The sequence below is a fragment of the Micromonospora sp. ATCC 39149 genome, from assembly GCF_000158815.1.
GTDB lineage: Bacteria > Actinomycetota > Actinomycetes > Mycobacteriales > Micromonosporaceae > Micromonospora.
Window position 1 is genome coordinate 3,643,393 of the sequence record NZ_GG657738.1, and the last position, 47,549, is coordinate 3,690,941.

Consider the following 47,549-nt stretch of genomic DNA (forward strand, 5'->3'; position numbering starts at 1 on the left):
GCTCGATCGTGTCACCCTCTTTGACCAGCCAGGCGTTTGATCTCGCCCTCGGTCAGCCCCTCGCCCAGGTCGGGCAGGTTGAACTCCTTGATCCGCGACACGCCGCTCACCACCTGAAAGCCCGGTCGACGGCGTCGAGCACCCGGTCGAGGTCCGGCAGGTACTCCTCCTCCACCCGGGACGCCGGGTAGGGGGTGTCGAAGCCGGTCACCCGCAGTACCGGGGACTCCAGGGAGTAGAAGCACTCCTCGGTGATCCGGGCGGCGATCTCCGCGCCGAGGCCCAGGTTGCCCGGGGCCTCGTGCACCACCACGCATCGGCCGGTGCGCCGCACCGACTCGTAGGCGGCGGTCAGGTCCAGGGGGGAGAGCGTGCGCAGGTCGACGACCTCCAGCTCCCGGCCGTCCTCGGCCGCGGCGGTCGCCGCGTCCAGGCAGGTCCGCACCATCGGCCCGTACGCCAGTAAGGTGGCGTCGGTGCCGGCCCGGGCCACCCGGGCCGAGTGCAGCGGGTACGCCTCGGCCAACGGGCCGTCCAGCTCCACCAGGCCCTTCTCCCAGTAGCGCCGCTTCGGCTCCAGGAAGACGATCGGGTCGTCCGAGGCGATCGCCTGCTGGATCATCCAGTACGCGTCCTGCGGATTGGCGCAGGTCACGACCTTCAGGCCGGCGGTGTGCGCGAAGTACGCCTCCGGCGACTCCGAGTGGTGCTCGACCGCGCCGATGCCACCCCCGTACGGGATGCGGATGACCATCGGGATGCGCACCTTGCCCTGCGAGCGGTAGTGCATCTTCGCCACCTGCGACACGATCTGGTCGTACGCGGGGTAGACGAAGCCGTCGAACTGGATCTCGCAGACCGGGCGGAAGCCGCGGATGGCCAGGCCGACCGCAGTGCCGATGATGCCGGACTCGGCCAGCGGCGTGTCGATCACCCGCTGGTCGCCGAAGTCCTTCTGGAGCCCGTCGGTGATCCGGAAGACGCCGCCGAGCTTGCCGACGTCCTCGCCCATGATGACGACCTTCTGGTCGTGCTCCAGGGCCCGACGCAGGCCGGTGTTGAGGGCCTTGCCGAGGGTGAGCGTCTCCGTGGCCATCAGTGGGCGCTCCCTTCGAACGTCTCCAGGTAGCGGCTGAACTGCGCCCGCTGCTCGTCGAGCTCCGGGGACCCGTGGGGGTAGACGTGGTCGAACATCGTCACCGGCTCGGGGTTGGGCATGGCGAGCACGCGCTCGCGCAGGTGCACCGACTCGGCGCGGGCCTGCTCGTCGACCTCGGCGAAGAACGACTCGTCGGCGATCTTCTGCTTCTCCAGGAACGCCTTCATCCGGGTGATCGGATCCTTGGCCTGCCAGGCCTCGACCTCGCTGGCGATCCGGTACCGGGTCGGGTCGTCGGAGGTGGTGTGCGCCCCCATCCGGTACGTGTACGCCTCGATCAGGCTCGGGCCCTGGCCGTGTCGCGCGTTGTCCAGCGCGTGCCGGGTCACCGCGTACGAGGCGAGCACGTCGTTGCCGTCCACCCGGACGCCGGGGAAGCCGAAGCCGCGCGCCCGCTGGTAGAGCGGGACTCGGGTCTGCCGTTCCAGGGGCTCGGAGATGGCGTACTGGTTGTTCTGGCAGAAGAACACCAGCGGGGCGTTGAAGACGCTGGCCCAGACGAACGCCTCGTTCACGTCGCCCTGGCTGGTCGCGCCGTCGCCGAAGTAGGCGATCACCGCCTCGCCGTCGTCGCCACCGGTCTTGCCGTCCATGTGGACGCCCATCGCGTACCCGGTGGCGTGTAGGGTCTGCGCCCCGATCACGATCGTGTACATGTTGAACCTGAACTCGTTCGGGTCCCAGCCGCCCTGGTCGACGCCCCGGAACAGGCCGAGCGGCATGATCGGGTCGATGCCCCGGCAGTAGAGGACACCGTGCTCCCGATACGTCGGGAAGGCCATGTCCTGGCTGCGCAGCGCGCGCCCGGAGCCGACCTGTGCCGCCTCCTGGCCGAGCAGGCTGGCCCACAGCCCCAGCTCGCCCTGCCGCTGCAACGCGGTGGCCTCGGCGTCGAGCCTGCGGACCAGCACGAGGTCGCGGTACAGCCCGCGGTACTCCTCGTCGGTGAAGTCGACGCGGTACTCCGTGCCGTCCGGGCCGAACGCGCTCTCGACGCGCTCGCCGTCGGGGGTGAGTAGCTGTACGAGTTCCGGGTTGCCGCCAGCCGGCGCGGCCGATCGCTTGGCACGGGGTGCGGCTCGCCGGCCGCGGGTGGTGACCCCGGGGTCGCCCTTTGCCATCCGTCTCTCCCTGTCGTGGTCTGCGCCGGCACCGGGGGTGACCCGCTCCGCGCAGTGCGTGCACCCACCCGGCTGGTGCCGGGCTGGTTCCTGGCGGCCGCGCCTAGCCCCGGTGAGGGTTGCCGCGCGGCGTGAGCCGGATTCCGTGCGAACCCGGTTCGGGAGCGCCGGCGCCGTACCGCGCCTGCCGCGGGGTGCGCGGAGGTCGTGGCTGCGTTGCCGTCGTGCCACAAATCATGGCAGAGGAGGTGAGCGGGCCCACAGTACGCCCGCCCGGTTTCCGGGTGCTGTCGGTTTTGCGGCTGGCGGGGCCGTTTGTCGGCAGGCGGATCGCGACTTGGCAGGGCGGGTCGGACAATTTGTGTGTCGACACGCGGTGGCTCCTGGTGAACTGGCCGTCACTGGGTCAAGCTGATGATGCCGGGCGGGTGTTTCATGACCTTATGCCCGTTTCTTACTGGTTGATCGCCGCCCGCCCCGTACCGGTGATCGACGACGAGGAGTATGTGCGTGTCTCAGCCAGATGAGGATCCCACCGTGCCGCTGCTCGGCCGGCACCGTGCCAACGGGGGCGGCTACCGCCGTGTCGTCGGGGCGCACCGCGCCCCCGGCTCCGGCGGCCCGGGGCGGGGCTACCTCTTCACGGTCGCCCTGCTCGCCGGCACCGCCTCGATGCCGATCCTCGCCGCCATCAGCACCGGGTCGGCCACGGTGGGCAGCACCGCGCTGCCCGATAGCAGCACCCCATTTCTACCCTCACGCCCTCCGTCGGGCCCGGTGTCGTGCCGGTGCCGGCGGTCGGGCAGCCCGCGTCACCCCGTCCACCCTGCCGGCCACGGATCGTGGTGCCCAAGCCGGGCGGCCGGGGTCAGAGCTCCGTAGCCGCACCGCGCCGGTCGCGCCGGCCGCCTCCGACCGGTCGGACCCCGACGCGGTGCACCGCCACCGCCCCCGGTGCCGACCCTGCCCCTGCCGCCCGCCGTGACCCGACCCCCACCCCGACGCCAAACCCCTCCCCGGTCCCGGCACCGACCGACGGGCCGACCGGGGAGCCGACGCCGTCGGCCGAGCCGACGACGACCCTCTCCGCCTCGGCGCAGGTGCCGTCCCCGTCGTCCGGCACCGAACCGACCGTGACGGCGGAGCCGCCCGCCGACCCCCGCCCGTCGGCAAGTCCCCGTCCGACGCCCAGTCCCCGTCCGACGGCTAGTGCGGAGCCTTCCGCGGAACCCGGGCCGACGGCGAGCCCCGGCCCGACCGTGAACGCGCCGACCGTGGACACGAGGTCGGCCGCAGATCCTGAGCCGGCCGACGAGCCCAGCCCGGCGCCGCAGACCCCGGCCGTTCCGCCCCGGCCTACCGTCCTCGCCTCAGCTTCCCCGGCCGAGCCCGCCCGATGAGGGCTGTCGCCGCCGGCCCGCACGCCCATCAAGGTCATGCTCGATCACGGAAGCGGTGGCCCCACGGCGCGACGGATGCCACTGCTTCCCGGATCGAGCGTGACCATGGTCCAGGGCCTCGGCGGAGAATGCGGAGATGGGAGCGACAGGACTGAGCGGACCTGATCGGCCCGCAGGCGGAGGGGCACCTTCCCGCGTCACGGTCGCCCCGCCGGGCCCGAGCCTGCGCGCCGCCCGCCTGATCACCGAGCTGACCGCGCCCGCAGTCCTGGTGACCACGCTGACGGTGCTGATCGGCTGGCACGGCGGCAGGAGCGGCGGGCACGGGCTGGCCTGGGGGCTGCTCGCCACCGTCTTCGCCAGCGGGATCCCGTTCGCGTACATCGTCGGCGGGGTGCGCCGCGGTCGACTCACCGACCACCACGTCGGCGTACGCGAGCAGCGCCGCCTGCCGCTGCTGTTCGGGCTGACCTCGACGGCGGGCGGGTGGGCGCTGCTCGCCGCGCTCGGCGCGCCCCGCCCGTTGCTGGCGCTGGTGGCGGCGGGCGTGGTGGGTCTCGTGGTGGCGGTGACGGTGAGCCACTGGTGGAAGATGTCGATCCACACGGCGGTCGCCGCCGGCGCGGTGGTGGTGCTGGTGCTCACCTTCGGCCCGCTGCTGCTGACCGCCGCTCCGCTGCCGGTGTTGGCCGGCTGGTCCCGGGTACGGCTGCGAGCCCACACCGTGCCCCAGGTGCTGGTCGGCGGCACCGTAGGCGGGCTGGTGGCCGGAGTCGTCTACGGCGCGCTCGGCTGAGCGCCCACCGCCCCGGCCCGGCCACCGCCCCGGCCCGCTCACCGCCCGGCCTGCGCTCGACGGCAGCCGTGGGTCAGGCCCCGTCGTCGGCGAGCCGGTGCCGGTTCGCCTCGATCCAGGCGTTCAGGGCGGCCGGGTCGTCCGGGTCCACCCCGTCGGCCATCAGCTGGGCCACCGCCGCCGTGGCGGCGCTGCGCCGTTCGCCGGTGGAGTAGAGCCGGGCGAACTCGGGGATCATCTCCTCGATCGCGGTGTCGGTCCGGGCTGCCGCCGCCTGCGGCAGCCCTTTGCGCCGGGCCGCGTACGCGGCCCAGCCGCGCAGCACCCGGGGCAGCATCGCCGCGTCGTCCATGTCGAGCACGGCCCGCCGGTGCACCCAGTCCAGCAGAAACAGCTCGGCCACGGTGGGGCTCCAGCGCAGCGGGTCGGCGTCGGGGAAGCTCGCCGCGTGGTCGAGCAGCAGGCTGAGGCAGAAGTGCAGCGAGGCAAGCCCCGCGCCGTCGGACGGGTCCAGGTCGTAGCGGGTGGCCTCGGGCGAGGCGAGGAACGCCCGAACCAGCTCCGTGCGCTGGTCGCCGGAGAGCGGCTCGGCGTCCCGGGTGGCCCCGGCGGGCGACGGGGGCAGCAGCGCCAGCCGGGCACCGGCCAGCGCCCGGTCGGTGGCGAGGGAACCCTCGGCGGGCAGCTCGCCCAGGTCGTCGGTGACGGCCAGGTGCCGGCCGACCTCGCCGCGCATCCGGGCCGGGTCCTCCTCGCGGAACCAGGTCAGCTCGTCGCCGTCGACCATCTCCCGGACCTGGTCGACGATGCGCCCGGCGGGGCCGCCGACGAAGACGTCCTTGGTGATGCCGATGTTGTGGTCGACCAGGGCCACCAGCGCGTGCTCGGGACCGCCGGCGGCGTCGTCGTAGGCGAACGTCGCCAGGTAGGAGGTCTGGTCGCCGTACACGTCGCCGTAGCACCAGGTGCCGGTGAGGTGCACCCGGCCGAGGTGCGCGGACCAGGCCGGGACCAGGGTGCCGGCGTTGACCCTCGCCGCGCCCTCGGCGTCGGGCACCAGGGCGGCGAAGACGGAGCGGATGGTCCTCGCCGCGGCCGTGCGGCGGCGGGAGGTGGCGACGAGGAAGCCCGTGACGAACTCCCGGACGGCCGCCTGCCGGTCGGTTTCCGCGACCGAGTAGACGCTGCCGAGCAGCGCCGCGCCGAGCATCTCGGCATCGAGGGCGGTGTCGAGCCTGGTCACGTCGCGTGCGGCGTGCAGCACCGCGTCGTAGGGGGTCTGAGGCGTGGCCATGCGTCGACCCTACGCCCGCCGGCGGCCCCCGAACAGCGAAGAAGACCCCGGTAGTCAGCGGCGGGCGGCCTCGCGCAACGCCTGCTGTGCCTGCCCGTGGCGGGCCAGCACCGTCCGCACCGGCTCCAACACGTACTCCCGCCCGACGGCGCCGACGGCGAGGGTGAGGCGCTGCTCGGCCCGGCCGCGCGCCCGGCGGGCCGCCCACCGCACGACGGGCCTGGTCAGCGCCGCCACCAGCAGCCCGGCGAGGAGGCCGCCGAGCAGCAGCAACGTGGGCAGCGGGGCCTCGCCTACCCGGGGATCGTCGAGGGCCGGCAGCCCGAGGACGCGCAGCGCGTAGCCGAGCGCGAGCCAACCGAGGCCGGCGACGGCCGCGACGGTGACCAGCCACTGCACCCCGCCGACGATCCGCCACCAGGCGGGCCGGCGGCCCATCCCGAGGTCGGTCTGGGCCACCGCGCGGTCCAGGGCGTCGCAGGTCGTCCAGCCGGGACCGGGCGGCGGTGGTCACCGCGGCGGCCCAGGGGTCGGGCAGGCCGGCGCCGGCGTGGTCGGCCACCGCGCGCACGGCCAGCCCCAGCGCCGAGCGCTGCGCGGCGGTCGGATCGGGTACGGAGGTCGCGGCGACCAGGCTCTCCGCCGGGTCACCGGCGTCGCCGCCCGTGGGCGGGCCGGGCAGGTGTAGCCGGCGCAGCGGGTCGTGGCGCAAATGTCGCCAGCTGCTCACCAGCGGCCAACCAGTGCTTGCGGCGGCCCGGTGCCGGTACGCCCCCTCGACCGCCGCCGCCACCGCCGGCACCCCGGCCACCCCGGCCAGCGCCCGGCCCAGCCCGGAGGCGGTCGGCCCGTCCGTCGGGTCGGCCGTGGGCTCGGCGGCGACCAGCTCGGCCAGCCCGGCGACGACCGTGTCCACGTCGCCGGCGAGGCGACGCAGGGCGGCCTGCCGCTCGGCGACCGTACGCTCCAGGGTGGCCCGCAGGTCGGTGATCCCGGACGGGTCGACGGCGGTGGTGGCCAGCAGCGGCACCCCGCCCAGCCCGTCGGCGTCGAGCAGCCGGCGCAGGTCGTCCAGGACGCGGGGCAGCTCGGCCGGGGGCAGCCGGTCGGCCTGGTTGAGCACGACCAGCGTCACGTCCCGGTGCCGGTGGAACTCGCGCAGGTAGCTGGTGTGGATCACCCGGTCGGCGTACTTCTGCGGGTCGACGACCCAGACCACCAGGTCGACCAGGCCGAGCAGGCGGTCCACCTCCAGCCGGTGCGACCGCTGCACCGAGTCGAAGTCGGGCAGGTCGAGCAGAACCAGCCCGTGCAGGGCCGACTCGTCGTCGCCGTCGAGCGCGCTCTCCCGGACGAACCGGTGCCGGGGCAGCACGCCGGTCCAGTCGAGCAGTCGGTTCGCGCCGTCGAGCGGGCCCCAGACGCAGGCGTGCGCCACCCCGGTGGTGGGGCGGCGCACCCCGACCGGGGAGAGGTCGAGCCGGGCGAGCGCGTTGAACAGGCTGGACTTGCCGCTGCCGGTGGCACCGGCGAGGGCGACGACCGTGTGGTCGCGGGAGAGGGCGAGCCGGGTGCCGGCCCGCTCGACGAGGGTGTGCGCGGGCACGAGCTGGGTGTCCGGGAGCTGGCCGTCGGCCGCGTCGAGGAACCAGCGGACGGCCGTCAGGCGGGCGATCAGCACGTCCGGGTCGACTCGCTGGTCGCCCCGCAGTGCCTCGCGCACCCGGCCGACGATGTTGGGGCTCACCGGGCCCCGCCTTCCGGGATGAGCGCCGAGGGCAGGGTCGCGGCGCCGGCGGCAGCCAGGCCACTGCGGTGCCGCGCCTCCTCCACCCGGTCGGCCGCCGCCCGCAGAGCGTCCCCGGCGTCCGCCGCCGGACGCGTCGTCGCCGTTCGGGACAGGAACCGGGTGGCCTCCGCGTCGAGCAGCTCGCGGATCCGCCCCAGCAGGTCGCTCCGGGCCTTCGCGGCCAGCGTACGCACCGCCTGGTCGCCGAAGATCGCCTGGAGTACGACCTGCCCGGCGGTCGTGGTGCCGGCCCCGGCGGCGACCTCCAGCCCGGTCGGGATGAACGCCGTCGAGGCGAACACGGCGATCATCACGGCCAGCCCGGTGGCGTTCACCGCGTACGCGGCCGTGCGGGCCACGAACCGCCGGTCGGCGCCCTCGGCCCGGACCAGCGCCAGCACCTCGCGTTGCCAGTCCCGGACCAGTCGTTCGGCGCGGTCGGAAAAGTCGGTGCCCGGGTGGGCGAGCGGCGGGTCCAGCAGGGCCGCACCGGCGGGGTGTGCCCGCCACCCGGTGTACGCGTTCTCGGCCGCCTCGGCGGCTGCCCCGCGCAGCAGTGTGACGAGCTGCGACTCGATGGCGTCACGCAGCTCGGTGGCGGGGGCGGGCCGGCCGGTCACCGTCGCCACGAGTCGGTCCCGCAGCCGGCCGATCCGCGCCTCCAGGTTGCGGAAGAACTGGCCGGTGCCGACGAACTCCTGCCAGCGGACGAGTACCTCGCCGCGCAGCATCCGGCCGTCCTTGAGGCCCTGCTCCACGGTCCGCTCGGCCGCCTGGTAAGCGGCCACGACCCGCTCGTCGAGGGCGTCGGCGCCGGCTCCCTGCTCGTCGGCGGCGTCGGCCAGGCCCGCGGCGGCGGGGCCCAGCGCGGCCAGCGCGCCGTCCAGGGTCTGCCGGACGACGGTGGCGCGGGCCCCGGCGTCGGCGGCCAGCCGGGAGAACCAGGTGCTCAGCGGCTCGGTGATCTTGTCCGGCAGGAGGCCCTGGCCGTCGACCCAGGTTTCCGGGAGGACGAACAGGGGCGCCGCGCCGAGGCCGTGGGCGGCGAGCATCTCGGCCAGGTGGGCGGCCACCTCGTCGGTGGCCTCCGCCGGCACCCGGTCGAGCACCATGGCGATCACCACGCCCCGGGCGCGGGCGGTGTGCAGCAGCTCCCAGGGGACCGCGTCGGCGTACCGGGCGGCGGTGGTGACGAAGAGCCAGAGGTCGGCGGCGGCGAGGAGCTGGTTGGCGAGCGCACGGTTGGCGTCGACCACCGAGTCGATGTCGGGGGCGTCGAGGAAGGCCAGCCCGGCGGGCAGCGCCGGGGCCGTCACGATCTGGAGGGTGTTCGGGTCCTCGCTCGGCTCGCTGGTGCGGGTGAGGCCGGGCAGCAGCTCGCCCTGCCGGAACCAGCAGGAGTCGGCCGGGTTGCACACGAGCACCGGTGAGCGGGTGGTCGGCCGGAGCACCCCGGCGGCGCTGACGCGGGCTTGGACGAGGCTGTTGACCAGGGTCGACTTGCCGGCCCCGGTGGAGCCGCCGACGACCACGAGTAGCGGCGCGTCGAGCCGGGCGAGGCGCGGCAGGAGATAGTCGTCGAGTTGCGCGGTCAAGCTCGCGCCGACCTGCCGGGCCGCCTCGGCCGAGGGCAGGGCGAGCGGGAACCGGGCCGCGCCGATCGCGGCCCGCAGGGCGGTGAGCGCGGCGGGCAGGCCTTCTCCGGAAGGGCCGGACGGGTCCTCCCCGGCATCCCCCATGCCGGTACGGGCGGCGACGGCGGGCGAACCGGTTCCGATGGCGGGATCGCCGTGCGTCGTCACCGCTAAAGCGTGCCCGACCGGCGCAGGGTAATACAACCGGGCTCCCCCGAACGCGAGGTTGCGTCGGGTCGACTCAACTCGACTTGACGATCGCCGCAGGCGTGGCACTATTGAGTCAAGTTCACTCAACTTGTGGCGAGTGCGCGGCGGGGCGGTCCCCGTCACCTGCTCCAACGTAAGAAGCGAGGAAGCGAAGATGGCACGTGCGGTCGGTATCGACCTCGGCACGACGAACTCCTGCGTCAGCGTTCTCGAGGGCGGTGAGCCCACCGTCATCGCGAACGCTGAGGGCTCGCGGACGACCCCGTCGATCGTCGCGTTCGCCCGCAACGGCGAGGTGCTCGTCGGTGAGGTCGCCAAGCGCCAGGCGGTGACGAACCCGGACCGGACCATCCGGTCGGTCAAGCGGGAGATCGGCACCAACTGGACCGTCGACATCGACGGCAAGAAGTACACCCCGCAGGAGATCTCGGCCCGGACGCTGATGAAGCTCAAGCGGGACGCCGAGGCGTACCTGGGCGAGCAGATCACCGACGCGGTGATCACCGTCCCGGCCTACTTCAACGACGGCCAGCGCCAGGCCACCAAGGAGGCCGGCGAGATCGCCGGCTTCAACGTGCTGCGGATCGTGAACGAGCCGACCGCGGCGGCCCTGGCGTACGGGCTGGACAAGGGCTCCAAGGAGCAGACCGTCCTGGTCTTCGACCTCGGCGGCGGCACCTTCGACGTGTCGCTGCTGGAGCTGGCCGAGGGCGTCATCGAGGTCAAGTCGACCAGCGGTGACAACCACCTCGGCGGCGACGACTGGGACCAGCGGATCATCGACCACCTGGTGAAGACCTTCCGGGGCGAGCACGGCATCGACCTGGCGCAGGACAAGATGGCCCTCCAGCGGCTCCGTGAGGCGGCCGAGAAGGCCAAGATCGAGCTGTCGGCGGCCACCACCACCAATATCAACCTGCCGTACATCACGGCCGGCTCCGCCGGCCCGCTGCACCTGGACGTGACGCTCAGCCGCGCCGAGTTCCAGCGGATGACGCAGGACCTGCTGGACCGCTGCAAGGGCCCGTTCGAGCAGGCCGTGAAGGACGCCGGGATCAAGGTCTCCGACGTCGACCACGTCATCCTCGTCGGCGGCTCCACCCGGATGCCGGCCGTCACCGACCTGGTCAAGCAGCTCACCGGCGCGGAGCCCAACAAGGGCGTCAACCCCGACGAGGTCGTCGCCGTGGGCGCCGCCCTCCAGGCCGGCGTGCTCAAGGGCGAGGTCAAGGACGTCCTGCTGCTCGACGTGACCCCGCTGAGCCTGGGCATCGAGACCAAGGGCGGCATCTTCACCAAGCTCATCGAGCGCAACACCACCATCCCGACCAAGCGCTCCGAGGTCTTCACCACGGCCGACGACAACCAGCCGTCGGTGCTGATCCAGGTGTTCCAGGGCGAGCGGGAGATCGCGGCCTACAACAAGAAGCTCGGCACCTTCGAGCTGACCGGCCTCCCGCCCGCGCCGCGCGGCGTGCCGCAGATCGAGGTCACGTTCGACATCGACGCCAACGGCATCGTGAACGTGCACGCGAAGGACCTGGGCACCGGCAAGGAGCAGAAGATGACGATCACCGGCGGCTCCTCGCTGCCGAAGGACGACATCGAGCGGATGCGCCGTGACGCCGAGGAGCACGCCGAGGACGACAAGCGTCGCCGCGAGGAGGCGGAGACCCGCAACCTCGCCGAGGCACTCCAGTGGCAGACCGAGAAGTTCCTCGCCGAGAGCGGCGACAAGCTGCCGGGCGAGAACCGGGAGCAGCTCAACGAGGCCCTCGGCGAGCTGCGCGGCGCGCTCGGCGGCCAGGACATCGACAAGATCAAGGCGGCCCACGAGAAGCTTGCCCAGGTCTCCCAGCAGGCCGGCTCGCTGCTCTACGCGTCCCAGCAGGCCGAGCAGGGCGAGCAGCCGGGGGCGGCCGGCCCGGGTGCCGGCGCGACCGGCGGTGCCAAGGCCGGCGGCGCCGACGACGTGGTCGACGCCGAGATCGTGGACGAGGACAAGAAGTGACGATCCGCCTCGGACACGTACTCACGGCCAAGGGATGAGGTAACCGCATGACGGAGAAGCCACGAGCCGCCGACCCGGTGGAGCCCGGGTCGACGCCGGGTGGCTCCGCGACCGCCGGGCAGTCCGAGCAGCCGCGGGTCGTCATCCGTGACAACCGCAAGATCAGCAAGCCCGAGGTGCCCGCCGCGACCGACGCCGGGGCGGACAGCCCGGCGGAGGGCCTGGTCGAGGACGTCGAGATCGTGGTCGACGAGATCAAGGTCGAGGCCGCGTCGGTGGACGGGCCGCCCGTGGTCGACGCCCCGGCGCAGCCGGTCGAGGGCACGGCCCCGGCCGCCGCAGCGCCGCTCGGCGCCGAGCTGGAGGCGCTGCGGGCCGAGCTGGACGAGCGGACCCGGGACCTGCAACGGGTGACGGCGGAGTACGCCAACTACCGCAAGCGGGTGGACCGGGACCGCAGCCTCGTCCAGGAGCAGGCGACCGGTTCGGTGCTCGCCGCGCTGCTGCCGATCCTCGACGATTTGGACCGCGCCCGCGAGCACGGGGACCTGGTGGGTCCGTTCGGCACGGTGGCCGAGCAGCTCACCACGGCGTTGGGCAAGTTCGGCCTGTCCGCGTTCGGCGAGCAGGGCGACCCGTTCGATCCGACCCGGCACGAGGCGGTGGCCCACCAGACCTCCGCCGACGTCACCGAACCGACCTGCGTGCAGGTCATGCGCCGGGGCTACCAGCTCGGCGAGCGGCTGCTGCGGCCCGCCATTGTCGCGGTCGCCGACCCGGAGTAGTGCCGACCCGTGTCGTCCCGCCCGCCCACACCGGGCGGGCGGGACGTTCGGGGTACGTCCCGTGGAAGGGGGTGGACCGGTGAGTACCAAGGACTGGATCGAGAAGGACTACTACGCCACGCTGGGCGTGCAGAAGTCCGCCTCCTCGGACGAGATCAAGAAGTCGTACCGGAAACTGGCCCGGGAGTCGCACCCGGACCACAACCCGGGCGACCCCAGGGCCGAGGAGCGGTTCAAGGCCGTCTCCGAGGCGTACGCGGTGCTCGGTGACGAGGCCAAGCGCCGCGAGTACGACGAGATGCGCTCGCTGTTCGGCTCGGGCCAGTTCCGGCGTAACGCCCGGGGTCCGGGTGGCCCCGGCGGGCAGCCGTTCGACGTCTCCGACATGTTCGGCGGCGCGGCGGGCGGCGGTGACCGCCGCTTCGGCGGGGCCGGCTTCCAGGACCTGTTCAGCTCGATCTTCTCCGGTGGCGGTGCCGGCGGTCCGGCCCGCCCGCGCGGCCCGGCGAAGGGTCGGGACATCGAGACCGAGGTGGCGCTCGACTTCGGCGACGCGGTACGCGGGGTCACCCTCCCGCTGACCCTGCGCGCGCCCGGGGTCTGCGACACCTGCGCCGGCAGCGGGGCGAAACCCGGCACCTCGCCGGTGACCTGCCCGGTCTGCCACGGAGCCGGGGTGACCACCCGCAACCAGGGGTCGTTCAGCTTCTCCGAGCCGTGCCGCAACTGCCAGGGCGTGGGGACGGTCGTCGAGGAGAAGTGCCCGGAGTGCCACGGCACGGGCGGGGTCACCAAGACCCGCACGCTGAACGTCCGCTTCCCCGCCGGGGTGGCCGACGGACAGCGGATCCGGCTGAGCGGGCGGGGCGAGCCGGGCGAGCGCGGCGGCCCGGCCGGCGACCTGTACGTGCACGTGAAGGTGCGGCCGGACGAGCTGTTCGGGCGTACCGGGGACGACCTGACCCTGACCGTGCCGATCACCTTCCCGGAGGCCGTGCTCGGCACGGACCTGCGGGTGCCCACGCTCGACGGCACGGTGACCCTGCGGGTCCCGCCGGGCACGCCGAGCGGCCGGGTGCTGCGCGCCCGGGGCAAGGGCGTGCTGCGCCGGGACGGCCGGGCCGGCGACCTCCTGGTGACGCTCGACGTGGTGGTGCCGGCCGGGGTGTCCGACGAGGCGCGGGCGGCGCTGGAGGCGTTCGCCGAGCAGACCCCGCCGGCCGCCCGGGAACATCTCGACGCGCGGGTGCGTCGATTCAGTTGAGCCTGCTGGAGTACGTGCGGAGGTGAGCGGGGATGGCGGGACACCACGGCGGCTCGGATGACCCTGCCTACGAGGCCAAGGTGCTGATGATCTCGGTCGCGGCGCGGATGGCGGGAATGCATCCCCAGACCCTGCGCCAGTACGACCGGCTCGGCCTGGTGCAGGCCGGCCGGGCGGCCGGCGGCGGGCGCCGCTACAGCGTCCGGGACGTGGTACTGCTGCGCGAGGTGCAGCGGCTCAGTCAGGACGAGGGGGTCAACCTCGCGGGGGTCAAGCGGATCATCGGCCTGGAACGCCTGCTGGAGGAGGCCCAGCAGCGGGTCGCGCGGCTGGAGGCCGAGCTGGACGCCGCGTATCGCCGAATGGCGGAGCTGGAGTCCCTGGCCCGGTTCCCGGGCCGCGACCTGGTGCCCACCAACCGCACCTCCACGGCCCTGGTGGTCTGGCGTCCCCGGCGCGACCGCTGACCCGCCGCCCACCGCACCGGAGCCCACCAGCCCGGTCCGCTTCCCGGAACTCCGGCGCGGGCCGGGCCGGTTCGGCTAACCTGCGAAACAGGCCCGACCCGAGTGATCCGGGCCAACCGCGCTGGCGAGGGGGAGCCATGTCGGAACCGGCCAAGAAGCTGGCGAGGCAGGCGGAGGAGCGGCTCGACCGGGTCGCCAGGTTGGCCCAGCAGTTCGACAAGATCACTGAGGGGCGGTTCTCCGACCTGGTCAAGGACGGCCGGTTCGCCGATCAGGTCGACCACGGTGTCGACCGGGGGCGGGCCGACGCGCGGCGCGCCGAGCAGGACGCGCGACGCCAGGAACGCGGCGGTTCGGCCGCCTGAGCCACCCGTACCCCGAGCCCCCCGTACGCCGAGCCGGTCAGCCGATGCGGCGGTTCTCCCGGACCAGGCCGCCCTCGCACCAGTCCCGGTAGTCGAAGAGGTCCGGCTGGGCCAGCAGCATGCGGCTGTTGTGCGCCCACGTCCGCATCATGTCGTCACCGGTCCGCTCCGACTGCTCGACCAGCTTGCGGAAGCGCCGCTTGGGGTGGGCGCGAAAGTTCGTCCGGATGCCGTCGGCGGCGTAGATGTAGAGGCAGTGCAGCGCGAACCGGCGGGCCGGGCAGGCTGGGTCCATCGCCAGCTCGAACAGGGTCTGCACCAGGTGGTCACCGGAGACCAGCAGGTCCCAGTCCGGCGGCATCGACGTCAGCGGAACTGAGTCGGGTTGGTACGCCCACGCCCGCAACTCCGCCGGGGACGGGTCGACGGGGTTGGCGAAGCCGTGGAACGTCGAGTCCTGCACGCTCACCGGCCAACCTTCCGCTCGCGCCCGAGGGCGACCGACCGGCCTCCCACGGACCCTTGCTGCTGGGGCGAAACGGTAACCCGGGCCGCCGACCAGGGGAAGGGTTCCGCGGCACCAATTCGGCATCCGATGGGCGGGGGGCGGGGCCGACCGTACGGCCGGCCCGGCCCCCGGGTGCGCTGAGCGCCGGCTCAGTCGGTGCTGACCAGCGGCTCGGCGCGCTGGGCGACGGCCCGTTGCCGCAGCCACACCTTGAACCAGGCGAAGTCCGGCAGCCGGGCCAGCATCGGCCCGGTCACCACGGTGATCAGCACGTACGCGGTGGCCAGCGCGGCCAGCTTCGGCTCGACGCTGCCGGCGGCCACGGCGAGCCCGGCGATGACGATGGAGAACTCGCCGCGTGGCACCAGGGCCAGCCCGGCCCGCCACCGGCCGGGTTCCTTGATCCCCACCCGCCGGGCGGCCAGGTACCCGGTCAGCGTCTTGGTTCCCATCGTCACCACGGCCAACACGAGCGCCGGCAGCAGCACGGGCGGGATGTCCCGAGGGTCGGTGACCAGGCCGAAGAAGACGAAGAACACCGCAGCGAACAGGTCCCGCAGCGGGGAGAGCATCTGGGTGGCGTGGTGCGCCACCGGGCCGGACAGCGCGATGCCGACCAGGAACGCGCCGACCGCCGCCGACACCTGGAGCTTCGCCGCGACGCCGGCGATCAGCAGGGTGAGCCCGAGCACGCCGAGCAGCAGCGCCTCGGGGTCCTTCGCCGACATGGCCGAGGAGATCAGGTGGCCGTACCGGATCGCCACCACCAGCACCAGCACGACGGTACCGACCGCGATGCCGAGCGCGATGCCGCCGCCGAGCAGGCCGGTGCCGGCCAGCACGGCGGTGAGCAGCGGCAGGTAGAGCGCCATCGCCAGGTCCTCGATGACCAGCACCGAGAGGACCACGGGTGTCTCCCGGTTACCGAGCCGACCCAGGTCGGCCAGCACCTTGGCGATCACGCCGGAGGAGGAAACCCAGGTGATGCCGGCGAGCACGATCGCGGCCACCCAGTCCCAGCCGAGCAGGAAGGCGAAGGCCGCGCCGGGCAGCGCGTTGAGCACGCCGTCGATCAGACCGGCGGGTGCCGCCGAGCGCAGGTTGCCGACCAGCTCGCTGGCCGAGTACTCCAGGCCGAGCATGACCAGCAGCAGGATCACGCCGATCTCCGCGCCGACGGCGAAGAACTCCTCGCTGGCGGCCAGGGGCAGCACGCCGCCGTGGCCGAAGACGAGCCCGGCGAGCAGGTAAAGGGGAATAGGTGAGAGGCCGATCCGCCGGCCGAGCCGCCCCAGCAGCCCGAGCAGGAACAGCAGTGCACCGACCTCGACGAGCAGCGTTGTGGTCTCGTGCATCCGCGCCTCAGCCGTCCGGGTCGCTGTCGGCGAGGATGGCGGTCACGCCGTCGAGCCCCTTCCGGGTACCGACCACGACCACCACGTCACCGGCGTCGAAGCGGAAGGCCGGGTCCGGCGAGACGATCACCTCGCCCCGGCGCAGCACCGCGACGATCGAGGCGCTGGTCCGGGTGCGGGCCCTCGTGTCGCCGAGCCGCCGGTTGACGTACTTCGAGCTGGCCGGGATGGCGATCTGCTCGGTTAGCAGCCCGGCGGCCTGCTCGCGCAGACCGGAGAGCTGGCCGAGCATCAGCGACGCGCCGAGGATGTCCGCCAGCGCCTCCGCCTCGTCGTCGGTCAGCGGTATGTCGTGCTGGCAGGAATCGGGATCGTCCGGGTCGTACAGGACAAGATCGCGGCGGCCATTGCGATGGGAAACCACACCGAGTCGGCGTCCGGATTCAGTCAACAGGTCGTGACGCATCCCGATGCCGGGTAGGGCAGTCTGTTCGACACGTACTCGCACGTGGCAAGGCTACCGGTTGAGGGGAAGGTCAATGGCTGGTCGATTCCGCCGCAGGGCGGTCGCGCTGCTGCTCGTACCGCTGGTGGCCGGCTGTTCGATCGGCGATGTCCGCCGCCCGCCACCGGACCGCACCGCCCCGTCACCCCGACCGGCCGCGACGGAACCGGCGCCCACGGCCGCCGAAGTCGAGTTGCGCGAGGTCCGGGTCCCGGTCGGCAAGGGCTACGACCAGCCGTACGTCGAGTTCGTCTCCGCCGAGCGCGGGTACGCCCTCTTCGCCGGCTGCTCCGGCCGGCCGCCGGGGCGGGACTGCCCGGCGGTGCTCTACGCCACGACCGACGGCGGGCGGTCCTGGCGGCGGCTCACCCATCCCCGCCCGGTCGCCGACGACCAGCAGCTCTACGTCGCCCCGGGCGTGCTGGTGCTGTTGGCCGAGCCGCACGGCTGGTACACCTCCACCGACGGCGGGCGCACCTTCGCGCACAGCCGGGGCGAGCAGGCCCCCGCCGAGTGGCGGGCCGCCCAGGGTTCGTACCAGATCGACGAGGCCACCGGCCGGGTGGTCCGCTGGGCGGGGCGGCGGGGAACGCCCCTGCCCGCCCAGCCGCCCGTGCCGGTGCCGCACGGCGTCGCCGAGGCCCGTGACCTGCTGGTGGTGGCCGGCGTCGACGGCGGGAAGGCGTACGCGGCGGTTTCGACGGACCGGGGTCGGACCTGGCAGCGGACGCCGGTGCCGGTGCCCGGCGGGGAGATCGGGGTGCTGCGGCCGGTGGTCGGGCCGGACGGCGAGGCGCGGCTGGTCGGTTGGCCGCCGGACCGGACGGGCTTCCCCGCGCTCTGGCGGTACCTGGGCCGATGGGTGCCGGTGCCCGCCGCGGGGCATCCCGCGCGGGCGAACTCGGTGGTGCCGCTGAGCACCGGCCGGTTCGCGGTCAACGGCCCGGACGGCGTGGGCGTGGTGGCCGACGGCCGCTACGGCCCGCTCGACTGGCCGGTCGGCCCCCAGCACCACCTGACCCTGCTGGTCGACGGCGCGATGGCGGGCAGCGCCTCCGGCGAGGTGCTGCTGGCACCCGGGCCGGTCGGCGACCGCCGCTGGGTGCGGGTAGTGCTCAGCCCGGCCTGACGGGCCGCGTTCCGCCGGGGCACCGCGTTCCGCCCTCGGACGCGCCGGGCCCAGGTGGATTCGTTCCGGCGCATATGGAGCTGCCCCGTTTGCGCTACCGGCTGCTTCAGACGCACCGCGTTCCATGTGCACCACGCCCCACGCCCCACGCACCGCGCAGCGCGCACGGGCGGGTCGGGTTCAGGTCGGCTCTCCCAGTCCCGGCAGCACAGACGGGGCAGCTCCAAAGGGCGCGTGAACCACCCTCGGTCCGCGCCGGGTCCGCCGCCATCCTTCCGAAGTGACCCAGGTCACACCCGCAGGGTTGAGCGGAATAGGCTCAACTCTGGTTGTGTCCTTCCTAGTGGACACGCCGATCCGGGGGAGCCCATGAACACGGAACGTCTCACCACCAAGAGCCGCGAAACCATCACCGGTGCCGTCGCGCTGGCGAACCAGCGCGGTCACGCCACCGTGGAGCCCTGGCACCTGCTGCTGTCGCTGCTGGACACCGAGGGGTCGACCGCCGCCGGCCTGCTGCGCGCCGCCGGGGCGGACCCCGCCGAGCTGCGCCGGGCCGCCCAGCGTGCGGTGGACGCCCTGCCGGCCGCCCGGGGCTCCAGCATCGCCGAGCCCACGCTGGCCCGCGAGTTCGTCAACGCCATCGGCGCCGCCGAGCAGATCGCCCGGCCGCTGGGCGACGAGTACACCTCCACCGAGCACCTGCTCGCCGGCCTGGCCCGGGTGGGCGGCGCGGTATCGGTCGCGCTGCGCAACGCCGGTGCGACCGAGGAGGCCCTGGTCGCCGCGTTCCCGACCGTCCGGGGCGGGGACCGGCGGGTCACCACCGCCGACCCGGAGCAGACCTACCAGGCCCTGGCCAAGTACGGCGTGGACCTGACCGCCAGCGCCCGCGACGGGAAGATCGACCCGGTGATCGGCCGGGACTCCGAGATCCGTCGCGTCATCCAGGTGTTGTCCCGGCGTACCAAGAACAACCCGGTGCTGATCGGCGAGCCCGGTGTCGGCAAGACGGCGATCGTCGAGGGCCTGGCCCAGCGGATCGTGGCCGGCGACGTGCCCGAGTCGCTGCGCGACAAGAAGCTGGTTTCGCTCGACCTCGGCGCGATGGTGGCCGGCGCGCAGTACCGGGGCCAGTTCGAGGAGCGCCTCAAGTCCGTGCTGGAGGAGATCAAGAACTCCAACGGCCAGGTCATCACCTTCCTCGACGAGCTGCACACCGTCGTCGGCGCGGGCAAGGGCGAGGGCTCGATGGACGCTGGCAACATGCTCAAGCCGATGCTCGCGCGCGGCGAGCTGCGGATGGTCGGCGCGACGAGGGCGATCAGGCCGCCGGAGGCAGCGAGAAGGACCCGGCCCTGGAGCGCCGCTTCCAGCCGGTGCTGGTCGGCGAGCCGACCATCGCGGACACCATCGGCATCCTGCGCGGGCTCAAGGAGCGCTACGAGGTGCACCACGGCGTACGGATCACCGACGCCGCCCTGGTCGCCGCCGCCGCCCTGTCCGACCGCTACATCACCGACCGGTTCCTGCCGGACAAGGCGATCGACCTGGTCGACGAGTCCGCCTCCCGGCTGCGCATGGAGATCGACTCCCGCCCGGTCGAGGTGGACGAGATCGAGCGGGCCGTGCGCCGGCTGGAGATCGAGGAGATGGCGCTGGCGAAGGAGCCCGACGCCGCCTCCGCCGAGCGCCTCGAACGGCTGCGCAAGGAACTGGCCGACAAGCGCGAGCAGCTCACCGCCCTCTCCGAGCGCTGGCAGACGGAGAAGAGTCACATCACCAAGCTCTCCACCGCCAAGGAGGAACTGGAGCGGCTCGGCGGCGAGGCGGAGCGGGCCGAGCGCGACGGCGAGCTGGAGCGGGCCGCCGAGCTGCGGTACGGCCGCATCCCCGCCCTCAAGAACGACCTGGCGAAGGCCGAGGAGGAACTGGCCCGGCTCCAGGCCGACGGCGCGATGCTCAAGGAGGAGGTCGGCGCGGACGACATCGCCACCGTGGTCGCCTCCTGGACCGGCATCCCCGCCGGCCGGCTCCTCGAAGGCGAGACCGCCAAGCTGCTGCGGATGGAGGAGTCGCTGGGCGCGCGCGTGGTCGGCCAGACCGAGGCCGTCTCCGCCGTCTCCGACGCGGTCCGCCGCGCCCGGGCCGGCGTCGCCGACCCGGACCGCCCCACCGGCAGCTTCCTCTTCCTCGGTCCGACCGGTGTCGGCAAGACCGAGCTGGCCAAGGCGCTCGCCGAGTTCCTCTTCGACGACGAGCGGGCCATGGTCCGCATCGACATGAGCGAGTATGGCGAGAAGCACTCCGTCGCCCGGCTCGTCGGTGCCCCGCCCGGATACGTGGGCTACGAGGAGGGCGGCCAGCTCACCGAGGCGGTGCGCCGCCGGCCGTACTCGGTGATCCTGCTCGACGAGGTGGAGAAGGCCCACCCGGACGTCTTCGACGTGCTGCTCCAGGTGCTCGACGACGGCCGGCTCACCGACGGCCAGGGTCGTACCGTGGACTTCCGCAACGCGATCCTGATCCTCACCTCCAACCTCGGGTCGTCGATGATCAGCGACCTGACGCTGGCGGAGGAGCAGCGCCGGGAGGGGGTCCTCGCGGTGGTCCGGTCGCACTTCAAGCCGGAGTTCCTCAACCGGCTCGACGACATCGTGGTCTTCGCCGCGCTCCTCGGGGACGACCTGCGGGCCATCGTCGACATCCAGCTCGACCGGATGCGAGCCCGCCTCGCGGACCGTCGGCTGGCACTCGACGTCAGCGAGGCCGCCCGGGGGTGGCTCGCCGAGCACGGGTACGACCCGATCTACGGTGCCCGCCCGGTGCGCCGGCTGGTGCAGTCCGCCATCGGCGACCAACTCGCCCGGGCGCTGCTCTCCGGCGCGATCCGCGACGGCGACACGGTCCAGGTCGACCTGGCCGACGGCAAGGACGGCCTGACGGTCGCCGCGGCCTGACCCGCTCACCGGCTCGGGCAACGGACAGTAACCGAACTGTTGCCCGATGCCGCTCGGTTTCCCCACGTGCGCGGGGTTGTTACCGTCTCCGCCGACGCGACTGGGGAGGCGATCGGGTTGGACGGTTCGGTGGCGTACTTGGTGACGGCGGCAGGCTGCCTGGTCGCGGTGGCCGGTGTCGTCATCGCCGTGGTGGCGATGCAGCGCTCCCGCAAGCGGGCGGCCGGGCGACCCGGCCCGGTGGACCCGTTCCGGGACCGCGACGCCGACGCGCTGCGGGGTGACCCGCGCCGGCTGGGCCCCGGCGACATCGTCGAGATCCGTGGCACGTCGTACGCGGTGCGCGGCTCGATGCTGCTCAGGGAGGGTAGCTGGACCTGGTCGGAGCACCTGCTCGACGACGCCGGCGGCGGCCAGCTCTGGCTCTCCGTCGAGGAGGACCCGGACGTGGTGATGGTGCTCTGGACGACCGACCCGGCGCTCACCCTCACCCCCGGCGCGGCGAGCATCGACCTCGACGGCCACCGGTACACCAGCAGGGAGGCCGGGCACGCGCGGTTCACCGCCACCGGGACCACCGGCCTCGACCCGTCCGGCGCGATGCGGTACCACGACTACCGGGGCCCGGGGACGCTGCGGCTCTCCTTCGAGGCGTACGGCAACGCCGCGTGGGAGGTGGCCCGGGGCGAGGAGCTGCACCGTTCCGACGTGATGATCTACCCGCAGGCCGGCCCGGGGAAGGTGAGCTGACCGTGCTGGTCACCCTCGACGCCCCGTACGTCGACACCAGCGCCGCCGACCTCAGCCTGGCCCTCGGCGACGGCGAGCGCCCCGCGCTGCACGTGCTCGACCTCGACCTGCCCGCCGGGATCCGGCTGCGGCTGCGGCTGCTCGGCGCCTCCCACCAGGTGGTGCTCCGCGCGGCCGGCACCGAGCTGACCGAGACCGTCGCCTGCCTGCCCGGCCGCCCGCCCGAGCTGCCGGCCACCCGGCTCGACGAGGTGAACGGCTACCGGTTCACCGCCACCGTGCTGCGCCCGCAGGGGGCGGAGCTGAGCGCCCGGGTCGCCGCGCTCCGCGCCGAGCTGGCCGGCGACCCGTACGCGCTGGTCGGGGTGTTCCCCGGCGACGTCGACGCGGTGACCGCCCTGGCGGTGCGCACCGACCCGCCGGACGGGGCGGTCGGCTGGCGTACCTGGCACGCGTACCCCCAGACCAACGAGCTGGTCCTGACCGAGACGGTGGTGGCGCTTGTGAGCGCGAGGAGTGAGCCGGGTTTGCGAGCCCCGCAGTCGCGAGCGGAGGTGGCGCTGTGACGTACCGGCGCTGGTTCGTGGTGGGAGCGGCGGTCGCCGTGGTGGGCGCGCTGCTCGCCGCCTTCGCGATCCTCTACGGCAACTTCTCCCCCCGTGGGTACGTGCAGGACCGGTACAGCCGGGCGGCCGGCCGCGACATCGGAGCGGCAGCCGTGGCGTACACCTCGGCGAAGTCGCCGAGCCAGGTCGCCAAGGAGGTCACCGACGCCTGGCAGCCGGCCGACCAGTACGTCGACGGCAGCGGCGTCTACCTGCGCTACGACGACGACTCGGTGGTGATCCTGCCGATCGCCGCCGGATCGGTGATCCTGCTCGAACGCCTTACCACCGCCTACCCCCGATACCACTCGACCGTCGGGTCGCACTGGGGCTGGGGACGCGGCAGCACCGTCCGGGGCGGCGGCCCCGGCTCCGGCAAGTAGCCCGACGCACGCCCCTCACCCTGGAGTCCCCTTGCAGAACCTCGTCACCGATCTGCTGGTCACCCTCGCCTACGGCATGGTCGGCGTCGTCCTGATGGGCGTCGGCTACGGACTTGTCGACGTGGCCACCCCCGGCAAGCTGCACGAACTGATCTGGACCGAGCGCAACCGCAACGCCGCCCTGCTGCTCTCCTCGAACCTGCTCGGCGTCGGCACCATCGTGGTCGCCGCGATCCTCGCCAGCGAGGACGACTTCGTGATCGGCCTTGTCGGCGCGGCGGCGTACGGGATCGTCGGCCTGGTCATCATGGCCGCCGCGTTCCTGCTGCTCGACGCCGTGACCCCAGGGCGGCTCGGTGAGCTGCTGGTCGACCCGGAGCCGCACCCCGCCGTGTGGGTGTCCGCCGTCGTGCACCTGGCGACCGGCGCGATCATCGCCGCCGCGATCAGCTGATGGCCGCCGGCAAGCACCCGGGCGGCGGGCGGCCCGGCCGGCCGGTCGTGGCGGCGAAGAAATCGTCGGCGGCCGGCTGGATCATCGCGCTGGTGACCGTCGTCCTGGTCGGCGGCTGCATCGGCATCGGCGTGGCCAACCGCGACTCGGGCGGCACCATGGTTCCCGCCCCGACCGCCAACGAGCGGGCCGACACCGTGCCGATCCTCGCCCAGGCCGCCGCCAGCCAGGGCATCTGCTACGGCTGGCGGCTGGAGAGCTGGTACGGCTCCGCCCCGGTCAGCGTCGGCTCCAACCTCGGCGACGAGGTCGCCGTGGTCGACAACCCGTCCTGCCCGCGCTGGGTCGAGGTGGTCGCCGACGTCCGGTACACGTCGGAGAGCAGCGAGAGCAGCGACTACGCGATCGTGAGGGTGACCGGCTCCCCCGACATCGACCGCTCCGACCTGCACGCCGTGGAGACCGGCCTCGCCCGGTTCGGGCTGGACTCCGACCGCTTCGTCGACGACCCCGGCTGGGCCGTCTGCCGGGCCGCCGTCGCGCTGCCGCTGCTGCTCGCGGAGACCGGTGTGGTGTCGCCCGCTGCCACCCCGAGCGCCCAGCCCGGTGCGGCCGTGTCGCCGCTGCCCGCCGCCGGCAGCGACTTCTGGCGGGACCGCTGGGGCTGGCTGCTAGTCATCGGCGGACTGCTGCTGGTCACCGCGTTGCTGTTCACCGTCGGCCTCGTGCAGCGGGGGCGGCAGCGCGCGGCGGCCTCCGCCGGGCGTACCCAGGAAAAGGCGTGACCACCGGGACACCGGCGGCGGTCGACGGCGGGACGTCCGCCGCCCGGCCGCGCTGGCGGCTGGCCCGCTCGGCGGTGCTGGCCGCGGTCTTCGTCTGCGCGGCCTGCGGCCTGGTCTACGAGCTGGCCCTGGTCGCGCTCGGCAGCTACCTGATCGGCGACGCCGTCGGCCAGGCGTCGATCGTGCTCGGCGTGATGGTCTTCGCGATGGGCGTCGGCGCGCTCGCCGCGAAGCCGTTGCAGTCCCGGGCCGCCGCCGCGTTCGCCGTGGTCGAGCTGGCCCTCGCCCTGCTCGGCGGGCTGTCGGTGCTCGGCCTCTACGCCGCGTTCGCCTGGCTGGACCTGTACGGTCCGGCGCTGGTCGGCACCGCGTTCGTGCTCGGGCTGCTGATCGGCGCGGAGATCCCGCTGCTGATGGTCATGCTGCAACGCATCCGGGAGCAGTCCGCCGGCAGCGCGGTGGCGGACCTGTTTGCCGCCGACTACGTCGGCGCGCTGCTCGGCGGGCTGGCCTTCCCGTTCCTGCTGATCCCGGTCTTCGGGCAGCTCAAGGGTGCCCTGGTGGTCGGCGCGGTGAACGCGGTGGCCGGCGTGGCGCTGGTGTGCACGGTGTTCCGGGCAGAGCTGAGCCGCCGGGCGCGGGTCGCCGTCGGCGCGGGCTCCGTCGCGGTCGCGCTCTGCCTGGGGTACGCCTGGATCACCGCCGCCGACTTCGAGGTGACCGCCCGGCAGCAGCTCTACCGGGACCCGGTGGTGCACGCCGAGCGCAGCCGCTACCAGGAGATCGTGCTGACCCGCTCGGTGCGGGAGGTCGGCCACGCCGACACCGACCTGCGACTGTTCCTCAACGGCGACCTCCAGTTCAGCTCGGTCGACGAGTACCGCTACCACGAGGCGCTCGTGCATCCGGCCCTGAACGGCCCGCGCGGCGAGGTGCTGGTGCTCGGCGCCGGCGACGGGCTCGCGGTCCGGGAGATCCTGCGCTACCCCGACGTGCGCCGGGTGACCGTGGTCGACCTCGACCCGGCGGTGGTGGCGCTGGCCCGCAGGGAGCCGCAGCTACGCGAGCTGAACGGCGACGCGTTCGCCGACCCCCGGGTGCGGGTGGTCAACGTCGACGCGTTCGGCTGGCTGCGCGCCGCCACCGAGCGGTTCGACGTGGTCGTCGCCGACCTGCCCGACCCCGACGAGACGGCCACCGCCAAGCTCTACACCGTCGAGTTCTACTCGCTGGTCCGGGCGGTGCTCGCCGAGGGCGGACGGCTGGTGGTGCAGTCCGGCTCGCCGTACTTCGCGCCCCGGTCGTACTGGTCGATCGAGGCGTCGGTGCGCGAGGCCGGTTTCGCCACCATGCCCTACCACGTCGACGTGCCGAGCTTCGGCGACTGGGGTTTCGTGCTCGCCGCGCCCGGGACCGCCCCGCCCGCGCTGGCGCTGCCCGCCGACGTCCCTCGGCTGCGCTTCCTGACCGCCGGCACGCTGGCGTCGGCCGCGAACTTCCCCGCCGACCGGGGTCGGCTCGACGTGCCCGCCTCCACGCTGCTGCGGCCCCGGGTGCTGGAGTACGCCCGCGTGGAGTGGCGCGGCTACTAGCGTCGGGACCATGGTGCGAGGACCGTCGCGTCGGCACTGGATGCCACCCCGGGCGCTGGCCGCGGCGGCGTACCTTCAGGCGTTCGTCCTGTCCGGGGTGGCCGCCGTGCTGCTGACCCGGGCGTACCTGCGGGCCACCGGCTACCCCCAGCTCGGCGGCGGCGGCCTGCACATCGCGCACGTGCTCTGGGGCGGCCTGTTGATGACCACCGGCCTTGGCGTGGCGCTGGTCTTCCTCGGCGGGGCGGCCCGGATGACCGGCGCGATCCTTGGCGGGATCGGGTTCGGCCTGTTCATCGACGAGGTGGGCAAGTTCGTCACGGCCCGTACCGACTACTTCTACGCCCCCGCCGCCAGCATCATCTACGCCATCTTCGCGATACTCGTGGTCATCACCCAGGCGGTCCGGGACCGGACCCGGCTGATCCCGGCCGAGCGGACCGCGAACGCGCTGGACGCGATGGCCGGTGGCCTGATCGACGGGCTCACCGACCGCCGCCGGGTGGAGGTACTGCTGCTGACCCGGGGCTCGGGCGCGGATACCGAGGCCGCCGTGGCCGCGCTGCTCGACGCGGTGCCCTGCCGGGAGTCGCCGCCACCCAGGTTCTGGCAGCCCTGGCTGGCCCGCGGCCGGCGGGTGGCCGTCGGGCTGACCGACCAGCGGTGGGTGGTCCGCTCGGTGGTGCTCTACGTGGTGGTGAATCCGGCGCTGACCGTGGTCGGGGTGGTGATCGACGGGGTGACGGGCACGCTGGACGAGGAGCGGGAGTGGGGCGCGGTGCTCGGCGTATCGGCGTCGGCGCTGGCCACGGCGGTGCTCAGCGTCACGGCGGCGGTCCGGCTGCGCGGCAACCGGCTCGGCGCGTTCCGGCTGTTCAAGCTGGCGATCCTGGTGGACCTGCTGTTCGGGCAGGTCTTCAACTTCACGGTCAACCAGTTCGGGGCGGTCGCCGCGCTGGCCTTCGACGTGTTCCTGCTCGCCGTGGTGACGGCCGAGCACCGCCGGCTGTCCCGGACCAGGTGACGCCCGATGCGACGGATCGGGCGGGCCGGGGCGACCGATGGGTGGCCGCCGCTCGTTTCGCCGGCAGGCGGCACGGGACTGCGGACGATACCGTGACGGCGTGATCTAGAAGGGAGAAGTCATGGTCGAATCCCACAGCACGCCGTCGCGGACCCGTCCGGGCATCGTGACGCTGTCTGGCTACCTACTCATGATCTTCGCGTTCCTCCAGCTCGTCGGTCTTGTCGCGACGATCGCGGTGAGCGGCCGGCTCCGGCAGGGCTTCGAGGACGCGTTTGAGGGCACGTCGAGCGGGGCGGAGGGGCTGGGCACCTTCGTCGTCGGTTTCGCCATCGGCAGCGCCGTGTTGATGCTGGTGCTCGCCCTGGTCCTCGTCGTCCTGGCGATCTTCAACAACCGCGGCAGCAACGGTAGCCGCATCACCACCTGGGTGCTCGGTGGCATCATGCTCTGCTGCATCGGCGGCAGCCTGATCAACGGCGCGGCCGGCTCGGTGGGCGGGCCGTCGGCCGGCGGCGACGCGCCGAGCGCCGAGGAGATCGAGCGCAGCCTGAGCGGGGCGCTGCCCTCCTGGTACACCCCGGTCAGCATGCTGCTCGGGGTCGTCGGCCTGCTCGCCGTGCTGGCCGCGCTGATCCTGCTGGCCCTGCCGAAGGCGAACGAGTTCTTCCGCAAGCCGAAGCAGGGCTGGGAGCCGCCGGTCCCGGGTGCCGCCTACCCGGCGTACCCGCAGAATCCCGGTTACCCGCAGACCCCGGGCTACCCGGCGGCGCCCGGCCAGCCTGGCTATCCGTACGGTCAGCCCGGCCACCCGACGTACCCGCACGGGACCTCCGGCTCGTCCGCCCCGGACCAGCCGCCCTACCCGGACCAGCCGGGGCCGTCCGCGTCCGGCCGGCCGGACCCGTCCGGGCCCGGGCAGTGGGGCGACCCCGGGCCGTCGTCGTCCGGCGGCGGGGGCGACTCCGGCGGCTCTTCGTCCGGCGGTGACTCCGGCTCTTCGTCCGGCGGCTCCTCGTCGTCGGACTGAGCGTCGGCGCGGCCCCGCCCGGGTTCGCCGGGCGGGGCTCGCTGCGACAACGGTGACACTGATGCGCTCCCCCTCCAGGTAGGTTCCACTTGACTACTGACCGTGTGCTGGCCGAAGCGCAATGAGAGGTAACGGATTCGTCGTGTTGCCGTACCCCGATCAGGTGCCGGCCCGTCGTCCCGCGACCGTCGGGCTGGCCGCGTCGGTGCTGGTGCTGATGGCCGCCGGTGCCGTGGCCTCGGCGGTCGCCGGGCTGCTCGTCCTCGGCGGCACCGTCGACCGGTTCCGGTCGGCGGCGGCCGGCACATCGGCCGGTACGGCGGAGATCGACGATCTGGTTCTCCTGCTGCGGGGCGCGACGGTGGTGTCGGCGGCGGTGACCGTGCTGGTGGGCGTCGTGCTGGTCGGCCTGGCGGCCGGGCTGCTCGTGGGCCGGGCCGGAGCCCGGGTGGCGACCTGGGCGGTCTGCGGTCTGGGCGTGCTGTTCGGCTGCTGCGGGGTGGCGCTGCTGGTCGGCCAGCGGGCCGTGCCGCTGCGGCTGGCCGACGGCGAGCGGTCCACCGCAGAACTACTCGGCCTGGTCGGCGACGCCTACCCGGGCTTCTGGATCTCGATCAACGCCGCCCTTTCGGTCGGCCAGGTGCTCGGTTACCTTGTGGTAGCCGCGTTGCTGGCCTCGCCGAGCGCCAGCGCCTGGTTCCGTCGGCGTCGCCCCGTGCCGGCACCGGCCACCGTTTCGTATTACCCGCCCCGCTGAGGATTCTCCGTGACGTCAGAGCAGGTCCCCGCCCAGCGCCGGGCGTTGGTCACCGGCGCGACGGCCGGCATCGGCGCGGAGTTCGCCCGCCGGCTGGCCGCCGACGGCTGGGCCCTGGTGCTGGTGGCGCGCGACGCCACCCGGCTGACGGAGACGGCCGCCGAACTGACCGGCCGGTACGGCCACCCGGTCGAGGTGATCCCGGCCGACCTGTCCACCGACGACGGCTGCGCCGCCGTGGAACGCCGGTTGGCCGGCGACGACCAGGTCGGCCTGCTCGTCAACAACGCCGGGATCAGCCTCAACCAGCCCTTCCTGCGCTCCTCGGTCGCCGACGAGTCCCGCCTGCTGGGGCTCAACGTGCACGCGGTGCTGCGGCTCACCCGCGCCGCGATCGGCCCGATGATCCGACGGGGCGATGGGGCAGTGATAAATGTCTCTTCGGTCGCCGGATTCGGCCCCCTGATGCCGGGGTCGACCTATCCGGCGAGCAAGGCGTGGGTGACCGCCTTCAGCGAGTCCGTCGACCTCACGACCCGCCCCCGGGGGGTGCGCGTGATGGCCCTCTGCCCTGGTTACACCCGCACCGGCGCGCACGAGCGGATGGGGATCGACATGGCGGGCATCCCTCGCCTGCTGTGGCTGCGCACCGAGCAGGTGGTCGACGAAGCACTGCGTGACCTGCGGAAAGGCCGTTCGGTCAGCGTGCCGTCTCGGCGCTACAAGCTGGCCGTGGCGGCGGTGCGGCACGCTCCCCGGGGTCTGCTGCGCCGGTTCGCCCGGGACACCCGGGGCCGCGACGACCGCCATCCCCGCTGACCTGCGACGCGGCGTCATCGGACTGCCTCCGCGGCGGTGCGCCCGGTCCGGCCGGCAGGGCGATCGCACAGAGTAGCCGAATATTGCCAACCATCGGTCGCCCGTGGGGCTGACCGGGGTGGCCCCCACACACACCTCCCAGACTTGCGCAGTACCCTCTATCGCCATGGGGGACCACGACGACCTGCGTAAATTCATCATCGACCTGGCTGTGGTCCATGGGCGTGTGTTGCTCTCCTCCGGCCGGGAGGCGGACTGGTACGTCGATCTGCGACGTGTCACGCTCCATCACCAGGCCGCACCGTTGGTCGGTCGGGTGCTGCTCGATCTGACCGCCGACTGGGAGTACGACGCCGTCGGTGGCCTGACCCTGGGCGCCGATCCGGTGGCGCTCTCCATGTTGCACGCCGCGTCGGCGACCGACCGGTCGCTCGATGCTTTCGTCGTCCGTAAAGCGGGTAAGGCTCATGGTCTGCAACGCCGCATCGAGGGACCGGACGTGGCCGGACGGCGGGTACTGGCGGTCGAGGACACATCGACGACCGGTGGCAGCGTGCTGACCGCAGTGGAGGCGCTGCGCGAGGCCGGGGCCGAAGTGGTGGGTGTGGCAGTTATTGTTGATCGTGGCGCCGGCGACGCGGTGCGAGCCGCTGGACTGCGGTATCGGGCGGCCTATACGTTGGCTGACCTCGGCCTTGTGGCCTAAAAGTTTGCCGATTCGGATCTGCTGATATGCAGGCGGATCGATGCTGCTGGTGGAAGGATGGAATACGTGGGAACTGCGTTGGCTGAAATGACCATGCCTCAGATCTCGCCGCTTGCCGGCGAGCCGATCGAACGCGCCGACGCCGAGCGGCTGGCGGGGGTCCTCAAGGCCCTTGCCGACCCCGCCCGGCTTCGGCTGCTCAGCCTGATCCAGTCGGCCCCCGAGGGCGAAGCGTGCGTGTGCGACCTGACCGCGCCGCTCGGCCTCTCCCAGCCGACGGTCAGCCACCACCTGCGTATCCTCACCGAGGCCGGCTTGCTGGAGCGGGAGAAGCGCGGGGTCTGGGCGTACTACCGACTGGTGCCGACCGCGATCGCCACGATCGCGGATCTGCTGACTCCGCCGCGCAAGCGGGCCACCAAGAAGGCCCGCTGACGAGGTATCTGTTCCGGGCCGTCCCGCCTCAGGACGGCATCGGGTGGCGTGCCAGGGGTGGCGCCACCACCGGACGGTGACGCCTGCCCGGGTCACCGGCAGTCGCCTCGTTACTTCATTGCGGCTTGAACGATGGCCGGTCCCGTTGCCACGGGGCCGGCCATCGACGTACGCGCCCGTCAGCGGCCCTCACCGCGTTCCGGCCAACGACCGCCGTCCTGCGGCGGCTGCTGCCCGTGCCCCTGGTGCGGGGCCTTGTCGTCGTGATGGTGGTGCTCGACCGCGTCGCGCACGGCCTCGACCGCGCCGACCGCGCTCGCGGCGGCGATCACCGTCATGGCTTCGCCCCGCTTGCGGGCCCGCCGGTCGCGCAGGAACTCGAAGAAGATCGGCAGCACCGAGATCAAGATGATCAACGCGACCACCGGCAGGATGTACCGGTCGATCTTGTCGCCGATCGCGCTGTAGATCTGCTCGGCGAGCAGGTAGCCGATCAGCAGGATGCCGTCCACCCAGAGGATCGCGCCGACGACGTTCCACAGGAAGAACTGTCTCGCCGGCATGCCGAGCACCCCGGCCACCGGGTTGAGGAACGTGCGGACGATCGGGATGAACCGGGCCAGCACGACGGCCTTGGCGGGGCCGAACTTCCGGAAGTAGTGCTCCGCCTTCTCCACGTACTCCCGCTTGAACAACCGGGAGTTGGGGCGGTCGAACATCCGCCGCCCGTACCGCGCACCCAGCCAGTGCCCGAGCTGGGCACCGACGATCGCGCAGAGCGGACCGCCGACCAGCAGCCCGACCAGGGAGAGCCGGGTGCCGTCGCCGAAGATCGCGTCCGCCACCGGCGAGGCGGCGACGCCGGCCAGGAACAGCAGCGAGTCGCCCGGGAAGAAGAAGCCGACCAGCAGCCCGGTTTCGGCGAAGAGGATCACCCAGACACCGATCAGTCCGAAGGTCTGGAGCAGATCCTTCGGGTCGAGCGGGTTCAGGGCGACGGTCTCGGAGACCGCTCGTGCCTTCTCTGCTGTGTCCACGGCCACACAGGGTACCGAACCCGGGGCTGGGCCCGACCCGCGCCGCCCCGGGCCGGCGTCACAGGCGTGGGTCCACCGGCTCGGACTCGCAGGCCAGAATGGCGAAGACCAGCTCGTGGCGCCGCCAGAGCGGCGCGCCGTCCGCCAGCGCGGCCAGGGCCGCCAGGCCGAGGGCGTGCTCGCGCAGGGCCAGCCCTCGCTTGCGGCCCAGTGACCGGCGGCGCAGCGCGGCGAGCTGCTCCGGATCGGTGTACCCCGGGCCATAGATGATCCGCAGGTACTCCCGGCCCCGGCACTTGATCCCGGGCTGGAGCAGCGACCCCTTCGGCGACCGGGCGGCCAGCCCCGCGTACGGCTTGACCACCATCCCCTCCCCGCCGGCGGCCGTCAGCGCCAGCCACCAGCCAATCGCGTCGGCCTCGGCCGAGGCGTCGGCCAGGTCGACGACGCGCCGCCGGGTGACCGTGAAGAACCCCGGGTCGGTGGCGCACAGCCGGTCGGCCAGGTCCAGGTGCCAGCCGTGGTCCCGGTCGACGTGGCTCGCCCCGGCGGAGGCGAGCACCGCGAACGGGGCGAGGGTCACCCCGGCCAGCCCGTCAGTCGGCCCCACGTACGCCCGGTACGCCGCCGAGTACGCCTCGACGTCCGCCAGGCGCGCGGCCATCCGGTCCCGCAGGTCGTCCACCGGCAGGCCCCGCCCAACCGCCGCGTCGAGGGTGGCCAGCACCGCCGGCAGGGCCGCGCGGCCCGCCGCGCCCACGCTCGCGTACTGCTCGCGGATCAGCCCGCCCGCCTTCGCCGACCAGGGCAGCAGCTCGCAGTCGAGCAGCAGCCAGTCGGTGTCCAGCTCCGCCCAGAGCCCCGCCGCGCCGACCGCCGCCCGGACCCGGCCCAGCAGCTCACCGTCGTGCGGCGGGCCGAAGAACGGCCGGCCCGTGCGGGTGTGCACCACCCCGCCCCCCGGCCCGAACGGGCCGCCGTCCGGGTCGCGGCAGACCAGCACCACCGCCCGCGATCCCATGTGCTTCTCCTCGCAGACCACACGGTCGACGCCGGCCGCCCGGTAGTCGGCGAGCGCCTGCGCCGGGTGCTCCAGGAATTCCTCGGCCGTGGCCGTCGAGCAGGGTGCCATCGTCGGCGGCAGCCAGGTCAGCCAGCGCGGGTCCACCGCGAAGCGGCTCATCACCTCCAGCGCGGCGGCGGCGTTCTCCGCCGGCACGGTCAGCGTCCCGTACGCGTGCTCGACGTGCCGCCGCCCGGTCACGTCGCGCAGGTCGAGCACCGTGTCCGGGCGGGCCGGGGTGGGCGCGACCAGCGGACGGGCCGGGGCGTACCACTCACGCGCGGCCGGGACCGAGACCAGCTCCCTCTCCGGGTACCGCAGCGCGGTCAGCCTCCCGCCGAACACGCAGCCGGTGTCGACGCAGATCGTGTTGTTCACCCACTCCGGCTCCGGGGTGGGTGTGTGTCCGTACACGACCATGGCCGAACCCCGGTAGTCGCGCGCCCACGGGTAGCGCACCGGCAGGCCGTACTCGTCGGTCTCGCCCGTGGTCTCCCCGAACAGCGCGAACGCGCGGACCCGGCCCGACGCGCGGCCCTGGTACTCCTCCTTCAGCCCGGCGTGTGCGACCACCAGCCGGCCGCCGTCCAGTACGAAATGGCTGACCAGGCCGTCGACGAACGCCGCGACCTCCGCCACGAACTCCGCCGGCTCGGCGGCGAGCTGGGCCATCGTCTCGGCCAGGCCGTGGGTGAGTCGCACGTCCCGGCCGCGCAGCTTGCGCAGCAGCTTCTGCTCGTGGTTGCCGGGCACGCAGATCGCGTGGCCGGCCGCCACCATGCCCATCACCAGGCGGAGCACCCCGGGGGAGTCCGGGCCGCGGTCCACCAGGTCACCAACGAAGACAGCGGTACGACCAGCCGGGTGCACCGCGTCCACCGGGCGGCCCGCGTCGTCGTGCCGCAGCACGTAGTCCAGCCGGAGCAGCAGCGCCTCCAACTCCTCGCGGCAGCCGTGGATGTCGCCGACGATGTCGAACGGGCCGGTCAGCTCCCGCCGGTCGTTGAGCAGCTTCTCGTACCGGATCTCCGCCGCGTCGATCTCGTCGACGCCGCGCAGCACGTGCACCTTCCGGAAACCCTCCCGGGCCAGCCGCCCGTACGACTGCCGCAGGTCCCGCTGCATCCGGGCCAGCACCTGCCGGCCGTGCGTGCGGTCGGCCCGACCCTGCGTCCGCTCCCAGGCCACCGCCTCCGGCACGTCCAGCACGATCGCCACCGGCAGCACGTCGTGTTCGCGGGCCACCCGGACCAGCCCGGCGCGGGCGTGCGGCTGGAGGTTGGTGGCGTCCACGACGGTGAGCAGGCCCCGCCGCAGCCGGATCCCCGCCACATGGTGCAGGGCGTCGAACGCGTCGGCGGAGGCCGACTGGTCGTTCTCGTCGTCGGCGACCATCCCCCGGAACGCGTCGGAGGAGAGCACCTGGCTGGGCGCGAAGTGCCGCCGGGCGAAGGTGGACTTGCCGGAGCCGGAGACGCCGACCAGCGCCACCAGGGCCAGCTCGGGAATGTCGATCACCGGGCCTCCGCCAATCCCGCTGCGGCGGCCGTATCCGTTTCGACGGTGGTCCCCGTTGCGACGGTGCGGAACATGGCGAGCTGGGTGGGCGGGCCGACCTCGGGGTCGTCGTCGCCGACGCCCCGGATCGACGCCGTGTAGCCGTACGCCGCCGCGACCCGGTCGACCCAGGCCGCGAACTCGGCCCGGGTCCACTCGAAGCGGTGGTCGGCGTGCCGGAACCGGCCCGCGCCCAGCCCCTCGTAGCGGACGTTGTGTTCCGCGTTGGGCGTGGTCACCACAACCGTGGCAGGCCGGGCGTGGCCGAACACGGCGTCCTCCAGCGCCGGCAGGCGCGGCGGGTCGACGTGCTCGATCACCTCCATCAGCACCGCCGCGTCGTACCCGCGCAGCCGGTCGTCCCGGTACGTCAGGGCGGACTGCCACAGCCGGATCCGGTCCCGCTGCCGCTCCGGCAGCCGGTCCAGCCGCAGCCGGCGGGCCGCCAGCGTCAGCGCCTGGGTGGACACGTCGGTGCCGACGATCTCCGTGTACCGCCGGTCGCCCACCAGGGCGGACAGCAGCGCACCGGGGCCGCAGCCGAGGTCCAGCACCCGGGTCGCCCCGCTGGCTTCGAGCGCGGCGAGTACCGCCTCGCGGCGGCGCAGCGCCAGCGACGGCTGGCGCGGGGCACCCGCGTGCTCCTCCCCGGCCACGCTGTCGGGGGGTGGCTCCTCGGCCAGCTGCTGCTCGGCGAGGCGGGCCATGGCCTCCCCGGCCAGGGCACGCTGGTGGGCCAGGTAGCGGCGGGTGATGGTGGCCCGCTCCGGGTGGTCGGAGAGCCAGCCGGCACCCGCCCGGAGCAGCTTGTCGATCTCGTCCGGGGCGACCCAGTAGTGCTTCGCGTCGTCGAGGACCGGCAGCAGCACGTACAGGTGGTTGAGGGCGTCGGCGAGCCGCAGCGTGCCGGTGAGCGTCAGGTCGACGTACCGGCTGTCGCCCCACCCCGGGTGGGTCTCGTCGAGCGGGATCGGGACGGCCGTCACCGCCCAGCCCAGCGGGGCGAACACCCGGCTGGCCAGGTCGCTGCCGCCTCGGCACCGCAGCACCGGGACCCGCACCTGGAGCGGGATCGGCGCTGCGGCCAGCTCCGGCCGGTCCCGGGACTCGCCGCGCAGGGCCGAGCGGAACACCTTGGCTAGCGCGGAGGAGAGCAGGCTCGACGCGGCGTACGGCCGGTCGTTGACGTACTGGCTGAGGGTGAACGTGTCCGGGGCGGCCGACTGGCTGCGGCCCCGGCCCCCACCGCGTCCGCCGGCCAGCCGCAGCGGGTCGACGTCGACCAGCAGCGCGGCGGTGCAGCGCCGCTCGTCGGCTTCGGGGTAGACCACGTGCGCCGCGCCGACGGGCAGCTCGAAGGAGTGCACTCGGTCGGGGTGCTTGACCAGCAGGTACCCGAGGTCGGTGGCGGGGCGGTGCGTAGTGGTGAGGGTGAGTAGCACGAGCCCATGGTGTCAGGCGGTTCGATCTTGCGTCGCCCGCCTTTCGCTGCCCGGGGATCTCGCGCGGCTCGGCTCAGCGGTAGTCGTCCTCGTCCCCGGCGACCACCCGGGCCTGCTCCATGGCGTCCCAGTCGCTGACCTCCAGGCCCCGGCTCGGCTCCCCCTCGCCGTCGGCCGGGTCGGTGGAGGCGGCCTGCTCCACGGCGTCGGCCGCAGGTGCCTCCGGGTCCCGCTCCTCCGCAGCGAGGTGGTCGCTCGGGGTGAAGTCCTCGTCGGGCTGACCCATCGTCCCTCCCTGGATCCGGTGGAAAGCTACCCACACCGTACGGGCTGCTCGGGTGGCGGCGCTCGGTGCCGGGTGGCCAAGTCGCCGGATTCCTCGTTATCGGGCCCGCTCGCGATGCCAGGATGGTTGCCGTGGGCTTCCTGATCCGGCTGGCGATCACCGCGGTCGCGTTGTGGATCACCACGTTGATCGTGCCCGGCGTCGAGGTCGACGGCCGGACCGGCGGCAACACCGTGCTGACCCTGGTGGCGGTGGCGTTGATCTTCGGCGTGGTCAACGCCGTGCTCAAGCCGGTGATCAAGGTGGTGGGCTGCGTCTTCTACCTGCTGACCCTGGGGCTGTTCGCGCTGGTGGTCAACGCGCTGTTGTTCCTGCTGACCGACTGGATCGCGCGGCACCTGGACCTGCCGTTCCGGGTGGACGGCTTCTGGGCCGCCTTCTGGGGTGCCATCGTGATGGCGGTGGCGAGCTGGCTGATCAGCGTCGTCGTGCCGGACAGCCTGGAGGACCGGTGAGGCCGACCGGTCGTCGCCGGGCCTTGTGGGCGGCCCACTTGGCGGACCGGCCATGGGTCGGTTGCGTCCTCGGTCACCTCCTGCGGGATACTTCCGGCGGAGGACAGCGCGGTCCGGCGCACCCACGGAAGACAGCGGCCGGTGACGGCCGACAGCGGTAAGTAAGGAGCGTTCGACATGCCCATCGCTTCCCCCGAGGTCTACGCAGAGATGCTGGACCGCGCCAAGGCGGGCCGGTACGCGTACCCCGCGATCAACGTGACGTCCTCGCAGACGCTGAACGCGGCGCTCAAGGGCTTCGCCGACGCGGAGAGCGACGGCATCATCCAGGTTTCCACCGGCGGCGCGGAGTACCTCTCGGGCCCGTCCGTCAAGGACATGGTCACCGGGGCGGTGGCGTTCGCCGCGTACGCGCACGAGGTCGCCAAGAAGTACCCCGTCAACGTCGCGCTGCACACCGACCACTGCCCGAAGGACAAGCTGGACAAGTTCGTCCGGCCCCTCATGCAGATCTCCAAGGAGCGGGTCGCCGCCGGCCAGGAGCCGCTGTTCCAGTCGCACATGTGGGACGGCTCGGCCGTTCCCGTGGCGGAGAACCTGGAGATCGCCGCCGAGCTGCTCGACCGGGCCGCCGAGGCCAAGATCGTCCTTGAGATCGAGGTCGGCGTCGTGGGCGGCGAGGAGGACGGCGTCGAGAACGCCATCAACGACAAGCTTTACACCACCGTCGAGGACGGCCTGGCCATGGTCGAGGCGCTCGGCCTGGGCGAGAAGGGCCGCTACATGGCGGCGCTGACCTTCGGCAACGTGCACGGCGTCTACAAGCCGGGCAACGTGAAGCTCCGCCCGGAGATCCTGAACAACATCCAGGAGGCGGTCGCCGCCAAGTACGGCAAGGAAAAGCCGCTCAGCCTGGTCTTCCACGGCGGCTCCGGCTCGCTGCTGTCGGAGATCCGCGAGGCGCTGGACTACGGCGTGGTGAAGATGAACATCGACACCGACACCCAGTACGCCTTCACCCGGCCCGTCGCCGACCACATGTTCCGCAACTACGACGGCGTGCTGAAGATCGACGGCGAGGTTGGCAACAAGAAGCAGTACGACCCGCGTACCTGGGGCAAGCTGGCCGAGGCCGGGCTCGCCGCCCGTGTCGTCGAGGCCTGCGAGCACCTGCGCTCCACCGGCACCAAGCTGAAGTAACCCCCGCTGTGCGGAAGCGCCCTTGTCGACGTCCGGCGTCGACAAGGGCGCCCCGCGCTACACCTGATTCCGCGCCGTGCCGAGCGCCGCGATCTTGGCCGGCCACAGGACCGGGCCCGGGGTGGTCAGGGTCGCCCACTCTCGCCGGCGGTCAGGACCCGGACCGCCTCGCGCACGTCGTCGGTGAGGTGAACCGTGTCCGACAGGTCGCCGAACGGCGAGGCGGCCAGCAGCGGACGCAGCAGCGACTCCACCGGCAACTCCGTCGTCCAGTACGACCGGTCCAGGAAGACGTACGCGCCGCTCGCCCCGTCCGTGCCGTAGTACGTCTTCGTCGCCGCCTGGAACACCTCCTGCACCGTGCCCGCCCGGCCGGGCGCGAAGACGATCCCGCCCCGGGCCAGCCGCAGGATCGTGTCCTCCCGGATGGCGTTCGAGAAGTACTTCGCGATCCGCTCCGCGAACAGGTTCGCCGGCTCGTGCCCGTACAGCCACGTCGGGATGGCCAGCCCACCGGCCCGCGCCCAGTCCAGGCCCAGGTTGCGGTCCAGGTCGCGCTGCCGGGGCACCGCCGCCGGCGCGTACCGCACCCTGACCTCCAGGGCGGCGGAGGTGTACCGGTCGTGGTCGGTGAAGTCCGGCGCGGTCGCGAGCAGGTCGATCGCCGCCGTCAGCTCCTCGGCCGGGCGGGTCGACAGGTACGCGCCCAGATTCGCCGCCTCCATCACGCCCGGCCCGCCGCCGGTCACCACCAGCCGGTCGGCCCGGGCCAACTCCCAGCCCAGCACCGCCGCCATCCGGTACGACACGCTGCCCCGGCGTACCGCGTGCCCGCCCATCACGCCCACCACGGACTGCGGCCCGTGCGTGGCGAGCCAGGCGCGGGTGGCGTCGACCAGCGCATTGTCCACGCCGTGGTCGTGCAGCCGTTGGCCGAGTGCCTCCTTGACCTCCGGCAGCGCCCCGCCGTGCGCCCGGAAGTGGTCGTACACCCGGGTGTCGTACATGCCGGCGAAGCCGCCCTCGGCGAACCCGGCGGCCAGGTCCTCCGGGGTGTAGAGGTGCGACGGCTGGGTCGGGTACGGCAGCCCGGAGAAGGGCGGCACCACATTCGCGCCGCGCCGGACCAGGTCCGCGCCCACCTCACGAGAGGCGAAGCGGCAGCCGACGAAGAGGGTGCCGGTCACCTCCGTCCCGCTGAGGTCGGGGACCGGGGCGACGTCGAGGCGCAGGCCCTGGACGGTCAGCCCGGCCAGGCTGCCGGTGGTCAGCCGCTGCTCGAACGCGCTGCGGGTCTCGATCTCGGTGGCGCTGGTGTCGTGCGGGGAGAGCACGTCCGCGGGAGGTGGGGTCGGCACGACGCCATCCTGCCCGCTTGGGTCAACCCCGCAAACCATCTGGTACGCACAGGAGCCCGGTGGCGAGGCCACCGGGCTCCTGCTCCAACCGGGTCCTGGGGAGGCTCCGGACTCATAGTTGTAGTGGAAAACACGTTCCGCGGGCATTAGCCGCAGGTCCCGCCGCCGTGGACCGCAGGGATCCGCGGCACGACCACAGGCGTGACGAAAGCCTCAACCGTTCGGGTAGCCGGGTCTGCCGACCCCCTCGCGTGGCGCAGAGCGAAGCGGGTTGAATGGGACGATGCAGAACCTGTTGCCTGAGCCGCCGGCCACCCTCCTGCCGGCCCACGACGAGGCCGACGCCGCGCTGGCCGCCGCCCAAGAGGCCGGCACCGACGAGGCGTACGCCGAGGTCGCGGCCCGTTTCCCGACGTACGGCGCGGGCTGGGCCGCGCTCGCGAGCCGGGCCCTGGCCGACGGCCAGGTCGTTCCCGCGTACGCCTACGCCCGGACCGGCTACCACCGGGGCCTGGACCAGCTACGCCGCAGCGGCTGGAAGGGGCACGGCCCGGTGCCCTGGTCGCACGCGCCGAACCGGGGCTTCCTCCGCTGCCTCTACGTGCTGTCCCGGGCCGCTGGCGAGATCGGCGAGGCGGACGAGCCCGCCCGCTGCGCCCAGTTCCTGCGCGACTGCGACCCGACGCCCGAGGACGTCCTTGCCAAGCGCCTGACCCATCGGAGTACAGTGTGCGCGGCCCGACACCGTCGGGCGGCCGCCACGCTGGTCAGAGCCCCTCGGCCACGGACGCGGCGATCTTCAGCCAGGCGTCGCGGGTGGCCGACGAGAGCTGCCCGTACCGGATCGGCTCGCCCGTGTCGATCAACCGCTCGTATGGGGCGAGCAGCACCGCCCGGGTGCGGGCCGCGAAGTGCTCCTGGATGGCCGGCAGGTCGATCTCCTTGCGCGACGGCGGCATCGAAACCACCGTCACCGCCTGCCGGACCAGCCGCTGCCGGCCGCTCTGCTCCAGGTGGTCGAGCATCCGGGCGGCCGTCTCCGCCGAGTCGTTGCGGGCCGACATGGTCACCACGAGCTGGTCCGTGGCGTCCATTGCGGCCTGCCAGTTCTGCGCCCGGACGTTGTTGCCGGTGTCCACGAAGATCAGCTTGTAGAACCGGCTGACCACCTCCCGGATCTCGGCGAAGGCCGACGCGGTGAGCATCTCCCCGCCGGTGGCCGACTCGTCCGAGGCGAGCACGTCGAACATCCCCTCGCCCTGCGAGCGGACGTACTGCGACAGGTCGCCGACCCGCCCGTGCGCGCCCTGGAACTGGCCGAGGTCGCGCAGCATGTCGCGCACCGTACGGGAGTGGAAGTCCTGCTGGGCGCGCATCCCGAGGGTGCCCTGTGTCTCGTTGTTGTCCCAGGCCAGCACGTACCCGCCGCGCTTTTGACCGAAGGTCATGGCGAGCAGCAGGATGGCCACGGTCTTTCCCGCGCCGCCCTTCGGGTTGACCACGGTCACCTGGCGCAGCCCGCCGAAGTTGCGCCGCACCATCTCGATGTCGCGGCGCAGCTCCTGCTCGTGCCGCCCCGGCGGGAGCTTGATCAGCCCCGTCCTGTTCACCACGGCCCGCACGCCCATCGTGGCCACCGGGTCGGCCGGGCGCACCTGCCGGCGCCGGGCGAAGTCCTCGGCGGTCGGCGCGATTCCGGTGTCCGGCGTCCACGCCGGTTCCGGGTACCCCGGCGGCACCCGGGTCACCCCGTCCGCCTCCCGGTACGGCGGCTGCGGCACCGGTGTCACCTGCTGCTGCGGGGCCACCTGCTGCGAGGGCTGCGGCGGCCAGCCCGGGGGGTACCACCCTGGCTGAACCGCCCCGGCGTGCGCCTGGTCGGGGTGCGTCGGTGCGGGCAGGGCGGGGTCCGGCCGGGCCGGGCCGGAGTGCTGCTGCGGCCCGGGACCCCACCCCACCTCAGTTTCGCCCGCCGTGGCCGGGTAGCCCCCGGTGTAGGCGTCGACCGGCCCGGCGGTGTAGGCGTCGGCCGGCCCGGCTACTGCGGGCGGGTACGGGGTCGGGGCCAGCGGCCCCGGCGGGTTCATCACCGGCGGGAACGGCCCGGGCGGCTGCGGCCCCGCCGCCTCCACCGGTCGCGGTGCCGCGTCGACAGCAGCCGGGGGCGGTGCGGGTCGTGGCGCACCGTCGGCCGGCCGGGCCCACTCCTGCGCGTCCGGCTGCCGCGTCGATCCCACGTCGACGGTCGGCTCGGGCTCGCCCGCCGGCCGGGTCCCGCCGCCGGGTCGCTGTGGCGGCAACGCCCACGGCGACTCGGCCACCCGTCCCCCGCCGTTCGACGTCGGGACGGCCACCGGCCCGCCCCGGGCCGCCCCGGCGTCGCCGACCGTCGTCACGCCCGGTGCCACCGGGGCCGGCCCGGCGGCAGTCGCGTCCCCGGGGACCGGGGGTGCCCCGGCCGACGTCTGCGGGTCCAGGGTGAAGGGCAGGTTCAGGTCGACCGGACCGGGCACCGGTTGGTACCGGGCGTACGTGCTCGGCTCGGCGCCCAGCGACGGGTAGGCGTCCGGGGCGACGAACGACGGCACGGGATCGGCCGGCGGTGGCCCGGGATCGGCCGGGTTCGGCACCGCCTGATTCGGCACCGGCAGGTGGGCGGCCGTCGCGGCCCACGCCGGGGCGGAGCCGTCCGGCCCGTGATCGGTCGGTTCCGGCGGCCAGAGTGGTTCGATGTCCCGCTCCGGCACCGGCTGCTGGCCGGGCACGTGGACCCGGTCGGCGTTGTCGTCCACGCGGTTCCTCTCCATTCCTCCTGTCGAGGATAGGCCCCGGAGCCGAGCCGCCGGGATCGATGCCGATCTCCGCCGATCGTCACCCCCGCCGTCGGTCGTCCGCCGTCGGTCGTCCCGTCGGTCGCGGCGGGGCGCGTCGACGGTCCACCCGGACGGTTCGCCGGGTCAGGCCGTCCAGACCGCCCAGGCCGCGGGCTCGGTCCACCAGGAGCGCTTCCGGCTCAGCTCGCCCTCGACCCCGTCGTCGAGATAGGGCACCCGCTCGTCGCGCGGCACGACGGCCACCGCGCGTCCCCGCGCCCGGCGTACCTCGAACCGCATCCGCTTTCTACCCAACGCGGCGCGGGTCACCACGGGAACGGCCACCGCGACCTCGACCATGCCGTCCGTCGGGTCCCCGGCGGTGAGCAGCGGCAGCCCGTCGAGCCGGGCGTACCCGCCCGCGTTGCCGATGGCACAGGCCAGCAGCGGGTCGTCGCCGGCGGAGAGCACGGCGTCGTCCACCTCGATGCGGCCCCGCCAGTGCAGCGGCCGGCCGGCGTCGTCGGCGGCCCCGATCAGCGCGCCGTCCAGGGTCACCGAGCCGCCGTCGTTGCGCAGCAGGTCCAGCCGCCGGGCAGTGCCGTCCAGCACGGCGGTGGCCACCGCCGCCGGGTCGCGCGGCAACCCGAGCTGCGCGGCCAGGTCGCGCTGCCCGCCGCTGCGGGCCGGATCGAGCGGGAGTACGCCCACCGGCGGCAGGTCCGGCACCGTACGGTTGCCGGGCAGGTCGGCGGGGCGACGGCTGGGCGGTGGGGCGTACCGCCGGACGAGCCGGCGCACGACGGCGCGCAGCTGACCGTCGCTGGCGGTGGCGACGACCAGCCTGGTCTTCGAGTCCGGGTCGGGCCAGGCGAGCCCGTCGGGGCGGGGTGGGCCGTCGAGCCGGGCCAACACCTCGTCGATCTCCGCGTCCGAGTGGGCGGTGACCGTCTCCACCCGGGCGCCTCGGGCGGTCAGGGCGTCCGCGCAGGCGAGCACCGGCACCCGGGGAGTCTCGCACCGCTCCTTGGCGCGACCTGCGTCACCGGTCGTGCCGTCGCCGCAGCAGGCGTCGCCGCTGCCACAGCCCCCGCCGGGAGCGTCCCGCCCCGAGCCGAGGGTGAGCAGCACCACGTCGTACACGAAGGAGCCTCCTGCCTCTCGACGAACCCCTGCCGGTGCCGTCGTGACCTCTTGTTAGCCTGACACCCCGGGCTCGCTTACCGGTCGCCACCTGGCACCCGAGCCTTCTGGAGGCGGAGAAGATGCCAGCGATCGTGCTCATCGGCGCTCAGTGGGGCGACGAGGGCAAGGGCAAGGTTACCGACCTGCTGGGTGAGCGGGTCGACTACGTCGTGCGCTACTCCGGCGGAAACAACGCCGGCCACACGGTGATCACCCCGGACGGGCAGAAGTACGCGCTGCACCTGATGCCGTCGGGCGCGCTCTCGCCGAGCGCGATGATCATCATCGGCAACGGTGTCGTGGTCGACCCGAAGGTGCTGCTGACCGAGATCGACGGCCTCGCCGAGCGCGGCGTGGACGTCTCCCGGCTGCGCATCTCCGGCGACGCGCACCTGATCATGCCGCACCACCGGGCCCTGGACCGGGTGGTCGAGCGGTACCTCGGCAGTTCCCGGATCGGCACCACCGGCCGGGGCATCGGCCCGGCGTACGGCGACAAGGTCGCCCGGATGGGCATCCGGCTCCAGGACCTGCTCGACCCGGGCATCCTGCGCAAGAAGCTGGAACTCGCCCTGCGCGAGAAGAACCAGATCCTGTTCAAGGTGTACAACCGCAAGGCGATCGACGTCGACGCGACCGTCGAGGAATACCTCGGCTACGCCGAGCGGCTCAAGCCGTACATCGCCGAGACCCGGGTGATGCTCTGGGACGCCCTGGACCGGGGCGAGACGGTGTTGCTGGAGGGTGCCCAGGCCACCATGCTCGACATGGACCACGGCACCTACCCCTTCGTGACCTCGTCGAACCCGACGGCGGGCGGGGCGTGCGTGGGCGCGGGCATCCCGCCGACCGCGATCAACAAGGTCATCGCGGTGAGCAAGGCGTACACCACACGGGTGGGTTCCGGCCCGTTCCCCACGGAGCTGTTCGACGACAACGGCCAGCACCTGCGCAAGGTCGGCCACGAGTACGGCACGACCACCGGCCGGGAGCGCCGCTGCGGCTGGTTCGACGCCGTCGTCGCCCGGTACGCGTGCCGTCTCAACGGTGTCACCGACCTGGTGATCACCAAGCTGGACGTGCTCACCGGCCTGCCGAAGGTCCCGCTCTGCGTCGGGTACGAAATCAACGGCGAGCGCTTCGACGACATGCCGATGACGCAGACCGACTTCCACCACGCCACGCCGATCTACGAGGAACACGACGGCTGGTGGGAGGACATCACCAAGGCGCGCACCGAGGCCGACCTCCCGGAGAACGCGAGACGCTACATCGCGCGCATCGAGGAGCTCTGCGCCACCCGCGTCAGCGTGGTGGGCGTCGGCCCGGGCCGCGAGGAGAACGTGACCCGCCACCCCCTGCTCCCCTAGCGTTTCCCGTGATCAAGAGGTTTGCGTCACACCCCCACTGACCCCCCACCCACCCGGGTGATCAAGAGGATTCGGTCAATCTGCAGATTGAAGTTGACGTCAACCTGTTGATCCCCGGGGAGGGCGGGGGAGGGGAGTTGGCGGGTCGGTAGAGTTCGTGGGCGTGCGCGTACTTCTTTTGGGTGGTGGGGGGCGCGAGCATGCGCTCGCCCTGGGGCTCGCTTCCGATCCGGCCGTCGAGGGGCTGATCGCGGCGCCGGGTAATCCGGGGATCGCCGAGGTGGCCGAGCTGCGGGCGGTGGATGCCGCCGATCCCGCCGCCGTCGCCACGCTGGCCGTGGAGACCGGCGCCGACCTGGTGGTGATCGGGCCGGAGGCACCGCTGGTGGCCGGGGTCGCCGACGCCGTACGCGCCAAGGGGATCGCCGCGTTCGGGCCGTCCGCCGAGGCCGCCCGGCTGGAGGGCTCGAAGGCGTTCGCCAAGGACGTGATGACCGCCGCCGGCGTGCCCACCGCGCGGGCGCACACCTGCACGGACCCGGAGAACACGGCGAAGGCGCTGGACGAGTTCGGCCCGCCGTACGTGGTGAAGAACGACGGGCTGGCCGCCGGCAAGGGCGTCGTCGTCACCGACGACCGGGCCGCCGCGCTGGCGCACGCCGCCGAGTGCGGCCGGGTCGTCGTCGAGGAGTACCTGGCCGGCCCCGAGGTCTCCCTCTTCGTGGTCACCGACGGCGAGGCCGCGCTGCCGCTGCTGCCCGCGCAGGACTTCAAGCGGGTCGGCGACGGCGACGCCGGCCCGAACACCGGCGGCATGGGGGCGTACGCGCCGCTGCCCTGGGCCCCGCCCGGCCTCGTCGACGAGGTCATGGCCGACGTCGTCCACCCGACCCTCGCCGAGATGCGCCGCCGGGGCACCCCGTTCGCCGGCCTGCTCTACGTCGGCCTGGCGATGACCGCCGCCGGCCCCCGGGTGATCGAGTTCAACGCCCGCTTCGGCGATCCGGAGACCCAGGTCGTGCTGGCGCTGCTGGAGACGCCGCTCGGCGGCCTGCTGCACGCCGCCGCCACCGGCACCCTGGCCAACCACCCGCCGCTGCGCTGGCGCGACGGCGCGGCGGTGACCGTGGTCGTGGCCGCCGGAAACTACCCGGGCACCCCGCGTACCGGCGACGTGATCACCGGTGCCGACCGTCCGGGCGTCATCCACGCGGGCACGGCCCGCCGGGCCACCGACGGGGCGTTGCTCTCCGCCGGGGGCCGGGTCCTCTGCGGTACGGCCACCGGCCCCACCCTCGCCGCCGCGCGCGACGCCGCGTACGAGCTGGTGGGTGGCATCGGGCTGGCGGGCTCGCACCACCGCACCGACATCGCCGCCGCGGCGGTCGACGGCCGGATCACGATCCCCGGCTGATTCGGGGATCGTGACCCGGCGAGCAGGTTCCGGTGGGACCGGTCAGGCCATGCCGAGCGCGGCGACCGTGCCGGGGGCCGCGACGGTGAGCAGGACGGCGAGCGCCGTGGCGGCGACCGTACGCCGATTCATGATCTTCATGCCGGTAAGCCTGCCGGCTCTGCTGGCCCGAGGGCAGCCGGGGAAGTCCCCCGACCCACCCGGGCGACGGCCTCGGGGGATCCCCGGTCAGCCGAAGTAGCGGTGCAGCTCCCGGGTGAGCACCTTGCCGGTGGCGTTGCGCGGCAGGTACTTCACGAAGACCACGTCACGGGGGACGCTGAACTGGGCCAGGTAGTGCCGGACGTACTCGCGGACCGCCTCCGGGTCGAGGGTCTCGCCGGGGTGCAGGGCGAGGAACGCGGCGAGCCGCTGGCCGTACTCCTCGTCCGGCACGCCGATCACGGCCACCTCGCGGACCTGGGGCAGCCGGGCGACCAGGTCCTCCACCTCGGACGGAAACACGTTCTCCCCGCCGGAGACGATCATGTCGTCGGCCCGCCCGTCGACGAAGAGCAGCCCGTCGGCGTTGACCCGGCCGAGGTCACCGGTGTCCAGCAGCCCGTCCCGGCTCTCCCGGGCGGCGCCGGAGGTGTAGCCCTCGAAGAGCATCTCGTTGCCGACGAAGATCCGGCCGACCTGGCCGGTGGGGACCGGCCGGCCCTCGTCGTCGAGGACGCGCAGCTGGGTGCCGTGCGGCGGCCGGCCCGCGGTGGTCGGGGCGGCCCGCAGCTCGGTGGGGCCGGCGATGGACGCCCAGGACACCTCGGTCGAGCCGTACAGGTTGTATAGGACGTCGCCGTAGGCGTCCATGAAGCGCAGGGCGAGCCCGCCGGGCAGCGCCGACCCGCTGAGGGCGACCACCTTCAGGGGTGGCTTCTGCTCGGGCGGCGGCACCTCCATCAGCCGCTGCACCATCACCGGCACGGCGAACATGGCGTCGCAGCGGTGCGCCGCGAGTGCGTCCAGCGTGGCGGCCGGGTCGAAGCGGCGGTGCAGCACGATGGTCGCCCGCAGGGCGAAGCAGACCTGAAGGGCCGCGTACCCCCAGGTGTGGAACAGCGGCGCGGCGATCATCACGGTGTCCCGGACGTGCAGCGGGATGCGGTCGATGATGGACACCAGCGGGCCGAAACCGTGCGGGGTGGGCCGGCGCGCCCCCTTGGGCGCGCCGGTGGTGCCGGAGGTCAGCACGACGGTCCGGCCCTCGCGCGGTGGCGGCTGGAGGTCGCTGGGCGGTGCCGCCGCGACCAGTTCCTCCAGCCGGGCCTCGTCGACCCGGTGCAGTTCGGCGGGGAGGCCGAGGGTCCGCTCGGCGAACTCGGCGTCGTGTACGAGGACCTTGAGCCCCTGCTCCTCGGCGACGGTGGCGAGTTGAGCGGGGGAGAGCCCGGTGTTGACCAGCACCGCGTCCGCGCCGAGCAGAGTGGATGCGACCACGGCCTCGACCAGCCCGTGATGGTTGCGGCAGAGCAGCCCGATGGGGTCTCCGGGGGCCACGCCGAACACGCTGCGTAGCGACTTGGCCAGCCGTTCGGCCCGGTCGAGCAGGGCACCGTACGTCAGCTCCGTGCCCCGTTCGTCGACCACGGCGGTGCGGTCCGGGTCCCGGGCGGCGGCCTGGCGCAGCTCACCGGCGAGGTTCCAGCCCCACCGGCGCAGTGCGTTGAGTTGCGCGGCGACCCGGATCGGCCGGCCCGGGGTGAGCAGCCCGCGCCGGGTCAGCGTGGCGACGGTGAACGGCAGATCCATCCGCGGTCTCCTTCGGTGGCGTGCGGGCAGGGCCCCACCTGGAACTCCGTGCCCGGCGGGGGCCTGTCGATCATGCACCGGCGGTGGTGGCGGGGCCCAATCACGCCCTGCTCACGGGCCTTTTCGGTGCCTTCCGTGGCCGCGCCGGAGCCCTCGGTGACGAGGGCTCCGGCGCGGCTGCCGTACGTGGTGGTGCGGTGACGGGCGCGGGATGGTCCGGCTGGTCCGGTGTCGAGGCCGCGGTGGCGGCTCGGGCTCAGCGGACGTACACCCCGGAGATGGCCCGGGAGATCACCAGCCGCTGGATCTCCGACGTGCCCTCGAAGATGGTGTAGATCTTCGCGTCCCGGTACCAGCGCTCGACCGGGTGGTCCCGCAGGAAGCCGGCCCCGCCGAGTAGCTGTACGGCCTTCTCGGTGACCGCCA

At 73.4% G+C, this 47,549-nt stretch carries 40 protein-coding genes and 4 pseudogenes; 26 read left to right on the forward strand and 18 right to left on the reverse strand.

Going from position 1 to position 47,549, the window contains the following annotated elements; genetic code table 11:
• The 3 genes and pseudogenes from MCAG_RS36265 to pdhA form a co-directional block, all read right to left on the reverse strand.
• Positions 1 to 110: pseudogene (locus MCAG_RS36265) on the reverse strand (biotin/lipoyl-containing protein); the annotation flags it as partial.
• A complete protein-coding gene (locus MCAG_RS15490; RefSeq protein ID WP_007073928.1) occupies positions 107 to 1,096 on the reverse strand; it encodes an alpha-ketoacid dehydrogenase subunit beta in 990 nt (329 codons plus the stop codon). The pseudogene MCAG_RS36265 and the gene MCAG_RS15490, both read right to left, overlap by 4 nt.
• Positions 1,096 to 2,280, reverse strand: coding sequence for a pyruvate dehydrogenase (acetyl-transferring) E1 component subunit alpha (pdhA, locus tag MCAG_RS15495; protein ID WP_007073929.1), 1,185 nt, complete (start codon positions 2,278 to 2,280; stop codon positions 1,096 to 1,098). The genes MCAG_RS15490 and pdhA overlap by 1 nt, the downstream gene beginning before the upstream one ends.
• 236 nt (positions 2,281 to 2,516) lie before the next feature.
• Between pdhA and MCAG_RS15500 the strand changes: the two genes are divergently transcribed.
• Positions 2,517 to 2,807: a hypothetical protein gene (locus tag MCAG_RS15500; protein WP_157548089.1), complete on the forward strand. Its 291-nt coding sequence runs from the start codon at positions 2,517 to 2,519 to the stop codon at positions 2,805 to 2,807.
• Between the two features lie 1,009 nt (positions 2,808 to 3,816).
• Entirely contained in the window at positions 3,817 to 4,476 is a 660-nt protein-coding gene (locus MCAG_RS15515) for a phosphatase PAP2 family protein (RefSeq protein ID WP_007073932.1), read from the forward strand.
• A gap of 73 nt (positions 4,477 to 4,549) precedes the next feature.
• Here MCAG_RS15515 and MCAG_RS15520 read toward each other — a convergent pair whose 3' ends face one another.
• The 3 genes and pseudogenes from MCAG_RS15520 to MCAG_RS15530 all read right to left on the reverse strand — a co-directional run bounded on the left by MCAG_RS15520 (position 4,550) and on the right by MCAG_RS15530 (position 9,361).
• Positions 4,550 to 5,770: a hypothetical protein gene (locus MCAG_RS15520; RefSeq protein ID WP_007073933.1), complete on the reverse strand. Its 1,221-nt coding sequence runs from the start codon at positions 5,768 to 5,770 to the stop codon at positions 4,550 to 4,552.
• A 54-nt stretch (positions 5,771 to 5,824) separates the two neighbouring features.
• A pseudogene (locus tag MCAG_RS15525) lies at positions 5,825 to 7,505 on the reverse strand (GTPase).
• An 8-nt stretch (positions 7,506 to 7,513) separates the two neighbouring features.
• Positions 7,514 to 9,361 (reverse strand): GTPase domain-containing protein, encoded by a 1,848-nt coding sequence (locus tag MCAG_RS15530; RefSeq protein WP_007073935.1) that lies wholly within the window; start codon positions 9,359 to 9,361, stop codon positions 7,514 to 7,516.
• Between the two features lie 196 nt (positions 9,362 to 9,557).
• Here MCAG_RS15530 and dnaK point away from each other — a divergent pair, with 196 nt between their 5' ends.
• The 5 genes from dnaK (at position 9,558) to MCAG_RS15555 (ending at position 14,295) form a co-directional block, all read left to right on the forward strand.
• Entirely contained in the window at positions 9,558 to 11,414 is a 1,857-nt protein-coding gene (gene dnaK, locus MCAG_RS15535) for a molecular chaperone DnaK (RefSeq protein ID WP_007073936.1), read from the forward strand.
• Between the two features lie 47 nt (positions 11,415 to 11,461).
• A complete protein-coding gene (grpE, locus tag MCAG_RS15540) occupies positions 11,462 to 12,199 on the forward strand; it encodes a nucleotide exchange factor GrpE (protein ID WP_007073937.1) in 738 nt (245 codons plus the stop codon).
• A gap of 79 nt (positions 12,200 to 12,278) precedes the next feature.
• Entirely contained in the window at positions 12,279 to 13,463 is a 1,185-nt protein-coding gene (gene dnaJ, locus MCAG_RS15545; protein ID WP_007073938.1) for a molecular chaperone DnaJ, read from the forward strand.
• A gap of 32 nt (positions 13,464 to 13,495) precedes the next feature.
• Positions 13,496 to 13,930: a heat shock protein transcriptional repressor HspR gene (locus tag MCAG_RS15550; protein WP_007073939.1), complete on the forward strand. Its 435-nt coding sequence runs from the start codon at positions 13,496 to 13,498 to the stop codon at positions 13,928 to 13,930.
• A 137-nt stretch (positions 13,931 to 14,067) separates the two neighbouring features.
• Positions 14,068 to 14,295 carry a hypothetical protein gene (locus MCAG_RS15555; RefSeq protein WP_007073940.1) on the forward strand — a complete coding sequence of 76 codons (228 nt, stop codon included), beginning with the start codon at positions 14,068 to 14,070 and terminating at the stop codon, positions 14,293 to 14,295.
• Between the two features lie 37 nt (positions 14,296 to 14,332).
• Here the strand turns inward: MCAG_RS15555 and MCAG_RS15560 are convergent, their stop codons facing one another.
• From MCAG_RS15560 to MCAG_RS15570, 3 genes are all read right to left on the reverse strand, one after another.
• Positions 14,333 to 14,764 carry a hypothetical protein gene (locus MCAG_RS15560; RefSeq protein ID WP_007073941.1) on the reverse strand — a complete coding sequence of 144 codons (432 nt, stop codon included), beginning with the start codon at positions 14,762 to 14,764 and terminating at the stop codon, positions 14,333 to 14,335.
• A gap of 188 nt (positions 14,765 to 14,952) precedes the next feature.
• Positions 14,953 to 16,158 carry a cation:proton antiporter gene (locus tag MCAG_RS15565; RefSeq protein WP_007073942.1) on the reverse strand — a complete coding sequence of 402 codons (1,206 nt, stop codon included), beginning with the start codon at positions 16,156 to 16,158 and terminating at the stop codon, positions 14,953 to 14,955.
• Positions 16,159 to 16,165: 7 nt separating this feature from the next.
• Positions 16,166 to 16,666 (reverse strand): cation:proton antiporter regulatory subunit, encoded by a 501-nt coding sequence (locus MCAG_RS15570; RefSeq protein WP_007073944.1) that lies wholly within the window; start codon positions 16,664 to 16,666, stop codon positions 16,166 to 16,168.
• 31 nt (positions 16,667 to 16,697) lie between these two features.
• Between MCAG_RS15570 and MCAG_RS15575 the strand changes: the two genes are divergently transcribed.
• The 14 genes and pseudogenes from MCAG_RS15575 to MCAG_RS15640 all read left to right on the forward strand — a co-directional run bounded on the left by MCAG_RS15575 (position 16,698) and on the right by MCAG_RS15640 (position 30,092).
• Complete coding sequence (locus MCAG_RS15575; RefSeq protein ID WP_036373596.1) at positions 16,698 to 17,792, forward strand: hypothetical protein; 1,095 nt, start codon at positions 16,698 to 16,700, stop codon at positions 17,790 to 17,792.
• 369 nt (positions 17,793 to 18,161) lie between these two features.
• Positions 18,162 to 20,752 (forward strand): annotated as a pseudogene (gene clpB / locus MCAG_RS15580) (ATP-dependent chaperone ClpB).
• Between the two features lie 117 nt (positions 20,753 to 20,869).
• Positions 20,870 to 21,502, forward strand: coding sequence for a DUF4178 domain-containing protein (locus tag MCAG_RS15585; protein ID WP_007073946.1), 633 nt, complete (start codon positions 20,870 to 20,872; stop codon positions 21,500 to 21,502).
• A gap of 2 nt (positions 21,503 to 21,504) precedes the next feature.
• Entirely contained in the window at positions 21,505 to 22,068 is a 564-nt protein-coding gene (locus MCAG_RS15590; protein WP_007073947.1) for a DUF2617 family protein, read from the forward strand.
• Positions 22,065 to 22,490 carry a DUF4247 domain-containing protein gene (locus MCAG_RS15595; protein ID WP_007073948.1) on the forward strand — a complete coding sequence of 142 codons (426 nt, stop codon included), beginning with the start codon at positions 22,065 to 22,067 and terminating at the stop codon, positions 22,488 to 22,490. The genes MCAG_RS15590 and MCAG_RS15595 overlap by 4 nt, the downstream gene beginning before the upstream one ends.
• A 31-nt stretch (positions 22,491 to 22,521) precedes the next feature.
• Complete coding sequence (locus tag MCAG_RS15600; RefSeq protein WP_007073949.1) at positions 22,522 to 22,944, forward strand: DUF350 domain-containing protein; 423 nt, start codon at positions 22,522 to 22,524, stop codon at positions 22,942 to 22,944.
• The gene (locus MCAG_RS15605; protein ID WP_007073950.1) at positions 22,944 to 23,729 is read left to right on the forward strand and encodes a hypothetical protein; all 786 of its coding nucleotides are present in this window, start codon (positions 22,944 to 22,946) and stop codon (positions 23,727 to 23,729) included. Before MCAG_RS15600 ends, MCAG_RS15605 begins: the two co-directional genes overlap by 1 nt.
• The gene (locus MCAG_RS15610) at positions 23,726 to 25,321 is read left to right on the forward strand and encodes a polyamine aminopropyltransferase (protein ID WP_007073951.1); all 1,596 of its coding nucleotides are present in this window, start codon (positions 23,726 to 23,728) and stop codon (positions 25,319 to 25,321) included. Before MCAG_RS15605 ends, MCAG_RS15610 begins: the two co-directional genes overlap by 4 nt.
• 40 nt (positions 25,322 to 25,361) lie before the next feature.
• Positions 25,362 to 26,345 (forward strand): hypothetical protein, encoded by a 984-nt coding sequence (locus MCAG_RS15615; RefSeq protein WP_036373600.1) that lies wholly within the window; start codon positions 25,362 to 25,364, stop codon positions 26,343 to 26,345.
• Positions 26,346 to 26,466: 121 nt separating this feature from the next.
• On the forward strand, positions 26,467 to 27,375 hold the full coding sequence (locus MCAG_RS15620) for a hypothetical protein (protein ID WP_007073953.1): 909 nt from the start codon (positions 26,467 to 26,469) through the stop codon (positions 27,373 to 27,375).
• A 145-nt stretch (positions 27,376 to 27,520) separates the two neighbouring features.
• Positions 27,521 to 28,132: a hypothetical protein gene (locus tag MCAG_RS15625; protein WP_036377273.1), complete on the forward strand. Its 612-nt coding sequence runs from the start codon at positions 27,521 to 27,523 to the stop codon at positions 28,130 to 28,132.
• 9 nt (positions 28,133 to 28,141) lie between these two features.
• Entirely contained in the window at positions 28,142 to 28,951 is an 810-nt protein-coding gene (locus MCAG_RS15630; protein WP_007073955.1) for an SDR family oxidoreductase, read from the forward strand.
• A gap of 166 nt (positions 28,952 to 29,117) precedes the next feature.
• Positions 29,118 to 29,657 carry an orotate phosphoribosyltransferase gene (gene pyrE / locus MCAG_RS15635; RefSeq protein WP_007073956.1) on the forward strand — a complete coding sequence of 180 codons (540 nt, stop codon included), beginning with the start codon at positions 29,118 to 29,120 and terminating at the stop codon, positions 29,655 to 29,657.
• Between the two features lie 57 nt (positions 29,658 to 29,714).
• The gene (locus MCAG_RS15640) at positions 29,715 to 30,092 is read left to right on the forward strand and encodes a helix-turn-helix transcriptional regulator (RefSeq protein WP_007073957.1); all 378 of its coding nucleotides are present in this window, start codon (positions 29,715 to 29,717) and stop codon (positions 30,090 to 30,092) included.
• 179 nt (positions 30,093 to 30,271) lie between these two features.
• Here the strand turns inward: MCAG_RS15640 and MCAG_RS15645 are convergent, their stop codons facing one another.
• The 4 genes from MCAG_RS15645 to MCAG_RS15660 all read right to left on the reverse strand — a co-directional run bounded on the left by MCAG_RS15645 (position 30,272) and on the right by MCAG_RS15660 (position 35,477).
• A complete protein-coding gene (locus MCAG_RS15645; RefSeq protein ID WP_050777981.1) occupies positions 30,272 to 31,135 on the reverse strand; it encodes a DedA family protein in 864 nt (287 codons plus the stop codon).
• A gap of 52 nt (positions 31,136 to 31,187) precedes the next feature.
• On the reverse strand, positions 31,188 to 33,710 hold the full coding sequence (locus MCAG_RS15650; RefSeq protein ID WP_007073959.1) for a polynucleotide kinase-phosphatase: 2,523 nt from the start codon (positions 33,708 to 33,710) through the stop codon (positions 31,188 to 31,190).
• Positions 33,707 to 35,191, reverse strand: a complete 1,485-nt coding sequence (locus MCAG_RS15655; protein ID WP_007073960.1) for a 3' terminal RNA ribose 2'-O-methyltransferase Hen1 — start codon at positions 35,189 to 35,191, stop codon at positions 33,707 to 33,709. The genes MCAG_RS15650 and MCAG_RS15655 overlap by 4 nt, the downstream gene beginning before the upstream one ends.
• Before the next feature lie 73 nt (positions 35,192 to 35,264).
• Positions 35,265 to 35,477: a hypothetical protein gene (locus MCAG_RS15660; protein ID WP_036373603.1), complete on the reverse strand. Its 213-nt coding sequence runs from the start codon at positions 35,475 to 35,477 to the stop codon at positions 35,265 to 35,267.
• A gap of 131 nt (positions 35,478 to 35,608) precedes the next feature.
• Here MCAG_RS15660 and MCAG_RS15665 point away from each other — a divergent pair, with 131 nt between their 5' ends.
• Positions 35,609 to 35,992 carry a phage holin family protein gene (locus MCAG_RS15665; RefSeq protein ID WP_036373606.1) on the forward strand — a complete coding sequence of 128 codons (384 nt, stop codon included), beginning with the start codon at positions 35,609 to 35,611 and terminating at the stop codon, positions 35,990 to 35,992.
• Positions 35,993 to 36,169: 177 nt separating this feature from the next.
• The gene (fbaA, locus tag MCAG_RS15670; protein WP_007073962.1) at positions 36,170 to 37,192 is read left to right on the forward strand and encodes a class II fructose-bisphosphate aldolase; all 1,023 of its coding nucleotides are present in this window, start codon (positions 36,170 to 36,172) and stop codon (positions 37,190 to 37,192) included.
• Between the two features lie 125 nt (positions 37,193 to 37,317).
• Here fbaA and MCAG_RS15675 read toward each other — a convergent pair whose 3' ends face one another.
• Complete coding sequence (locus MCAG_RS15675) at positions 37,318 to 38,550, reverse strand: LOG family protein (RefSeq protein WP_007073963.1); 1,233 nt, start codon at positions 38,548 to 38,550, stop codon at positions 37,318 to 37,320.
• Positions 38,551 to 38,833: 283 nt separating this feature from the next.
• On the opposite strand from MCAG_RS15675, the pseudogene MCAG_RS30890 reads away from it, so the two are divergent.
• Positions 38,834 to 39,253, forward strand: a pseudogene (locus MCAG_RS30890) (DUF3151 domain-containing protein); the annotation flags it as partial.
• 64 nt (positions 39,254 to 39,317) lie between these two features.
• Here the strand turns inward: MCAG_RS30890 and MCAG_RS15680 are convergent.
• Together MCAG_RS15680 and MCAG_RS15685 are read right to left on the reverse strand one after the other, a co-directional pair.
• The gene (locus MCAG_RS15680; protein ID WP_007073964.1) at positions 39,318 to 41,357 is read right to left on the reverse strand and encodes a hypothetical protein; all 2,040 of its coding nucleotides are present in this window, start codon (positions 41,355 to 41,357) and stop codon (positions 39,318 to 39,320) included.
• 150 nt (positions 41,358 to 41,507) lie between these two features.
• Entirely contained in the window at positions 41,508 to 42,506 is a 999-nt protein-coding gene (locus MCAG_RS15685; RefSeq protein ID WP_007073965.1) for a hypothetical protein, read from the reverse strand.
• A gap of 122 nt (positions 42,507 to 42,628) precedes the next feature.
• On the opposite strand from MCAG_RS15685, the gene MCAG_RS15690 reads away from it, so the two are divergent.
• Both MCAG_RS15690 and purD read left to right on the forward strand, forming a co-directional pair.
• A complete protein-coding gene (locus MCAG_RS15690) occupies positions 42,629 to 43,918 on the forward strand; it encodes an adenylosuccinate synthase (RefSeq protein ID WP_007073966.1) in 1,290 nt (429 codons plus the stop codon).
• A 163-nt stretch (positions 43,919 to 44,081) separates the two neighbouring features.
• Positions 44,082 to 45,332 (forward strand): phosphoribosylamine--glycine ligase, encoded by a 1,251-nt coding sequence (gene purD, locus MCAG_RS15695; protein ID WP_007073967.1) that lies wholly within the window; start codon positions 44,082 to 44,084, stop codon positions 45,330 to 45,332.
• Between the two features lie 228 nt (positions 45,333 to 45,560).
• Here the strand turns inward: purD and MCAG_RS15700 are convergent, their stop codons facing one another.
• Complete coding sequence (locus tag MCAG_RS15700) at positions 45,561 to 47,123, reverse strand: AMP-binding protein (RefSeq protein WP_036373612.1); 1,563 nt, start codon at positions 47,121 to 47,123, stop codon at positions 45,561 to 45,563.
• A gap of 256 nt (positions 47,124 to 47,379) precedes the next feature.
• On the reverse strand, positions 47,380 to 47,549 hold a 170-nt coding region (locus MCAG_RS30895; protein ID WP_255349015.1), incomplete at its 5' end, for an acyl-CoA dehydrogenase family protein.

Bases quoted from the DNA above. Each gene is read 5' to 3' on its own strand.
- MCAG_RS15640 (WP_007073957.1), top strand. From the start codon at position 29,715: ATGGAATACGTGGGAACTGCGTTGGCTGAAATGACCATGCCTCAGATC.
- MCAG_RS15520 (WP_007073933.1), bottom strand. From the start codon at position 5,770: ATGGCCACGCCTCAGACCCCCTACGACGCGGTGCTGCACGCCGCACGC.
- grpE (WP_007073937.1), top strand. From the start codon at position 11,462: ATGACGGAGAAGCCACGAGCCGCCGACCCGGTGGAGCCCGGGTCGACG.
- MCAG_RS15490 (WP_007073928.1), bottom strand. From the start codon at position 1,096: ATGGCCACGGAGACGCTCACCCTCGGCAAGGCCCTCAACACCGGCCTG.
- MCAG_RS15615 (WP_036373600.1), top strand. From the start codon at position 25,362: ATGCCACCCCGGGCGCTGGCCGCGGCGGCGTACCTTCAGGCGTTCGTC.
- MCAG_RS15500 (WP_157548089.1), top strand. From the start codon at position 2,517: ATGGCAGAGGAGGTGAGCGGGCCCACAGTACGCCCGCCCGGTTTCCGG.
- MCAG_RS15690 (WP_007073966.1), top strand. From the start codon at position 42,629: ATGCCAGCGATCGTGCTCATCGGCGCTCAGTGGGGCGACGAGGGCAAG.
- MCAG_RS15660 (WP_036373603.1), bottom strand. From the start codon at position 35,477: ATGGGTCAGCCCGACGAGGACTTCACCCCGAGCGACCACCTCGCTGCG.
- fbaA (WP_007073962.1), top strand. From the start codon at position 36,170: ATGCCCATCGCTTCCCCCGAGGTCTACGCAGAGATGCTGGACCGCGCC.
- MCAG_RS15620 (WP_007073953.1), top strand. From the start codon at position 26,467: ATGGTCGAATCCCACAGCACGCCGTCGCGGACCCGTCCGGGCATCGTG.
- MCAG_RS15680 (WP_007073964.1), bottom strand. From the start codon at position 41,357: ATGGAGAGGAACCGCGTGGACGACAACGCCGACCGGGTCCACGTGCCC.
- MCAG_RS15565 (WP_007073942.1), bottom strand. From the start codon at position 16,158: ATGCACGAGACCACAACGCTGCTCGTCGAGGTCGGTGCACTGCTGTTC.
- pdhA (WP_007073929.1), bottom strand. From the start codon at position 2,280: ATGGCAAAGGGCGACCCCGGGGTCACCACCCGCGGCCGGCGAGCCGCA.
- MCAG_RS15550 (WP_007073939.1), top strand. From the start codon at position 13,496: ATGGCGGGACACCACGGCGGCTCGGATGACCCTGCCTACGAGGCCAAG.
- pyrE (WP_007073956.1), top strand. From the start codon at position 29,118: ATGGGGGACCACGACGACCTGCGTAAATTCATCATCGACCTGGCTGTG.
- dnaK (WP_007073936.1), top strand. From the start codon at position 9,558: ATGGCACGTGCGGTCGGTATCGACCTCGGCACGACGAACTCCTGCGTC.
- MCAG_RS15555 (WP_007073940.1), top strand. From the start codon at position 14,068: ATGTCGGAACCGGCCAAGAAGCTGGCGAGGCAGGCGGAGGAGCGGCTC.
- MCAG_RS15575 (WP_036373596.1), top strand. From the start codon at position 16,698: ATGGCTGGTCGATTCCGCCGCAGGGCGGTCGCGCTGCTGCTCGTACCG.
- MCAG_RS15515 (WP_007073932.1), top strand. From the start codon at position 3,817: ATGGGAGCGACAGGACTGAGCGGACCTGATCGGCCCGCAGGCGGAGGG.
- MCAG_RS15605 (WP_007073950.1), top strand. From the start codon at position 22,944: ATGGCCGCCGGCAAGCACCCGGGCGGCGGGCGGCCCGGCCGGCCGGTC.
- MCAG_RS15700 (WP_036373612.1), bottom strand. From the start codon at position 47,123: ATGGATCTGCCGTTCACCGTCGCCACGCTGACCCGGCGCGGGCTGCTC.